The sequence below is a fragment of the Stutzerimonas kunmingensis genome (assembly GCF_014764705.1).
Classification (GTDB): domain Bacteria; phylum Pseudomonadota; class Gammaproteobacteria; order Pseudomonadales; family Pseudomonadaceae; genus Stutzerimonas.
This window is the reverse complement of record NZ_JACXXG010000022.1, coordinates 1-55,260: the sequence shown is the minus strand read 5'-3', so window position 1 is coordinate 55,260 and position 55,260 is coordinate 1. Positions and strand designations below refer to the sequence as shown.

Sequence of the window (55,260 nt, the reverse complement as noted above, 5' to 3'; positions counted from 1 at the left end):
CGCCATGAGCAAGGTGCCGGGGCTGACCTTCGGCAGCTACCTGCGCTACATGCTCTACCTGTTCATCGCCTTCAACATCGGCTTCGCCGGTGTCTATCTGGTCGGCCTGTCGGTGGGCTGACCGCGGTTCGCGTGCGAGCGCGGGTCACCAGCTCAGGTTGAAGTGCGAACCCAGCACGAAGCGACCGTCGAGCAGGTCCCAGCGCTCGACGCAGACCTTCTTCTGTTCGCCGGGATGCAGCTTCAGCCGGTTGAAGGAGTTCGGTGAGGTGCCACGCAGGCGGGTCGAGAGCGTGGTGCCGGCCTGCACCATCCAGATCTCCCGCGCGAGACCGCTGTACTGCTTGGACAGCGGCAGCACGTAGGGCAGGTGGATGTGCCCGCCCATGACCAGATCCAGCCCGTGCTCGGCCCAGCGCTGCAGCGCGGGTTCGGCGCCGTGCTGCAGGTTGCTCAGATCGCTTGGCACCATCGCGCCGAATGGCTGGTGGGCGACCACGATGCGAATCTTGTGCGGGTTGCCATCGGCCAGCCGCTGCGCCACCCGCTCCACTTGTCGCCCCGTCACCACGCCGTCCTTGTGCCGGCGCGGATGGGTGGTATTGAGCCCGATCACCAGCATGTCGTCGTTCTCGAATACCGGCTCCAGCTCATCGCCGAAGTGTCGCCGGTAGTTGCCGTATGGCGTGAACAGGCGTGCAAAGAGGTTGTACAGCGGGATGTCGTGATTGCCCGGAATCACCAGCGTCTCACCGACGCCATCGGCCTGCACGCGGCGCACGAAAGCGGCGGCACTGGCGAACTGCCCGCGACGGGCGCGCTGGGTGATGTCACCGGAGAACACCAGCAGGTCGGCCCGGTGTTCGCGTACATGGTCCTCCAGGGCCTGGACCACGGAAGGTTGTTCGGTACCGAAATGGGTGTCGGAAATCTGCACGATGCTGGTCATGGGCGTCGGATATGGGTCCTGGCTGATTGCTGGCATTGTTGCATTCGAAGCCTTTTGGCGTCCGCCGTTCCGAGCGCCGAGATGCAAGCGGAAATTGCAGGGCGCTGTGACAACCCCGCGGTTGCGCCAAGCCCGGCCTTGGACTAACCTCCGCGTCGCCTCAGGTGCCCCCTCTTCAGCGAGGGGGTGAAACAGGGAAGCCGGTCCATTCTCACGAAGATTCCGGCGCTGCCCCCGCAACGGTAGGCGAGTCGAGAAACCCTAATAGCCACTGTGCTCAACGCATGGGAAGGCGCGGTTTCGGGACGCCGCAAGGCGTACGCTCGCAAGCCCGGAGACCGGCCTGTCGCATTTCACTGACAGTGCGGCGGGCGCTGGGCGGGTGCATATCCCTCGCGGTATTCACTTCCTTTTGCGGTTCCTCCGTCTGTCTTCGTCGACTTTCAGTCGTGCGGGTGGGCACGACGGAGACCTGTACCTTGACTTGCAAGCCCCGTTTCAAGCCAGCGGCCTATGTGCTGCTCGGCAGTTTTCCCCTTTCCATTGGCCAGCTGGCCGCAGCCCCGCTGGATCTCCAGCAACAGGTGGTGACCGCCACCCGCACCGCGCAGACGGCTCAGCAGAGCCTGGCCGCGGTGACCGTGATCGACCGCGAGCGGATCGAACGCAGCCAGGCGAGTTCGCTGCCCGAGCTGCTCAAGCAGGTGCCTGGCGTTTCGCTGGCCAACAACGGCGGGCCCGGCAAGTCCACCTCGCTGTTCATGCGCGGCACCGAATCCGATCACGTGCTGGTGATGATCGACGGCATCAAGATCGGATCGGTCTCGGGCGGCGGCGCGGCCCTGCAGGATCTGCCGCTGGAGCTGATCGAGCGCATCGAGGTGGTCCGCGGTCCGCGCTCCAGCCTGTACGGCTCGGAAGCCATCGGCGGGGTGATCCAGATCTTCACCCGCAAGGGCCAAGGGCAGGGCGTCAAGCCGTTCTTCTCGGCCGGTTACGGCACCCATGACACCTACACGGGCAGCGCCGGCGTTTCCGGTGGTGCCGGTCGTGGCTGGTACAGCCTGGGCGTCAGTGGCTCGGACACCGACGGCATCAACGTCAAGTCGGCGGACACCAGCGGCTACGAACGTGATGCTGATGGCTATCGCAACCTGTCCGCGACGCTGAGCGCCGGATACCGCTTCGACAACGGCCTGGAGCTGGACGCCAACTTGCTGCAGGCCAAATCCCATAACGACTACGACAGCGTAAACCGGGCCCGCACGTCCGGTTTCGGCGCCAATGCCGATGGTGAGTCGAGGGTCTTCGGCACCCGTGCGCGCTTCAGTCCGCTGGAACCCTGGCTGGTGACGCTGCAGGCCGGGCGCAGCGAAGACAAATCCGATGCCTATCAGGACGGGCAGTTCTATTCACGCTTCGACAGCCGTCGCGACACGCTCAGCTGGCAGAACGATATCGAGCTGGCCGCGGGGCATACGCTGATCCTGGGTGCCGACCACCAGCGCGACGAGGTCAACGGCACCACGGTGTATGCCGAGGATTCCCGGGACAACGACGGCTATTTCGCGCAGTACCTGGGCGAGGTCGGTCGCCATGACTGGCAGCTGTCGCTGCGACGTGATGATAACGAGCAGTTCGGCCAGCACGACACCGGCAACATCGGCTACGGCTATGCGCTGACCGACTGGTTGCGCGGCACCATCAGCTATGGCACGGCATTCAAGGCGCCGACCTTCAACGAGCTGTATTTCCCCGACTACGGCAATCCCGAGCTGGATGCGGAAACCTCCGAGAGCCTCGAAGTCGGCCTTGCCGGGCAGCATGGCTGGGGCCACTGGGCGGTGAATGCCTATCGCACCGTGGTCGATGACCTCATTGCCTATGACGCCAGCATTTCCGCGCCGGCCAACGTGCAGGAAGCGCGTATCCGCGGGGTCGAGCTGGTGCTCGGCAGCCAATTGTTCGGTTGGGACTGGAACGCCAACTACAGCCTGCTGGAGCCGGAGAACCGCTCCGCCGGGGCCAACCGCGGCAACGAGCTGGCGCGCCGGGCCAAGCAGCTGTTCAACCTTGACCTCGACCGCCGGCTCGGTGCCTTCAGCATCGGCGCCAGCCTGCACGCCGAGGGGCAGCGTTACGACGACCTGGCCAACACCCGCGAGCTGTCCGGCTACGCCACCCTCGACCTGCGTGGCGAATACCGCATCACCCCGGAGTGGCGCCTGCAGGCGCGCGTCGCCAACCTGCTGGACGCCGACTACGAAACCGCTGAGGGCTACAACCAGCCCGGCCAGGCCGCTTACCTGACCGTGCGCTACCAGGCGCTGTAAGACCGCGGCGCGGGCATGTCGCCCGCGCCCACCAGAGGAGATTGCAATGATCAAGCTTGCCCCGAGATACCAGCTGCTGGTCGGCCTCGCGCTTGCCGCGCTGCTGGCCATGACCCGCGGACAGCACTTCGCCAGCGTGAACCTGCCCAGCGCGTCCTGGGCGGTGTTCTTCCTCGCCGGCGTGCTGGTGCGGCCGAAGTGGGTGTTTCCGGCACTGTTTCTCGAGGCTTCGCTGCTGGATTTCGCCGCCATCCAGTGGGCCGGTGTCAGCGACTGGTGCATGTCGCCGGCGTACTGGATGCTCGTGCCGGCATACGGTTCGCTGTGGCTGGGCGGTCGACTCTACGCCCGTCTGCATCGTGACCATTTCAGCAGCCTGGCGACCCTGGCGCTGTGCGTGATGGCGAGCGCCTTCGTTTGCTACCTGTTCTCCGGCGGCGGCTTCCTCTATTTCTCCGGACGCTACCCGGAGCCGACGCTGGCGCTGCTGGCCGAGCGCATCGCCACCTATTACCCGCGCTACCTGTCGACCCTGGCGCTGTATGTCGGCGTCGCCGCGCTGCTGTTCGTCGGCGTGCGCGCCTGGGCCGGGCAGCGTGACGAGGCCCGCGCATGAGTGAGTCCAGCGAACGCGACGATCGCCACAAGGCACGCATGCAGCGCAAGAAGGCGCTGATCGACGAGAAGATTGCCGAGGCGCAGGACGAGTGCGGCCTGCTGCTGGTGCACACCGGCAACGGCAAGGGCAAGAGCAGTTCGGCTTTCGGCATGGTGGCGCGTGCGCTCGGCCATGGCATCAAGGTCGGCGTGGTGCAGTTCATCAAGGGCGCGGCCAGCACCGGCGAGGAGGCGTTCTTCCGGCGCTTCCCGGACGAGGTGCGCTACCACGTGATGGGTGAGGGCTTCACCTGGGAAACCCAGGATCGCCAGCGTGACATCGCCAAGGCCCGCGAAGCCTGGGCGGTCGCAGCCGAGCTGCTGGCCGATCCCGAGATCGGCCTGGTGGTGCTCGACGAACTGAACATCGCGCTGAAGTACGGCTACCTGGAGCTGGCGCCGGTGCTCGCCGACATCGAGTCCCGGCCGCTGCTGCAGCACGTGGTGGTCACCGGCCGCGGCGCCCCGCCGGGTCTGGTCGAGGCGGCGGACACCGTCACCGAGATGGCGTTGGTCAAGCATGCGTTCAAGGCCGGCGTTAAGGCGCAGAAAGGCGTCGAATTTTGATGCCAGCGCTCAAGACATTCACGGACCGTTGCATAGGGTGGATGACGTCTGTTTCATCCACCATCGGCGTGGTCGGTGGATGGGTGAAGCGTCATCCAACCTACGATGCTGATGAGAGACCGCGATGACCAGTAGAAACTGCCCGGCGCTGTTGATCGCCGCACCTGCTTCCGGCCAGGGCAAGACCACCGTCACTGCCGCTCTGGCGCGGCTGCATGCGCGGCAGGGTAAGCGCGTGCGGGTGTTCAAATGCGGGCCGGACTTCCTCGACCCGATGATCCTCGCCCGTGCCAGCGGCAAGCCGGTCTATCAGCTCGATCTGTGGATGGTCGGCGAAGAGGAGTCGCGGCGCCTGCTCTGGGAAGCGGCGGGCGAGGCCGACCTGATCCTGATCGAAGGGGTGATGGGCCTGTTCGATGGTTCGCCCTCGGCGGCTGATCTGGCGCGGCGCTTCGGCGTGCCGGTGCTGGCGGTCATCGATGGCTCGGCCATGGCGCAGACCTTCGGCGCCATGGCGCACGGGCTGAGCAGCTTCCAGCCGGACCTGCCGTTCGATGGCGTGCTGGCCAATCGGGTCGGCAGCGCCCGGCATGGCGAGATTCTGCGCGACAGCCTGCCGGAGTCGATCCGCTGGTACGGCGCCTTGCCGCGCAGTGTCGAGGTGGAACTGCCAAGCCGGCACCTGGGGCTGGTGCAGGCCGAGGAGCTGGCTGATCTGGACGCCCGTCTGGATGCCGCGGCAGATGCCCTGGCACTCAGTGCGGACACCGAGTTGCCTGCCCCGGTCACTTTCGCCGCGCCGGCCAGTGCGCCGCTCGAACCGCTGCTGGCGGGTGTGCGCATCGGCGTTGCACGCGATGCGGCCTTTGCCTTTCTCTACCAGGCCAATCTCGACTTGCTGCAGGCGTTGGGCGCCGAGTTGCTGTTTTTCTCGCCGCTGCGCTTCGCCCGCTTGCCGGCCGTGGACAGCCTGTACCTGCCCGGAGGCTATCCCGAGCTGCACCTGCGCGGCCTGTCGCGCAACCGTGCCATGGCCGACGCTATCCGCGCACATCATGAGGCGGGCAAGCCGATCCTCGCCGAGTGCGGCGGCATGCTCTACCTGCTCGACGGGCTGACCGACCGTGGCGACGAGCGCGCGCAGATGCTCGGCCTGCTGCCCGGCGAGGCGCGCATGCACAAGCGCCTGACTGCGCTGGCGCTGCAGGAAGTGGAGCTGCCGGAAGGGCGGCTGCGCGGGCACACCTTCCACCATTCCGCGCTGGAGTCGCCACTCGAGCCGCTGGCTCGCGGCGAATGCCCGAACTACAAGCGCACCGCCGAAGCGGTCTATCGCCGGGGGCGGCTGACGGCGTCCTATATCCACCTGTACCTGCCGTCCGATCCGGCAGCCGCTGCGGCGCTGTTCCGGCCATGAGCGCGCATGCCTTCAGCCCGCAGGAGCGCGCAGCGGTCTATCGCGCCATCGGCGAGCGTCGCGACATGCGCCATTTCGCCGGCGGCGAGGTGGCACCGGAGCTGCTGTCGAGGCTGCTCAACGCCGCGCATCAGGCACCCAGCGTCGGCCTGATGCAGCCGTGGCGCTTTATCCGCATCACCCGCCCCGAGTTGCGCACGGCCATCGCCGATCTGGTCGGCGAGGAGCGCCAGCGCACGGCCGAGGCGCTCGGCGAGCGTTCCGCCGACTTCATGCGGCTCAAGGTCGAAGGCATCGAGGATTGCGCCGAGCTGCTGGTTGCCGCGCTGATGGATGGCCGCGAGCAGCACATCTTCGGCCGCCGCACGCTGCCGGAGATGGACCTCGCCTCGCTGGCCTGCGCGATCCAGAACCTCTGGCTCGCGGCGCGGGCGGAAGGTCTGGGGATGGGCTGGGTGTCACTGTTCGATCCCGATGCGCTGGCCACCTTGCTCGGCATGCCGGATGGCGCCAAACCGGTGGCGATCCTCTGCCTCGGGCCAGTGTATGAGTTCTACCCGGCTCCGATGCTGGCACTGGAAGGCTGGACCACGCCTCGGCCGCTGCACGAACTGGTTTTTGAGAATGCCTGGGAGGTGACATGAGCAAGGGGCCGCAGCGTATCGTCTGCCTGTCCACCGAAACCTGTGAAACGCTCTATTTGCTGGGCGAGCAGGCGCGCATCGTCGGCATTTCCGGCTTCACCGTGCGCCCGCCGCAGGCGCGCAAGGAGAAGCCCAAGGTCAGCGGCTTCACCAGCGTCAAGCATGAGCAGATTCTTGCCCTCGAGCCGGACCTGGTGCTCGGCTACAGCGACCTCCAGGGCGACATGCTCGGCGAGCTGGCACGCGAAGGACTGGAGGTGCACCTGTTCAACCAGCGCGATATCGCCGGCATTCTGCGCATGGTCGAGACGCTCGGTGCGCTGGTGCACGCTGGCGAGCGCGCGCAGGCGCTGATCGGTGAGCTGCAGGCGGGGCTGGGCGTCATCCGCGCCAGCGCCGCTGCCTTGCCGCGCCGGCCGCGGGTGTACTTCGAGGAATGGAACGAGCCGCTGATTTCCGGCATCGCCTGGGTCAGCGAGCTGATCGAACTGGCCGGTGGCGAGGACTGCTTCGCCGAGCTGGCGGCGTTCAAACGTGCCAAGCAACGCATCATCGAGGACCCGCAGGAAGTGGTGCGCCGCGCGCCGGAGCTGATCGTCGGCTCCTGGTGCGGCCGCCGTTTTCGCCCGGAACAGGTGGCTGCACGGCCTGGCTGGCAGGCGATTCCGGCGGTGCGCACGGGCCAGCTGCACGAGATCAAGTCGCCGGACATTCTCAACCCCGGCCCGGCGGTGCTGACCGACGGCGTACGCCAGCTGCATGCGCTGATCAGTGCCTGCGCGCAGAGGGCCGAGTGAGTCTGTTCCTCACCGTTAGCGCGGCGCTGCTGCTGGATGCGTTGCTCGGCGAGCCGAAGCGGGCGCATCCACTGGTAGCCTTCGGTCGCCTGGCCGATCGCCTGGAGCAGCATTTCAACGGGTCTGCGGCGCGCGGCTGGCGCAGCCACGGGGTGACCGCCTGGTGCCTGGCGGTGCTACCGCTGACCTTGCTGGCCTGGCTGCTCAGCCTGTTACCGACCGTCGGCTGGCTGGTGGAGATCGTTCTGCTCTATCTGGCCCTGGGCCTGCGCAGTCTGGGCGAGCATGCACTGCCGGTGGCGCAGGCGCTGTGGCGGCATGACCTGCCGGAGGCACGCCGCCGTGTCGGCTGGATCGTCAGCCGCGACACCACGCAGCTGGACGAGGAGGGCGTGGCCCGTGCGGCCACCGAGTCGGTGCTGGAGAACGGCAGCGATGCGGTGTTCGCCGCGCTGTTCTGGTTCATCGTCGCGGGCGTGCCGGGTGTGGTGCTGTATCGCCTGAGCAATACGCTGGACGCCATGTGGGGCTATCGCAATGCGCGCTTCGAGCGCTTCGGCTGGGCCGCGGCGCGCATCGACGACGTGCTCAACTACCTGCCGGCACGGCTGGTCGCGCTGACCTATGCATTGCTCGGGCGAACCCGCCGCGCGCTGCGTTGCTGGCGCACCCAGGGGCCACTGTGGGACAGCCCCAACGCCGGTCCGGTCATGGCCTCCGGAGCTGGAGCGTTGGGTGTGGTGTTGGGTGGCGCCGCCATTTATCACGGTGAAGTGCATGCGCGGCCCGAGCTGGGTCGTGGCAAGGCGCCGCAGGCGCGGCATATCGAACATGCGCTGGACCTGGTCTGGGGTGGCGTCGGCGTCTGGCTGCTGACACTGCTGTTTGGTGGCTGGCTCTATGCTTGAGCACGGTGGACGTTTGCGCGCAGCCGCACAGCGCTACGGCATTCCGCTTTCGGATTGGCTCGACCTGTCCACTGGCATCGCCCCTTATCACCCGCCGTTGCCGAGCATTTCCAGCTGCGCCTGGACACGTCTGCCAGAGCCTGAAGATGGCCTGGAAGTAGCGGCCCGGCAGTACTACGGTGCGCGCGCGGTGTTGCCAGTGGCCGGTTCGCAGAGTGCCATCCAGGCCCTGCCGCGCCTGCGCGGGTCGGCGCGGATCGGCATCGTATCGCCCTGTTATGCCGAGCACGCCGAGGCCTGGCGCCGCCTCGGCCATCGGGTCGTCGAACTCTGCGAGGCCAGCGTGCCGCGTGCGCTGGATCAGCTCGACGTGCTGGTGGTGGTCAACCCGAACAATCCCACCGGCCAGATGATCGCGCCGCAGCGTCTGCTGGAATGGCGCAGCGAGCTGGCGGCCTACGGCGGCTGGCTGGTGGTGGACGAGGCGTTCATGGACTGCACGCCCGAGCACAGCCTGGCCGCCTACAGCCACCTGCCGGGGCTGGTCGTGCTGCGCTCGTTCGGCAAGTTCTTCGGCCTGGCCGGCGCGAGACTGGGTTTCGTACTTGCCCACACTGGCCTGCTGCGTTCGCTCGCCAGGCTGCTCGGCCCCTGGACAGTGAATGGCCCGACGCGGCAGCTGGGCGCAGTGCTGCTGGCTGATCAGTCTGCTCAGCAGCGCCAGCGCGAATGCCTGCACTGCGACGGCCAGCGTCTGACCGACCTGCTACGCCGCCATGGCTTTGCGCCGTTGGGCGGCTGCGCACTGTTCCAGTGGTGGGTCAGCGCCGACGCCGCGCTCTTGCATGACTTTCTTGCCCGTCACGGCATTCTCACCCGTCTTTTCGCGCAGCCTTCCAGCGTTCGCTTCGGCCTACCGACGGATGTTGGCTGGGCGCGCCTGGATCAGGCGCTGCAATCCTTCAGGGAGCAACATCCATGACCACGCTGATGGTGCAGGGCACCACCTCGGACGCCGGCAAGAGCACGCTGGTGACGGCGCTGTGCCGCTGGTTGGCACGCCAGGGGGTTGCCGTCGTGCCGTTCAAGCCGCAGAACATGGCGCTCAACAGCGCGGTGACTGCAGATGGCGGCGAAATCGGCAGGGCTCAGGCGGTGCAGGCGCAGGCGGCGAACCTCGCGCCGCACACCGACATGAACCCGGTGCTCTTGAAGCCAAACAGCGACATCGGTGCCCAGGTGATCATCCACGGCCGCGCGGTGACCAGCATGGATGCCACTGCCTACCACGACTACAAACGCGTGGCGATGCAGGCGGTGCTCGACTCGCACCAGCGGCTGTCCGCGGCTTATCGCGTGGTGATGGTCGAGGGCGCCGGTTCGCCCGCGGAGATCAATCTGCGCGCCGGCGATATCGCCAACATGGGCTTCGCCGAGGCGGTGGACTGCCCGGTGATCCTGATTGCCGATATCGACAAGGGGGGGGTGTTCGCCCATCTGGTCGGCACCTTGGCGTTGCTCTCGGAAAGCGAGCAGGCGCGGGTTCAGGGCTTCGTCATCAACCGTTTTCGTGGCGACATTGCGCTGTTGCAGCCCGGTCTCGACTGGCTGGAGCAACGCACCGGCAAGCCGGTACTGGGCGTGCTGCCATACCTGATGGATTTCCATCTGGAAGCGGAGGATGCCATCGACGTGCGCCAGTCCGGCAAGGCAGGCGACGCGCTGAAGGTGGTGGTGCCGGTGCTGCCGCGCATCAGCAACCACACCGACTTCGACCCGCTGCGCCTGCACCCGCAGGTCGACCTGCAGTTCGTCGGTCCCGGGCAGCCGGTGCCGCCTGCCGATCTGATCATCCTGCCCGGCTCGAAAAGCGTGCGCGCCGACCTCACCTGGCTGCGCGCCAACGGCTGGGAAGCAGCAATCCAGAAGCACCTGCGCTACGGCGGCAAATTGCTGGGCATCTGTGGCGGCCTGCAGATGCTCGGCGCGCGCATTGCTGATCCGCTCGGGCTGGAAGGTCCGGCGGGGGAGAGCGAGGCGCTCGGGCTGCTGGATATCGACACGGTTCTTGAGGCAGACAAGCAGCTGCGTAACGTCGCCGGCCGGTTGCTGCCGGGCGGCGTGCCGGTCAGCGGCTACGAGATTCATGCCGGCGTCAGCAGCGGCCCGGCCCTGGAGCAGCCAGCGGTGCAGCTCGATGATGGCCGCTGCGATGGCGCCATCAGCGCCGACGAGCAGGTGCTCGGCACCTATCTGCACGGCCTGTTTGAAGGGCCCGAGGCCTGTGCCGCGCTGCTGCGCTGGGCGGGCCTCGAGGCGGTGCAAACCGTCGATTACCACGGTTTGCGCGAGCGCGACATCGAGCGCCTCGCCGACCTGGTCGAGACACAACTGGATACCGCGCGGCTGCGCGCGCTCTGCGGGCTGGAAGACTGAGCATGCTGGAACTGATTCTTGGCGGCGCCCGCTCGGGCAAGAGCCGCTTCGCCGAGCGTCTGGCTGCCGATAGCGGCCTGGCGGTTACCTATATCGCCACCAGCCAGCCGCTGGACGGCGAGATGACCGAGCGCATCGCCCATCACCGTGAGCGGCGCCCGGCGCACTGGACACTGGTCGAAGAACCCCTGCAACTGGCACGGGTGCTGCGCGCGCAGGCTGCCGCAGAGCGCTGCCTGCTGGTCGACTGCCTGACCCTCTGGCTCACCAACCTGCTGATGCTGGACGACGCGGCGCGCCTCGCCGAGGAACGTGATGCCCTGCTCGAATGCCTGGACGGGTTGCCGGGGCGGAACCTGCTGGTCAGCAACGAGACCGGCCTCGGCGTGGTGCCGCTGGGCGAGCTGACCCGTCGCTATGTGGACGAGGCCGGCTGGTTGCACCAGGCCGTGGCGGAACGGGCGCAGCGGGTGACCTTTATGGTCGCCGGGCTGCCCATGACATTGAAGGACGCACATTGAAGGAAGCGCATTGATGCACGATTGGTGGAACGAGCCATGCCACATGCTGGATGAATCCGTGCGCGCCCAGGCATTGGCACGCCAGGACCAGTTGACCAAGCCACGTGGTGCGCTCGGCCAGCTCGAAGCCCTGGCGGTGTCACTGGCAGCCATGCAGGGCAGCGAGCGGCCGCAGGTCGAGCGCCTGCATGTCAGCGTGTTCGCCGGCGATCACGGCGTGGTGGAAGAGGGTGTTTCGGCTTATCCGCAATCGGTGACCGGGCAGATGCTGCGCAATTTCGTCGGCGGCGGGGCTGCACTGAGCGTGTTGTCGAAGCGCCTGGGCGCGCCGCTGGAGGTGATCGACCTGGGCACGGTGGAACCGCTACAACTGGATGGCGTGAGCCATTTGCGACTCGGCCTCGGCACGGCCAACCTGGCTCGCGAAGCGGCGATGAGTGACGAGCAAATGCGTCTGGCCCTGGCAGCCGGACGCGACAGCGCGCAGCGTGCCGCGCAAGGCTCTGCCCAGCTGTTCATCGGTGGCGAAATGGGCATCGGCAACACCACCAGCGCCAGCGCCTTGGCTGCTGTGCTGCTGCTGCGCTCGCCGTTGACGCTGGTCGGGCCGGGCACCGGGCTCGATCTGGCCGGTGTTCGACACAAGGTTCAGGTGATCCAGGACGCGGTTCGGCTGCACGCCGAGCATTGTGTCACGCCGCTTGAAGCCCTGCGCCGACTGGGTGGTTTCGAGATCGCGGCGCTGGCGGGTGCCTATCTGCGCTGCGCGCAGCTGGGCATTGCGGTACTGGTGGACGGCTTTATCTGCAGCGCTGCCGCGCTCTGTGCGGTGCGGCTGAACCCGGCCTGTCGAACTTGGTTGATCTTCGCCCATCGTTCTGCCGAGCCCGGCCATCTGGCGGTGCTGGAAGCACTTGGCGCCGTGCCGTTGCTCGATCTCGGCTTGCGCCTGGGTGAAGGCAGCGGGGCGGCGCTGGCGGTGCCGTTGTTGCAGCAGGCCTGCGCGCTGCACAACGACATGGCGACGTTCGCCGAAGCCGAAATTTCGGACCGAACTGCATGATCACGAGCATCGATCTGCTGCGCCATGGCGAGACCGAGCGGGGCGGTGGCTTTCGCGGCAGCCTCGACGATGCGCTGACTGAGCGTGGCTGGCAGCAGATGCGCGATGCGGTTGCTGGCGCCGGTCCCTGGGACGTGCTGGTCAGCTCGCCGCTGCAACGCTGTGCCGCCTTCGCGCGGGAGCTGGCCGCACAGCACGGCCTGCCGCTGCAGCTGGAGCCGGACCTGCGCGAGCTGCATTTTGGCGACTGGGAAGGCCGTAGCGCCGCCGAGCTGATGCAGCACAGCGCCGAGGCGCTCGGCCTGTTCTGGGCCGATCCCTATGGTTTTACGCCGCCTGGCGGTGAGCCGCTGGCGCAGTTCGAGGCGCGCGTGCTGGCTGCCATCGACTGCCTTGGGCAGCGCTTTGCCGGCCAGCGGCTGTTGGTCATCTGTCATGCCGGCGTGATGCGCCTGCTGCTGGCGCGTGCGCGGGGCTTGCCAAGGGAGCGGCTGCTGGATGTGGTGGTGGCCCACGGTGAGTTGCTGCCGATCAACGCTTCTCCGGCGGGCGAACCGGCCGCCGTCGAGGTATAGGACTTGCCGATGCTGCCGCTATTGATCGCTCTGCAATTTCTCACCAGCCTGCCGATCCGCTTGCCGGCAATGCCGGAGCCCGGGCAGCAGGGGCGTTCATTGCTGTATTACCCGGTGGTCGGTCTGTTGCTCGGCGCGTTGCTCTGTCTCGCCGCGTTTGTGCTGGATGGAGCGCCACCGCTGTTACAGGCGGCCTTGCTCCTCACCCTCTGGGTTGCGCTGACCGGCGCCTTGCACCTCGATGGCCTGGCCGACAGCGCCGACGCCTGGCTGGGTGGCTTCGGCGACCGCGAGCGAACGCTGCAAATCATGAAGGACCCGCGTAGCGGCCCGGTCGCAGTGGTGGTTCTGGTGCTTCTGCTGTTGCTCAAGTTCAGCGCGCTGTTGGCGTTGCTCCAGGCGCAACAGTACTCCGCACTGTTGCTGGCGCCGGTGCTCGGTCGCGCAACGCTGCCAGCGCTGTTTCTCTTGACGCCGTATGTGCGGCCCAACGGCCTTGGTCATGCGCTGGCAGCGAATCTGCCGCATGGCGAGGCGAGGGGCGTACTGGCGCTGGTCGCGGTCGGTTGTTTGCTGTTCGGCAGCAGCGGGCTGATCGCTCTGTCGTTGGCTGCGGTGACGTTTATGCTGGCGCGTCGCGCCATGCTGCGCCGGCTTGGCGGCACCACCGGCGATACCGCCGGCGCGCTGCTGGAGCTGGTGGAGTGCACGGTATTGGTAGGGCTGGCGCTGCAGCTCTAGCGGTCTGCCACCGGTCGACGGTCGAGCACGGGCGCATGTTGCGCCATCAGTTCGATGACCCAATCGATGAACACGCGCAGTTTGGCACTGACATGCCGATTCGGTGGGAACGCCAGGTACAGCGGCATTTCATCGAGCCGCCAGTCTTGCAGCAGTGGCAACAGCTCGCCGTTGGCCAGGTGCGTTCTGACCATGTACTCCGGCAGCCAGATGATGCCCAGCCCGGCCAGCCCCGCAGCCAGGCAGGCGTTGCCATCGTCCACGGCAAGCGCATAGCGGCCGTGTACCTGAACCTGCTCGCCCTGCCGCTGCATGACGTACGCCGTCGGTTTGCCGGTCCGCGCCCAGAGAAAGCCGACAACGCGGTGGTGGCTGTTTTCCAGCTCGCTCGGGTGTGTCGGCACGCCGGCGCGTTCGAGGTAGCCAGGGGCCGCGTAGACGCCAAGGCGTAGGTCGCCAACATGGCGGGCGATAAGTGACTGGTCGGTGATCTCGCCACCGCGTACCACGCAGTCCACATTCTCCCCGATCAGATCCACCCGCCGATCACTGACGCCCATGTCCAGCTGGATGTCCGGATACTTCGCATAAAAGGCCGGCAATGCCGGAATCAGGATCATCCGCGCCAGTGGGCTGGGGACGTCGACGCGCAAGCGTCCTCGGGGCACTGCTGCGGCGGCGGACAGGCTGGTTTCGGCGTCGTCCAGATCGGCCAGCAGCCGCAGGGCGCGCTCGTAATAGGCCGCACCGTCGGCGGTAACGTTGACCTTGCGCGTGGTGCGGTTGAGCAGCCTGACGCGAAGCCGCGCCTCGAGTTGCTGGACCTGCTGGGTGACGCTGGTCTTGCTGATGCGAAGGGTTTCGGCGGCCTTGGTGAAGCTGCCGGTTTCCACTACGCGAACGAAGGCCTGCATCGCATCGAAACGGTCCATCTGAACTCCCGCGGATTGTTTGGATTACGCAAATAGTGTTGAGCGACCTGGCGCGTTTATCCAGTGCTTTGCGACTTCTACAGTGAGGCCTTCATTCAACGGGTCGCTCCGACCCTTATTGGAGGTTGCACATGACACCGCGTGACGTTGTTTTTCCGCCTGGCCGCCAGGCGCTCTACGAGCGCAATCGTTATTCCCCGGCCATCCGTGCCAATGGCTTGCTGTTCGTCTCCGGCCAGGTCGGCAGCCGCGAGGACGGCTCACCCGAACCGGAGCTGGAGGCGCAGGTTCGGCGCGCCTTCGATAACCTGAACGCGATCCTGCAGGCGGCGGGTTGTACGTTCGACGATGTCATCGACGTCACCGTGTTCATGGTCGATCCGCAAGCGATTTTCGAGCGGGTCTGGAGCGTCGTGCCCGAATACTGGGGCGCTGCACCGCATCCGACGCTGACGGCCGTTGGGGTCACCTGGCTTTACGGCTTCCAGTTCGAGATTAAGGTGATCGCCAAGCTGCCGGAGCCGACCGAGGCTTGACTCGCCTCAGCCCAGCAGCGCCACCGTCTTGATCTGCGCCCAAAGCGCCTGACCGGGCGTAATGGCCAGCTGATCGGCCGAGCGCCGGGTGATGCGTGCCAGCAGCGGCGTGCCGCCGGCATCGAGGCGGACCAGCACATGCGCCGGCGTATCGGCCGCGACCATGGCCTCGACCCGAGCGGGGAGCAGGTTGGTGATACTGCTGCCTTCGGCGCGTTGCAACGCCAGGCTCACGTCGCGGGCGTGCACACGAAAACGCAGGCGCTGGCCCAGGGCTTCCGAGCGCTGTGAGACCAGCACTTCGCCGCCGGGGAAGGTCAGCCGAGTGAGGTGGTAGTGGGCGTCGTGGCCGGCGATTTCGCCTTCCACCACGACGCCGGCGTCATCGCTGAAGGCGGTCGGCAAGTCCAGCCGCGCCAGGGTTTCGCGCAGTTCGCCCTGAGCGATGGCTCGGCCCTGTTCCAGCAGCACCACGTGATCGGCCAGCCGCGCCACTTCGTCCGGCGAGTGGCTGACGTAGAGCACTGGGATATCCAGCTCATCGTGCAACCGCTCTAGGTAGGGCAGGATTTCGTTCTTGCGCTTGAGGTCGAGCGCTGCCAGCGGTTCGTCCATCAGCAGCAGGCGCGGGCTGCTCAGCAGTGCGCGGGCGATGCCGACGCGCTGGCGCTCGCCGCCGGACAGCCGGTCGGGCATGCGTTCGAGCAGATGGTCGATACCCAGCAGCGCTACCGCCTGATCCAGCGCCACACGGCGCTCCGCCGCCGCCACGCGACGCATGCCGAACTCCAGATTGCGCCGCACCGACAGGTGGGCGAACAGGTTGGCCTCCTGAAACACATAACCGATTGAGCGGCGATGCGGTGGTACGAACAGGTTCTGCGCGCTGTTCTGCCAGTGTTCGCCATTGACGGTCAGCTGGCCCTGACCTGAGCGCTCCAGGCCCGCCACGCAGCGCAACAGGGTGGTCTTGCCCGAGCCGGAATGGCCGAACAGCGCGGTCACTCCACGGCCGGGCAATTGCAGATCGACATCCAGGCTGAAGTCGGCATAGTCGAGGCGAAAACGTGCCTGGATTCCGCTGTTGGTTGCAGCGTCGCTCATCCGCGCCACCCTTGCTTTAACCGGCTGCCATAAAGCACCAACAGCACCAGAAATGAGAACAGCAGCATGCCGCCAGCCAGCCAGTGCGCCTGGGCATATTCCATGGCTTCGACATGGTCGTAGATCTGGACCGAAACCACCCGGGTTTGCCCTGGAATGTTCCCCCCGATCATCAGCACCACGCCGAACTCGCCGACGGTATGCGCGAAACCGAGGATGCTTGCGGTAATGAAGCCGGGACGGGCGAGCGGCAGAACCACACTGAAGAAGGTGTCCCAGGGGCCGGCGCGTAGCGTGGCGGCGGCTTCCAGCGGGCGCTCGCCAATGGCTTCGAAGGCGTTCTGCAAGGGCTGCACCACGAACGGCAGCGAGTAGAACACCGAGCCGACCAGCAATCCGGCAAAGGTGAACGGCAGGGTGCCGAGCCCAATACTCTGGGTGAACTGGCCGATGAAACCGTTGGGGCCCATGGCCACCAGCAGGTAGAAGCCGAGCACCGTCGGCGGCAGCACCAGCGGCAGCGCGACCACGGCCCCAATCGGGCCCTTCATGCGCGAGGTGGTGCGCGCCAGCCACCAGGCGATGGGTGTGCCGATCAGCAGCAGGACCAGCGTGGTCACGCTGGCCAGTTTGAAGGTCAGCCAGATTGCTGCCAGGGCCACGCTGTCCAGCGGCATGCTGCTACTCCAGCCCGTAGCCATAGGACTGGATCAGCGCGCGGATCTGCGGCTGCGCCAGGTAATCCAGCAGCGCTTTGGCTGCAGGGTTGTCTTGCCCTTTGGTCAGCAGCACGGCTTCCTGGCGGATGGCCGGGTGGATGTCGGTGGGCACAACCCAGCCCGAGCCGGTAGCGATCCGGCCATCCTTCGCCACTTGGGACAGCGCGATGAAGCCCAGCTGCGCATTGCCGCTGGCGACGAACTGGTGGGTCTGCGCGATATTTTCGCCCTGCACCAGGCGGCCGCTCAGGGTGTCGTTGAGCCCGAGATGTTCCAGTGTGGCCAGGGCGGCAGCACCATAGGGCGCAGTTTTCGGGTTGGCCATGGCGAGGTGGCGGAAATCGCCCTTGCGCAGCAGGTCAGGGCCGTCCTGCACCAAGCCCGCAGTCGGCGACCACAACACCAGGCGGCCAACGGCATAGGTGAAGCGGCTACCGGGTATAGCCGCGCCTTCCTGCTCGAGCCGCCCTGGCGTGGTGTCATCCGCTGACAGCAGGACCTCGAACGGTGCGCCATTGCGAATCTGCGCATAGAACTTGCCGGTAGCGCCGAAGGCAAGTCTGGCCTGGTGGCCGGTGTCACGCTCGAAGCGGCCGGCGATTTCCCGCATCGGTGCCGTGAAGTTGGAAGCGACCGCCACCTGCACCTGTGCTGCGAGGGCATTGCCGAACGGCAGCAGGAGGAGAGTCAGTGCGTAGCGGAGTGCTCGAGATGGATGCATGCGGCCTCGTTCGGTGCAGAGCGGCTGGGGCGCATCATATTGCAGTTTGGCCGAGCTGTGATTGACCGGACGCGCTTCGGCCTGCGCGGGCATTGTCGCGGGCACGGCGGCGGAGTAGCGTTGTGAGCCCGCGACCGGAGAACTGGCCATGAATATCACTCGTCCCCTGGCGGCACTGTCGCTGGTCTTTGCCAGCGCCTCGGTGATTGCCGCCGAATGCCCGGCACTGCTGCAGCACGAGTTGCCCAAGCTACGCTCCAAGGAAACCGTCGATCTGTGCAGCCAGTTCCAGGGCAAGGCCTTGGTGGTGGTCAACACCGCGAGCCATTGCGGCTTTACCGGGCAGTTCAAGGGACTCGAAGCGCTCTATCAACGCTACAAGGACGACGGCCTGGAGGTGCTCGGCGTGCCCTCGGATGACTTCTTCCAGGAGGCCGATGACGAGGCCGAGACGGCCGAGGTCTGCTACGTGAATTACGGTGTGACCTTCACCATGACCCAGACGCAGCCGGTACGGGGTGGAGATGCGACACCGTTGTTTCGCCAGCTGGCCGAGCAGGCCGGAACAGCGCCGCGCTGGAACTTTTACAAGTACGTGGTCGATAGGGAAGGGCGCGTTGTCGGGCATTTCTCCAGCAAGGTCGCGCCGGATGACCCGCGCCTGATCGCAGCGGTGGAGAAGGCGTTGGAACGGTAGAAACAAAAAAGCCCCGGCGGACCGGGGCTTTTTCGTTCTTTCGCTACATCAGAAGCGGTAGCTCAGAGCAGCGCCAAAGCCGTGGGCGCGGTTCTTGAACGTCGCGTCATAGTTGGCCTCGAGCGCACCGCCCTGGTAGGTGCGGCTGCGATTGATGTCCACTTCTTCCTCTCGCAGATAGGAATAAGCGAGGTCGACGGTGACGTCGTCAGTCGGATTCCAGGCCAGGCCGAAGCTGATAGCCGTGCGGTCGCCGGTCGGGATGCGCGGAGAGCGATGTACGTTGTTGGTCGGGCTCTGGTCGAAAGCCAGGCCAGTACGCAGGGTCCACTCACGATTCAGCTTGTAGGCTGCGCCGATGGCATAGGACCAGGTGTCATGCCAGTCCTGCTCTTCGACGATGGGCGCAAGGTTGCCTTGCAGCGGGCCTGGAATTCCATCGTTTTCGATGATGATCGCTTCGAAGCGGCTCCAGCGGGTCCACATCGCACCACCGTACAGGGTCCACTGATCGTTGAGCTCGTGGGTCAGCGAGATATCTACCGATTCTGGTGTGTCCAGATCAAGGGATGCGTCGTATTTGCCGGCCGCTCCGGTCAGATCGAAGCTGCCGCCGGAGAGCTTGGTGTCACCCTCCAGCTTGTAGGCGACCTTGGAATGGTAGGTGACACCAGCACGGGTTTGCGGGGTGAACTCGTAAAGGACACCGGCGTTGAAGCCCAGCGCCGTGTCGTTACCGGTAACTTTCACACGCCCGTCGTTGGAGCCCAGCGGGCCGACAGGGTTTGGCGAAGTGCTTTGCAGTTCACCTTCGATACGGTTGATAGTCGGCCCGAAACCTACCGACAGCTTGTCGTTGAAACGGTAGCTGATGGTTGGTTGCACAGTGATCACGCTGACTTCGCTGTAGTCGCCGAAATAGCGTCCCTGGTAGCCGCTTTCATAATCGGTGACCAGGCCGAACGGGACATACACGCCCACACCAACAGCCCACTTATCGTCGATCGGCTTGACGTAGTAGCCCATCGGGACGGCCGTGAACGGGACCATGTCGCCGTCGTTGCTACCGTCGTAGGGCAGATTGGCGCCGCCCAAGGCAGGGCCGGAGAACGATCCCGAATTGTTCTTGATATCCGTCTTCGCATGAATCGCCGCCATACCGAAGCTGACTTCCTCACGCTTCAGGCGGGACATGCCGGCAGGGTTGCCGAACAGGGTGGTGGCGTCGTCGGCGGAAGAGGAGCGACCTGCAAACGAGGTGCCCATGCCGCTGATGCTTTGTTCGTTGAGGGCAAAACCGGCGGCCATGGCCTGGGTGGACAAGGCGCCTACGGCTACCGCGAGCGCGGTCTTCAACCATGTTGTTTTCATTGTTCTACTACTCCGGGATGAAAGCGGGTCGGAACCTAGCAACTTTCTCCGACAGGTAGCAAGACAATGAATTGCAATTTTTCGTAAAGATGACGACTAACGGTCGTGAAAACAAATGTAACTTCGGTGAAAACCCCGTGGACGTATTCTGACTGGCGAGCCACGCTGCGCGCTGGGCGCAGCGGCTTGTCTCGGCATCATGCCCGCGGCCGGCTTGGGTCGGTGATCCACTCGCTCCATGATCCCGGATACAGCTTGGCCAGTGGGTAACCCGCGAGACAGAGCGCGAACAGGTTGTGACAGGCGGTGACACCAGAGCCGCAATAGGCCACTGCAACTTGCGGTGACTTGCCGTCTAGCAGCTGATCGAATCGGCCGCGTAGCTGCTCGGCATCGAGAAAGCGACCATCACTGCCCAGGTTCTCGCTGAAGGGCACGCAAACGGCACCAGGAATATGCCCGCCGATCGGGTCTATGGGCTCGACCTCGCCGAGGAAACGCGGCAGGGCACGTGCGTCGAGCAGTGCCAGCTCGGGGCTATGCAGGCGTTCTTGCAGTCGCGCTGCATCGACGACCATGCTGTCGTCTGCGTTGCCGTCGAAATGGCCCGGCTGCACCGCGGGCGTGGTGCTTTCCATGGGCAACCCCGCTTCTCGCCAAGCGTTTACGCCCCCGTCCAGCAGGTAGACGCCCTCACGCTTGCCCAGCCACAGCAACAGCCACCACGCCCGAGCGGCAAATGCGCCGGGGCCGTCGTCATAGAGCACCACCTCGCTGCCGTCACCGAGGCCCCATTGGCGCAGGCGAGTCAGCAACTGCTCAGGCTCCGGCAGTGGGTGGCGCCCGGTGGTGCCGGGGATCACCGGGCCGGACAGGTCTTTTTCCAGATCGGCGAACTGCGCGCCCGGAATATGCTCCTCCCTGTAACTACGCCCGCCATAGGCCGGATCTTCCAGGGCGAAACGGCAATCCAGAATCAGCAGGTTGGGGGTGTGCAGGCGCTGGGCAAGCTCAGCGGCGGTAATGAGTTGGGCCAGTGGCATCGGTGCGGTTCCAGGCGGATTGATCGGTCAACACTACCAGCGCGCGTGGCGGTCATGAATGCCCCGGCCGCTCGGATGCTCGATATATACTGCGCGCCTCGTTCGGCCGTGCGCCGGTCGTCAGCCGAAAAGGAGGGCCGTGTGGCCATCGAAACTCAATGGGTTCTGGATGATGAACATCTGACTCACCTGTGCGCCGAATGGCGCCAGCTGCTCTATGTGGCAGTGGATACCGAATTCATGAGGGTCGATACCTTCTACCCCATCGCTGGGCTGATACAGGTCGGTGACGGGCGGCGTGCCTATCTGATCGACCCGCTGAGCGTACGTGACTGGTCCGCGTTTGCCGCGTTGCTGCAAGACCCGGCGGTGGTGAAAGTGCTGCACGCCTGCAGCGAAGACCTCGAAGTACTGCTGCGTTTGACCGGTAGCCTGCCGCAGCCGCTGTTCGACACCCAGCTGGCGGCCGGTTACCTGAATATCGGTTTCTCCATGGGCTACTCGCGGCTGGTCCAGGCGGTACTCGGCATCGAGTTGCCCAAGGGCGAAACGCGCTCGGACTGGTTGCAGCGGCCTCTGAGTGACATGCAGGTGCGATATGCCGCCGAGGATGCCCAGCATCTGGCCGAGTTGTACGAAGCGCTGCTGCCGAAGCTGTCCGAGGACAAGCGTGCCTGGGTACTGGAGGATGGTGCCGAGCTGGTAGCCAACCTGCAGCGCGAATCCGATCCCGATGAAGCCTACCGTGATGTGAAGCAGGCCTGGCGGCTCAAGCCGCAGCAGCTCGCCGTGCTCAAGGTGCTGACGGCCTGGCGCGAGCGTCAGGCCCGTGCGCGCAACCAACCGCGCAATCGCGTGCTGCGCGAAGCCAGTCTCTGGCCGCTGGCGCGCACCCAGCCGCGCGATCTGGTGACGCTGGCCCGGATCGAGGACATGCATCCGCGTACCGTGCGCCAGGATGGTGAATTGCTGCTGGAGATGATCCGTGAGGCCGCGACGACGCCCGAACAGGATTGGCCGGCACCGCTACCGGAACCATTGCCCCTGGAGGTGTCGTCCGTGCTGAAAAAGCTGCGCGCGGTCGGCCAGCGCGAAGCGCAGGCGCTGGATATCGCACCGGAGCTGATGTTGCGCAAGAAAACGCTCGAGGCGCTGCTCAAGAGCGGCTACCCCGATGGACCCTATGAACTGCCCGAATCGCTGCGCGGCTGGCGCCGTGAGCGGATGGGGCAAGCCCTGCTCGATGCTCTGGAAAAACGACCATGAAAGTCATCTGTTCCATCTACAAAAGCCCACGCAAGGACGGAATGTACCTTTACGTCGAAAAGCGCGATGCGCTCAAGCGTGTCCCCGAAGGTCTGATCGCGGCGTTCGGGCCGCCGCAGCTGGCCTTCGAAATGGTGCTGACGCCCGAGCGCCAACTGGCACGCGAAGACATCACTAAGGTGCTCGCCAATCTCCAGGCACAGGGCTACCACCTGCAGATGCCGCCCGCCGAGGACGATTACATCGAGCATCTTCCCGAAGAGCTGCTGCGCATGAACGATCCGATGTAAACACCTGCTCGATCCTGACGCTGGACAAGATGCGTCGGCCGGATCGGAACTACGCTCTTCTGACCGTACATGCATAAGGAGACGACGATGAAAACGCGTTCTTTGGTGATCGGTTCGGTAATGGCGGCTCTGGCGATGTCGGCCGGCGCGCAGACGCCCTCCAGCGATAACGAAGCCTGGCAGCAGCATTGGCAGAAGATGCAGGAGTACCGGCAGGCCTGGCAGTCTGCGAAGACCCCGCAGGAGCGACAGAAACTTCGCGAAGAGCATTGGCATAGCATGCAGTCCGGTATGGGTGGCATGGCCGGCTGCCCGATGGGCGGGCCCGGCGGCGGAATGGGCAAGCAGGGTGGCAAGCCGATGCAGGGCGCCATGAGTGGCGGCATGATGGGCGCGCCGTCCAAGGAGATGCTCGACATGCGTATCCAGCACATGGAGCAGATGCTCGAGCAGATGCGTAGTCACCGGCAGATGCTCGACAAGCAGTAGCGATCGATGTAGCCCCCGGCTCCTACCGGCGGCATCCGCCTGGCGGCTCTTGGCCGGATATCCGACAGTGGCTAGACTTGCCGGTTTTTACCGGTAGTGACAGTCATGGCGGCCAAGGTCGAACCCTTCTGGATGCGCAAAACCCTTGCCGAACTCGATGCGGCGGAATGGGAGTCGCTGTGCGACGGATGCGGCCTCTGCTGCCTGCAGAAGCTCGAGGACGAGGAAGACGGCGCCGTTTACTACACACGTATCGCCTGCAAGCTGCTCGACTTGAAGACCTGCCGCTGCAGCGATTATCCCAACCGGCGCGCCAGTGTGCCGGACTGCATACAGCTGAACGCTTCCGATGCTGCTCAGTTCAAATGGCTACCGCCCACCTGCGCCTACCGCCTGGTGGCCGAGGGCAAGGACCTGCCGCTCTGGCATCATCTGGTCTGTGGCGACCCTGAAGCGGTGCACGTCGAGCGGATTTCCCAGTCGGGCCGGATGCTCGCCGAAGGCAGCGTTGCCGAGGAGCACTGGGAAGATCACCTGATTTTCCGTGCCGGTTGAATCTAAGCCTCGTTTGCATCGTCTCAAGATCAGCACACCTCGCGCGTTTCCGATGGAGTTCTCCTTGATGCTTGTTCGACTGCTGTCGCTGTTCGCTCTTGTTCTTTTCGTCAGCGCTGAGGCCCACGCGGCCAAGCGGGTCGACCTGGACTATCACGTGCGTTTTCTGCCCGACGAGGATCAGGCCGAGGTGCAACTGATCCTGGAGAAAGGCGAAGCGGTTCGTAGCCTGGAGTTCAATCTGGGCGATGACGGCTACTACAGCGATTTCGTAGCGGATGGAGAGTGGTTGCAGGCGTCGCCGGAGCGTGGTGCCTGGCGACCCGCCGAAGGCAAGGCGCGTCTCAGCTACCGCGTGCGTATCAGCCATCCGCGCGACAACGGACGCTACGACGCACGGATGACCAGTGATTGGGCGCTGTTCCGTGGCGATGATCTGGTGCCGCCGGCCCGGCTCGATCAGGTCGACGGTGTGAAACTGGTTTCTCGCATCACCTTCGAGCTGCCCGAGGGTTGGAAGAGCATCGAAACCGGCTGGCCGCGTGTCGGCAAGAATCGCTTCCGCGTGGATAACCGTGAGCGGCTGTTCGACCGGCCGACCGGCTGGATGCTCGCCGGCAAGCTCGGTACCCGTCGCGCCAAGCTCGGCGAAACGGACGTCACCATCGCGGCGCCGGTTGGAGAGGGCGTCCGGCGGATGGATATTCTGACGATGCTGACCTTCGTCTGGCCGCAGGTACAGAACGTCTTTCCCCGCGACCCGGCGAAGCTGCTCATCGTTGGTGCCGGCGACCCCATGTGGCGTGGTGGGTTGTCCGGTCCGAACTCGCTGTACATGCACGCCGATCGGCCGATTGTCAGCGAGAACGGTACAAGCTCGCTGGTGCATGAGCTTGTTCACGTCTTTAGCCGCATCAAGGACAGCGACCGCAGCGACTGGATCACTGAGGGGCTGGCCGAGTACTACGCCATCGAACTGGTGCGTCGCGCCGGCGGCATGAGCGAAGACCGCTACCAGGCGGTACGTGAGCATCTGACCAAGTGGAGCCGCAAGGTCGATAGCTTGCGCACCGAGCGCTCGACAGGGCCGATCACCGCCCGTGCCGTGCTGCTGTTGCAAGAGCTGGACAAGGAGATCCGTCAGCGCAGCAAGGGCCGCCATTCGCTCGACGACGTCAGTCGTGGCTTGATGCGCATGGATACAGTCAGCACCGACGTCTTCATCGAAATGACCGAGACGCTGCTGGGTGGTGGCTCGAAGGTGCTCGATACGCGCCTGCTGCGCTGACGGCGGCCGCGATAGCGTCGTTGGCCTTGTCCTGAGCCCGAGGGGATCTCATGTCCGTGATCGATCTACGCAGCGACACCGTTACCCAGCCCAGCGCAGCAATGCGCGAAGCGATGCTTGCCGCCGAAACCGGTGACGATGTCTATGGCGAAGATCCAACGGTCATTCTGCTCGAACGGCGCCTCGCAGCCGACCTGGGCTTCTCTGCGGGGATGCTCGTGCCGTCCGGCACCATGAGCAATCTGCTGGCGCTGATGGCGCACTGCGAGCGTGGCGATGAATACATCGTCGGGCAGCAGGCCCATACCTACAAATACGAGGGCGGCGGAGCGGCCGTGCTCGGCTCGATCCAGCCCCAGCCGATCGAAATGGAAGCCGACGGAACGCTGGATCTGGCGCGTGTCGAGGCCGCGATCAAACCGGACAATTTCCACTTCGCCCGCAGTCGCCTGCTCGCGCTGGAAAACACCATGCATGGCAAGGTTCTGCCGCTGGACTACTTGGCCGCGGCTCGCGACTTCAGCCATCGTCACGGGCTGGCGCTGCACCTCGATGGCGCGCGGCTGTACAACGCTGCGGTGAAGCTCGGCTGCGATGCGTGCGAGATCACCCGGCATTTCGATACGGTGTCGGTCTGCCTGTCCAAGGGCCTCGGCGCGCCAGTCGGCTCGGTGCTGTGCGGCAGCGAGGCGTTCATCGCCAAGGCCCGGCGCCTACGTAAGATGGTCGGCGGCGGCATGCGCCAGGCCGGCATTCTCGCCGCCGCTGGCTTGTACGCGCTGGAGCACAACATCGGGCGATTGGCCGATGACCATCGTCGTGCACTACAGCTCGGCGATGAGTTGGCAGCCCTCGGCTTGGCTGTGGAGCCGGTGCAGACCAACATGGTCTATGTCGAGATGGGGGAAAAGGCAGCGGCGCTGACGGCCTTCTGCGCGGAGCGTGGCATTCGCCTGACGTCTGCGACTCGGCTGCGGCTGGTTACCCATATGGACCTGCACGACGAGCATCTTCCGGTAGTGGTGAATGCATTCGCCGAATTTGCCGAAAACATGGGCCGTTGCTGACGTCGAATTGCTTGATTCAATCGCCTTTATCCCCTATACCCGGCGCGCAGGCCCGATATAATGCGGCCCTTTGCCGGCTATCCGTTGGGTAGTTGCGAACCGGTTTTCGGTAGTCTCGCCTCGCCGTGTCGTTTTGCAGCCGTTCGGCCGCAGTCCTCTGGAAGAAATCTATGAAAAGCGCAGAAATCCGTGAAGCCTTCCTCCGCTTCTTCGAAGAGAAGGGCCACACACGCGTGGCCTCAAGTTCGCTGATTCCGGCGAACGACCCGACCCTGTTGTTCACCAACGCCGGCATGAATCAGTTCAAGGACTGCTTCCTCGGCCTGGAAAAGCGCGCCTACACCCGCGCCACCACCAGCCAGAAGTGCGTGCGGGCGGGCGGCAAGCACAATGACCTGGAGAACGTCGGCTACACCGCGCGTCACCACACCTTCTTCGAGATGCTCGGCAACTTCAGCTTCGGCGACTATTTCAAGCGCGACGCCATCACTTACGCCTGGGAGTTCCTCACGTCCGAGAAGTGGCTGAACCTGCCCAAGGAGAAGCTCTGGGTCACCGTCTATGCCAGCGACGATGAGGCCTACGACATCTGGACCAAGGAAGTCGGCGTGCCGGCCGAGCGCATGGTGCGAATCGGTGACAACAAGGGCGCCCCTTACGCGTCGGACAACTTCTGGGCGATGGGCGACACCGGCCCATGCGGTCCCTGCACCGAGATTTTCTTCGACCACGGTGAGCACATTTGGGGCGGCCCGCCCGGCTCGCCGGAGGAAGATGGCGATCGCTACATCGAGATATGGAACAACGTCTTCATGCAGTTCAACCGCACGGCCGATGGCGTCATGCATCCGCTGCCGGCGCCGAGTGTCGACACCGGGATGGGCCTCGAGCGCATCAGTGCGGTCCTGCAGCACGTCAACTCGAACTATGAAATCGATCTGTTCCAGAGTCTGCTCAACGCAGCGGCGGATGCCATCGGCTGCGCCAACGAAGGTCAGGCTTCACTGAAGGTCGTCGCCGACCATATCCGCTCCTGCGGCTTCCTCATCGCCGACGGCGTTACCCCGTCCAACGAAGGCCGCGGTTACGTTCTGCGCCGCATCGTTCGCCGTGCCTGCCGTCACGGCAACAAGCTGGGCGCCAAAGGCAGCTTCTTCCACCGTATCGTCGCCGCACTCGTTGCGGAAATGGGCGATGCGTTCCCTGAACTCAAGCAGCAGCAGGCGCATATCGAGCGTGTGCTGAAGAACGAGGAAGAACAGTTCGCCAAGACCCTGGAACAGGGCCTGAAAATCCTCGAGCAGGATCTGGCTGGCCTGACTGGCAGCATCATACCCGGCGATGTGGTGTTCAAGCTGTACGACACCTACGGCTTCCCGGTCGACCTGACCGGCGACATCGCCCGCGAGCGCAATCTGACCCTCGACGAAGACGGTTTCGAACGTGAAATGCAGGCGCAGCGTGAGCGTGCGCGTTCGGCCAGTGCCTTCGGCATGGACTACAACAGCTTGGTAAAAGTGGAAGGCGACACGCGCTTCCTCGGTTACCAGGGCACATCCGGTGCCGGTAAGGTGCTTGCGCTGTTCAAGGAAGGCATGGTGGTCGACAGCCTGAGCGCTGGCGAGGAAGGCGTCGTGGTGCTCGATCAGACGCCGTTCTATGCGGAGTCCGGCGGCCAGATTGGTGACTGTGGCTATCTGGCGGCAGAGGGCTTGCGTTTCGATGTCCGCGATACCAGCAAGGCCGGCAGCGCATTCCTGCATCACGGCATCGTCGACAGCGGCACGCTGCACGTAGGTGCGGATGTCGAGGCGACTGTCGATGCGTCCGTGCGCCAGGCCACTGCGCTCAACCATTCGGCAACACACCTGCTGCATGCCGCGCTGCGAGAGATTCTTGGCGAGCACGTCAGCCAGAAGGGCTCGCTGGTGGACAGCCAGCGCCTGCGCTTCGACTTCAGCCACTTCGAGGCGATCAAGCCAGAGCAGCTGCGCGCGCTGGAGGATCGGGTCAACGCCGAGATTCGCCGCAACTCCGCGGTGGAGATCGAGGAAACCGATATCGATACCGCCAAGGCCAAGGGAGCGATGGCGTTGTTCGGTGAAAAGTACGGTGACTCCGTGCGGGTGCTGACCATGGGCGGTGGCTTCTCGGTCGAGTTGTGCGGCGGTACTCACGTAAACCGCACTGGCGATATCGGGCTGTTCAAGATCACCTGCGAAGGCGGCGTGGCGGCTGGTGTTCGGCGGATCGAGGCGGTCACTGGCGCACCTGCATTGGCTTATCTCAATGCAGCCGAGGAACAGCTGAAAGAGGCGGCGAACCTGGTCAAGGGCAGCCGTGACAATCTGCTTGACAAGCTCGGTGGCATCCTCGAGCGCAACCGTCAGCTGGAGAAGGAGCTCGAGCAGCTCAAGGCTAAGGCGGCCAGCGCTGCGGGCAATGACCTGGCGGGCTCTGCAGTCGAGGTGAAGGGCGTACGCGTGCTGGCTGCGCGCCAGGACGGGCTGGACGGCAAGGCGTTGCTGGCGCTGGTCGACCAGCTGAAGAACAAGCTGGGCAGCGCCGTCATCCTCCTGGGTGGTGTTCAGGACGATAAAGTGGTGCTGGTCGCGGGCGTAACCCAGGACCTGACTGGTCGTTTGAAGGCCGGCGACCTGATGAAGCAGGCCGCGGCAGCGGTTGGCGGCAAGGGGGGCGGTCGTCCGGATATGGCGCAAGGCGGCGGCAGCGAGCCCGCCAAGCTGGATGATGCGCTGGCACTGGCGGTGCCATTTACCGAGCAGGGGCTTTGATTCAGTTACCGTGCTGCGTCCCGCCGGCGCCCGTCGAGCGGGTCTGGTTGAGCCGGTGCTTGGCAGGTTTCGGGGTTGTTTGATTAATGATCGCCCTTCAGGGGCTCTAGGCGGCTAACAATGGCTTTGATCGTACAGAAGTTTGGAGGCACCTCGGTCGGCACTGTCGAGCGGATCGAGCAGGTGGCCGAGAAGGTCAAGAAGTTCCGCGACGGTGGAGACGATATCGTCGTGGTCGTCTCGGCAATGAGTGGCGAAACCAACCGCCTGATCGATCTCGCCAAGCAGATCAGTGATCAGCCGGTCGCCCGAGAATTGGATGTGATGGTTTCCACCGGTGAGCAGGTGACCATTGCCCTGTTGGCGATGGCGCTTATCAAGCGCGGCGTACCGGCGGTGTCCTACACTGGCAATCAGGTTCGTATCCTCACCGACAGCGCCCATACCAAGGCACGCATCCTGCAGATCGATGGCCAGCGGATCCAGCGCGACATCAAGGCTGGGCGGGTTGTTGTGGTGGCTGGCTTCCAGGGTGTGGACGAGAAGGGCAATATCACTACCTTGGGTCGTGGCGGCTCGGATACCACAGGCGTGGCGCTGGCCGCTGCGCTGAAGGCCGACGAATGTCAGATCTATACCGATGTGGATGGCGTCTATACCACCGATCCTCGGGTCGTGGCCAAGGCTCAGCGACTGGACAAGATCACCTTCGAGGAGATGCTGGAAATGGCCAGCCTCGGCTCCAAGGTGCTACAGATTCGGGCGGTTGAGTTCGCCGGTAAGTACAGCGTCCCGCTGCGCGTACTGCACAGTTTTCAGGAGGGTCCGGGTACCCTCATTACCCTTGATGAAGAGGAATCCATGGAACAGCCCATCATTTCCGGCATCGCCTTCAACCGCGACGAGGCCAAGCTGACCATCCGTGGGGTCCCGGATACGCCCGGTGTGGCGTTCAAGATCCTCGGTCCGATCAGCGCCGCGAACGTTGAAGTGGATATGATCGTGCAGAACGTCGCGCACGATAACACCACCGACTTCACGTTCACTGTGCATCGCAACGACTACAACAATGCGTTGCAGGTATTGCAGGGCATTGCATCCGAGATGGGCGCTCGTGAGGTCATCGGCGATACGGATATCGCCAAGGTGTCCATCGTCGGCGTAGGCATGCGTTCGCATGCCGGCGTAGCCAGCCGCATGTTCGAGGCCCTGGCCAAGGAAAATATCAACATCCAGATGATTTCGACGTCGGAAATCAAAGTGTCGGTAGTGATCGAGGAGAAGTACCTCGAGCTTGCCGTGCGTGCTTTGCATACTGCGTTCGAACTTGATGCGCCCGCCGGCAATACTGCGGAATGATTCGCAGAAGGCGCGCTAGTCCGCGCCTTCTGTCGTATTGGGTCATGCGAAAAGGAACTTTAGGCTCCTGCGCGCGGGTCAATACCTGTTGAAAGGCTCTAGCTTCATGTTTTACGGACATTTTCCGTATTTATCTTTGCAGACTGTTTACTGAACTGAATCCGTTTAAGGAGAAAGGAATGCTGATTCTGACTCGCCGGGTTGGAGAAACCCTGATGGTGGGTGACGATGTGACTGTCACCGTGTTGGGTGTGAAAGGAAACCAAGTACGTATCGGCGTCAATGCGCCCAAGGAGGTGGCGGTGCATCGCGAGGAGATTTACCAACGGATCCAGAAAGAGAAGGATCAGGAACCAAGCCACTAATTTTTCTGTAATTTTCGGCTTTGCAAACGGGGCAAAGATGGGTATTATGCGCCCCGTATTGCGGAGAGGTGGCCGAGTGGCCGAAGGCGCTCCCCTGCTAAGGGAGTACACCTCAAAAGGGTGTCGGGGGTTCGAATCCCCCCTTCTCCGCCATTTTGCATTCTAGGGTTCAGGGTTCTCGCGGCAGCCTGCTTTCATACAAGAAAGCGCCACGGCAAAGTGCTTGACCGTCAATGTTTACTCCCTATAATGCGCACGCTCAGCGCACTCATAGCTCAGCTGGATAGAGTACTCGGCTACGAACCGAGCGGTCGGAGGTTCGAATCCTCCTGAGTGCGCCACACTTCGAATGATCGGCAGAAATGCGGATCACTCAAGCCACCAGCGGTGATCTGGTCTAACAAGCACTTACGCACTCATAGCTCAGCTGGATAGAGTACTCGGCTACGAACCGAGCGGTCGGAGGTTCGAATCCTCCTGAGTGCGCCAACTAAGAGAAGGGCCTGCAGCGATGCAGGCCCTTTTTCGTTTTCGAGCGTTAGCGTCTACCAAGAACGCAGCCGAACTCGTCGAAGCTGACGGTGCGTACCTGGCCGCTGCTGCTGCGAAAGCGCAGGCGTTCCCGCCCGTTGCTACTTGTGATGCTCTCCGGTCGCCCGAATGCGCTTTCGACGTCACTGCGAGTCATGCCGGTGCGGATCTGTTTGTTGATGATTGCGCTGCGCCGTTCGCTGCCGGTTACTCTGTTGCCGCAACCGTCATCTCGTTCGGCGACTATCGCCAGGCTTTCGCCTTCACTGCCGGCGGGGCTTTTCCTGGTCTTGAGGGTCGCCATTGGCACGGCTTTCCCTGAACTGGGTGTTGGATTGGTTGCGCGCTGCCGTTGCTGTCTTTGGTTTTCCGGGCAGCCTTGCTGGCTGAAGGTGACATGCCCGGATTGGTCGACGCAGCGAAATACGCTTGCTGAAAATGCGGGGGTGGATAGCAATAGCAGGCTCACACCTATGGACAGTGCTCTCATTCTCGTCCTCCATGACTGAACAACTGTCCATTCAGGCTACTCAATAAAAGCTGCTCGTACATTCGTGTCTCTTCGCAGCGTGAAGGCGTCGACAGAATGTCGGCTTCTCCGTCGCAAGCTCTTCTGCATCTTTGACGCAGCCCTTGTGATGGCCGTGTTTGAGCGCGTCGGGCCGCTGATTGCGATGTTATGATGCCCGCATCTGCCCCTCAGGGTTTGTGGAACAACCTTTCTTTATGGACTTACCCAGTAGTCGTTCACGTTTCCAATTTGCCAATCACGTACTGATTGATTGATTTTCCCTGGCGTGCTCCCGGCCAGGGTGGAGTGCGCCATGACAGAAGTAGAAGCAAAAAAGCCCCAAGAGACCCTGCAGGATCGCCTGGCGCAGGTGGTCGATCTGCTGCAGCGCCGTCGCCTCGGTCAGGACGGCGATTACCGGCATGACGGCGAGCAGGTTGAGATCTACGACGAGAGTCAGATTCTCGCCGAGCTGCAACGCAAGCTCGACGAATTGCATCCTGCTGACGTCGCTCACATTCTCGAAGCGCTACCGCTCGAAGAGCGACTGACCGTCTGGCAACTGGTCAAGGCCGAGCGAGACGGCGATATCCTGCTCGAGGTGTCCGACGCAGTTCGGGAAACGCTGATCGCCGATATGGACGATCATGAACTGCTTGCCGCGGCGAAGGAGATGGACGCCGACGAGCTGGCAGACCTAGCGCCGGAGTTGCCGCGCGACGTCGTTCATGAGTTGATGGAAAGCCTCGATGCGCAACAGCGCGAGCGCGTGCGATCAGCGCTGTCCTACGAAGAGGATCAGGTCGGGGCACTGATGGACTTCGAGATGGTGACCATCCGTGAGGATGTCAGTCTCGAAGTGGTGTTGCGTTATCTGCGCCGCCTCAAGGAGTTGCCGGGCCACACCGACAAGCTGTTCGTGGTCGACTACGACGGCGTGCTCAAGGGCGTGCTCCCGATCAAGCGATTACTGGTTAACGATCCGGATAAACAGGTCGCGGAGGTGATGGCCAGCGACCCCGTCACCTTTCACCCGGATGAAGACGCCTATGACGCGGCGCAGGCCTTCGAACGTTATGACTTAGTATCGACGCCGGTCGTCGACAAGGGTGGCAAGCTGATCGGGCGTCTGACCATCGATGAGATGGTCGACCTTATCCGTGAGGAGAGTGAAAGCGAAGTTCTCAACATGGCCGGTCTGCGCGAGGAGGAAGACATCTTCGCCTCCGTTTGGAAATCCGTCCGTAACCGTTGGGCCTGGCTCGCGGTCAACCTGGTTACTGCATTTATCGCCTCCCGGGTAATCGGCCTGTTCGATGGTTCGATCGAGAGGCTCGTGGCCCTCGCGGCCCTGATGCCAATTGTCGCAGGCATTGGCGGAAATTCGGGTAATCAGACAATCACCATGATCGTGCGCGCAATGGCGTTGGATCAGGTGGGTACCGGTAATACGACCCGACTGTTGCGCAAGGAGGTCGGGGTTGGCCTGGTCAACGGGCTGGTCTGGGGTGGTGTGATCGGTGCGGTGGCCTGGTGGCTGTATGGCAGCTGGTCTCTGGGGGTAGTCATGACGGCGGCTATGACACTGAACCTGCTGCTCGCTGCGCTTATGGGCGTGCTGATTCCTATGACGCTGGCGCGCCTGGGGCGCGATCCGGCAATGGGGGCAAGCGTCATGATCACTGCCATGACAGACAGCGGCGGGTTCTTCATTTTCCTTGGATTGGCGACCATTTTTCTGCTGTAGCGGTACTTTTCGCGCTTTATTGGGGTTTGCCTTATTTCGCTGTTTCGGGCTAAGGTTCGGCCGTTTCGTGTGTCGCGAAACGTGTCCGAACCCACGCAGCGAATAACAAGCAGCTTGAGCTGCTGACAAGGGAACTCCCGATGACCCCCAGCCAACTCCTGCTCGAAGGCGTCGAACTCATGCTGTTCGGCATCGGTTTCGTCTTCGCCTTTCTCGTTCTGTTGATCCTCTGCATTCGCTTGATGTCCTACCTCGCCGGCCGCTTCGTCACTGAGCCGGCGCCTCGAGTAGCGGCCGCTCAGGTTGCGAGCGCTGAAACAGATGCGGATATTCTTGCAGCCATCCAGGCCGCGATTCATCAACACCGCGCGCGACGCGGTTGACTCTGGAAAGGGAGTTCCTTCCATGACCATTGCTAAACAGCCGCTCGGCATAACCGATGTGGTGCTGCGTGATGCGCACCAATCCATTCTAGCCACCCGTGTTCGCTTGGAAGACATGTTGCCGATCGCTGCCAAGCTCGATCAGGTTGGCTTCTGGTCGGTGGAAAGTTGGGGCGGCGCGACCTTCGATGCCTGTATCCGCTACTTGGGAGAAGACCCTTGGGAGCGCATTCGCGAACTCAAGAAGGCCATGCCCAACACGCGTCAGCAGATGCTGCTGCGAGGCCAGAACCTGCTGGGCTATCGGCACTACGCCGATGATGTCGTGGAAAAATTCGTCGAGCGCGCCGCTGTAAATGGCGTCGATGTCTTTCGCGTATTCGACGCTATGAACGATCCGCGCAATCTCGAAACTGCCCTGCGTGCCGTCAAACAACAGGGCAAGCATGCACAAGGCACCATTTCCTATACCACCAGTCCGGTGCATACGCTGGAGATGTGGGTCGATCTGGCAAAGCAGATCGAGGATATGGGCGCCGACTCGGTGGCGATCAAGGATATGGCAGGCATCCTTACGCCGTACATGGCGTTCGAGCTGGTGTCGCGCTTGAAGTCCAGCCTTGCGATTCCGATCCATATGCAATGCCACGCTACAGCCGGCCTGTCGACGGCCGCCATTCTCAAGGCAGTAGAAGCGGGTATCGACAATGTCGATACAGCCATTTCGTCGCTATCGATGACCTACGGACATTCTCCGACGGAATCGGTGGTGGCTATTTTCCAGGGCACGGAGCGCGATACCGGCTTGAACCTGGAGCTGCTCGAGGAAATCGCGGCGTACTTCCGCGAGGTTCGCAAGAAGTACGCGAAATTCGAGGGCACCCTGCGCGGTGTCGACTCGCGAATCCTCGTGGCTCAGGTGCCCGGCGGCATGTTGACCAATATGGAAGGTCAGCTGAAGGAGCAGGGTGCTCTGGACAAGTTCGACGACGTGCTTGCTGAAATCCCTCGCGTTCGTGAAGACCTCGGCTTCATCCCGCTGGTGACGCCCACGTCGCAAATCGTCGGTACCCAGGCGGTGATCAATGTGCTGATGGGAGAGCGCTACAAGTCGATCACCAAAGAGACGGCAGGCGTGCTCAAAGGTGAATATGGTGCGGCCCCTGCGCCTTTCAATTCCGAGCTGCAGGCTCGTGTGCTGGAGGGGGCCGAGGTGATCACCTGTCGTCCCGCAGACCTGCTGCAGCCGGAAATGGATCGACTTACTGCCGAACTGAAAGGGATCGCAAAAGAGAAGGGCATCCAGCTCGCTACGGATTCGATCGATGACGTGCTGACCTATGCGCTATTCCCCCAGATCGGATTGAAGTTTTTGGAGAACCGTGGAAACCCATCCGCGTTCGAGCCGGCGCCAACCGGGGGCGATCTACCAACGCGAGAGGCGGGCAAGCCGGAGGTCTACACCGTTGAAGTCAACGGCAAATCTTTCGTCGTACAAGTGAGCGATGGCGGCGATATCGAGGGCATCAAGCCTCTCGGCGCTGGTGGCGGCGCTACCAGCGCGGTTGCTGGTTCTGCCGCCGTGCCTGCCACTGGTGAAACCCAGGCGGCGCCGCTGGCGGGCAACATATTCAAAGTGCTGGTGCAGCCCGGACAGTTGGTCCAGGAGGGCGATCTGGTGATGATTCTCGAAGCCATGAAAATGGAAACCGAGATCCGTGCGTTCAAGGCCGGCACCGTCGCCTCCGTCAGCGTCAAGGTGGGCGACGCGGTTTCGGTCGGTGACAGTCTGCTGAGCATCGGCTAAGGGGAGTCCCATGGAAAAGTTGCTCAAGCTGTGGCACGGAACCGGCCTGTACCATCTGGAGCCAGGGCAGGCGCTGATGATCTTCGTCTGTCTGGGGCTGATCTATCTGGCGATTCGGAAGGGATTCGAACCTTTGTTGCTGATCCCTATAGGGTTCGGTGGCATCCTGGCAAACATCCCGGTTGCCAACATGGGCGAGGGTGCCGGAATTCTGCATCTGTTTTATGAGGTAGGGTTACCGACCAGCGTCTTTCCGCTGTTGATCTTCATGGGCGTTGGCGCGATGACCGACTTTGGCCCCATGCTTGCCAACCCAAAGACCCTGCTGCTTGGTGCAGCGGCGCAGTTCGGAATCTTTGCGACCCTGCTAGGCGCTCTTGCTCTGACCGCTGCCGGGATTCCGGGTATGGAGTTCACGCTGCGCGAGGCAGCGTCGATCGCTATCATTGGGGGCGCAGACGGTCCAACGTCGATCTTCGTGACATCCAAGCTTGCCCCAGAGTTGCTCGGTCCGATTGCGGTTGCCGCGTATTCCTACATGGCCCTCGTGCCGCTGATTCAGCCGCCGATCATGCGTGCGATGACCACCAAAGAGGAGCGTGCAATCGTCATGACGCAACTGCGTCATGTCGGGCAGGTCGAGAAGATAGTATTCCCGCTGGTGCTCTGTTTGCTGGTCGGCTTGCTACTGCCGGATGCCGCACCGCTGGTGGGTATGTTCGCCTTCGGTAATCTGTTGCGCGAATGTGGTGTGGTGGATCGCCTGGCGGATACTTCACGAAATGCCCTGATCAACATCGTTACCATTGCTCTTGGTCTGACAGTCGGTTCGAAGCTATCGGCCGAGGCCTTCCTGCAGATGAAAACCTTGGGGATTCTCGTGCTGGGTATGGTTGCCTTTTGCGGTGGTACCGCAGCGGGTATTTTCATGGCCAAAGTGATGAACCGTTTCAGTGAGAACAAGATCAATCCGTTGATCGGTTCCGCAGGAGTCTCTGCTGTGCCGATGGCTGCACGTGTATCGAACAAGGTGGGGCTGGAGGCCAATCCTCAGAACTTCCTGCTGATGCATGCCATGGGGCCCAACGTGGCAGGTGTCATCGGCTCTGCGGTTGCGGCCGGGGTGCTGCTCAACTTTGTAGGCTAGTTGTATAGGCGCCTCTGCAACGGGGGCGCCTTGCTGCATCCAAGTTCTAACTTCTTATCGAGCGCGGATCTCGGGTCGACCATAGATTCGGCGCAACCCGTGTGTCCGAAGCACATTCGTGCCTGTCTTGATGGCTAGGACGATGATGAAGGGGGAACTGATGCGGCTGGCTGACTTGTTGACCGCCTGAGAGTGGCAGCCGGAAGCAGGGGTAATCAGAGACAGCGTCAGCTGGAGCCAGTCACCTGTCTCCAGCTGGTGGCTGGTCCGGGGTCAATCTTCTTTGGCGAGCTCGGTGTCCTGAGCGATCAATGCAATGAGCGCGTTCTGCTGGCGGTGAGCGAGCTGGCGAAAGCGCTGCAGAAGCTCTCGCTCGTGAAGAGACAGCTCTGGGCTGTCGAGCCGCATGCTCAGATCTTCATCCAGTGCGCCTTCCTGCAGCAGGCTCTGCTCCAATCTGGCGATGATTTCTGAGTTCATGCTGCGGTGATGATTCCGCGCTACCTCGGCGATGCGTTCACGCATGCCGTCGGGAAGCCGAACAACGAATTTGTCAGCCGTACGGCTGGAATAAACTGCCTGTTTCATAGGGCGCATAATTAACCGGTTAGTCAGGTGGGCGTGCTGGCGTATTGCCGGGGTAGTCACCGGTCTGACAACCACCAGTACTCGCTGTTCCGTCAGCCAGGTTAAAAATTAGGAGACGGCTTCATGACGCCAATTGTACGTCGATATTCTGATTAGTAAACTGCTCGTGCTATCAAAATGCCTTTACTGTGAACCAGTCTGATTATCGTCCGGCTATGGGGTCTTAGCGCAGCACTGGATCGAACTTGATCCTGCGTCCGATCATGAGTGCGATCAGGGATAAGCTTCCGAATATGCCAAGTCCTGCCTTGCACAAGGTATCCAAGGTCGCCAGGCTTTGGGGGGCCAGGAAGGCACCGTAGCCGCACGCTGCGGTAAGAAGCAAGCAAGTCAATGCAAATCTGGACATGAGTAACTCCTTTTGCGGAACCATCCGCGCTCAACTGAATCCCTTAGAACACCCAGCGTTGCGGTTGAGTGAGCACGCTCGCCTCGCCTGAGTTGAGGGTGGTGATCTGTGCGTGTTCCAAATTGCTCGTGCGCTGAATGGAGAACTGGGAAGAGGGCTCGTATCGCTGTTGCTGCGGTTCGGCGGATGGCAGCTGCGAGGCTGTCAGGGCGGCAAATGTAAAGCCTGTAGTAAGAAGAAAAGCCGACTTGATCATGAGCGTTATCCTTCGCGTCACGTTAACTTTGCCTAGCTATTGCAGTAGCTGTGCCAAAGTTTATCTGGGTAAAAATTCTTATAAATCAATAAGTTGGCTTTGTGTTGGGGCGAGTATTGCTTGCGCTTTGCACGGATGACTGATAGCGGTCATGCAATTTGCATTGCTTGAGTGTGAGGGGCGTATTCGGCTGTAGGAGGCTGCATGGCATCAGGTCTACGATGCGCATGACAAATCGTGCTTGGCTCGTTACCATGCCCGCCGCGTTATGTCCCAGTAGCTCAATTGGATAGAGCATCCCCCTCCTAAGGGGAAGGTTGTGAGTTCGAACCTCGCCTGGGACGCCATAAGATTTCGCACAGCGATCACGTTCAAATAGCAAGGCTTGTGACTCGGCTGTGCCGCTTTTCCGCGACAAGCCTTGAGCTGAGCGGTGGTCTGGCAAGGCCCGCTGCGCGGCGCATTAGCCGAACGGTGAGGCGGAGTTGTCGCGGCGTGCGTCGCGTTGAAGCTGGTACACGAGCTTTTCAATCTGACGTTGCGTCAGTCCGCTGAGGCGATGAAAGCGCAGCCCGCAGATCGAAGTTCCAGACTTTTCATCAATGGCCGCGTGACGAAGCTCGACTTCCGTCTGGATCGCGCCAATTGGCAGCTTCGCGATCATCTCGTAGACCTGTCCCGTTTGAAGGATGGCCTGTTGATCGCCCTTTACGCTCAGCTTGCAGCCAGTAGCCGATATATCGAGCAGCCTGCCTTCCAGGGCCTTTCTTACTGTTGAGCCGCCGAGCTGCGCAGCGACGGCGATCTCTTTCAGCTGTGCGCGATAAGCATTGCGGCGCTGATGGTAAGTGAGCGTTGTCGGGGTTGGGATCCAATAGCAGCGAGCGCCATCAATTTCGCCGGTATGAACCTGTTGGTCGCTCGTCCAGGAGATTCGTGCGCCTTCGTAGAATCCTTCGATATGAATCGGCTCGCCTTGCAATAGCAGTCTCTCGCCGTCATTGGGGATCAATTCGTCGAGCGCTATCCAGCCGGTTTCACGGTTCATTTCAACCAGAAAACTCTGGTAGCGCTGGTTGCGCTCATGGAAGCGAAGCGTGAGGGGGGTGTTGTTGTCCAGAAGGGGACGCAGATTGGCGTAAATCTCGAGTGGCGCCGTCAGTACCTTGGGAGGCTGCGGGCCTTCATCGCCGAGGAATAAGCTAGACACGGGCCGATGCTCTCCGGCGCATTGTTGTCACCATCGCGTTGCGTCCTTGTGGCGGTCTATCGTTCAGGCTTGGCTCAGAGGCCGTTGCGGCTTGTTCTTGGCGGAACCGCCACGATTGTCATACAGGCCAAGTGTATCGTCCTTGCCTTGGAGAATGTGCAGCATTCCGCCAAGGGCGCTTTGATTGGCTCGGATGAGACGGCCATTTCTTTCATTGGCGCTACGGCAGCGCTCAAGCTCTGTCTCCAGCGATAGCGCTCGCTCAAGGATAAGCGCACCGTCCTTCGATCTATTTGCGGCCGCTTCAAGTCCGGCGCGATCAGGCGTCAGCTGTAATCCCGCAAGCCACTGGCTACGTTGAGTGCCATGCTGTCCAAGCAGTGCCAGTAACGGCTGCTTCTTCGCTAATATCGCCTCTAGCTCCGCCAGATTGCGTTCACCCAGTGCGGTGAACTCTTGATTGATGAGCTCAAGGAGCTGGCGTGCGATACCGATATCATCGGTTAGCTGCTCAAGCAGGGCTGTATCTTGCATTTCGTGCTCTGGGCTTGCTTGCGTATATGTGTCGGCTCAGGTTCAGCGCTGGGTCTCGAACGCGAGCAGCTTGGATGCGACGCGTTGGCTATCAACCTGGTAGGAGCCATCAGCGATCGCCTGTTTCAGCTTCTCAACGCGCTCCTGGTCCACTGCGGGCTGCTCGTTCAATTTGTCAGCCGCGTGCTGCAGGCGCTGGGCTTCAGGGCTCAGTTGAACGGTGTCGCTAGTGTTGGGGTTGACGCTGTCGGTTTTAGGCGCTTCGCTAGCAGGCCCTTGCTGGGTGCCGGCAGTACGCTCGTTGCCTTGTACGCCGCTGCGCCCGTTAGGGGCGTTCAGTGGACTGTTGGGCCGATTGAAGTCGATGACCATGATGCAAACCTCGAAGGAATCAGGACGCTTGCCATGTGTTCGGCAACAATGGAGGAAACTTTAGCCTTTTTTTCCAGCGAACACACTGGAAAACTGCGGCATGCGGACATGCTACATTGCCACTTCAACCTGGCCTGGGCCAGTCACTCGGGCCTTGATCGTGCGACCGGAACGTTGGTTCTTGACCGGGATCTGTTTGCCTGTAACGCCATCGGCCATCGCCTCGCCGGGCATGCGTACGCTTATCGAGCCCGACCTGGCCGTGATGACCACCTGATCACCTTTGCGTACTACCTTCGCCATTTCCAGCTGATTAGGCGTGATGACCTGATCTGGCTGAACCGGCCGCGTCAGCTTGTTACCCAGCGCCTCGTCGTGTCTTGTCAGGTATCCCTGAGTAAGGATGGACACGTCCCGTTCGGCTAGGCTCACGTCGGCATCGGTCAATACTGTGCCGCGCAGAAGTGATCTGCTGGCGACAAGGACCTGACGATAAAGGCGGACGTGGCTAGGGATGAATACCGACCATGGGCTGCTGCCTTCGCAACTTACCCGTACGCTCACGCGTCCTACAGGGATAGCGGTGCTGCCAAGGCTGGTCGTGAGAGTTTGATCGCATTGATTCAAGCGCAAACGAGGGTCCAGCCTGGCTACTTCGACCTCGTAGCGTGCATCGATAGCGCTGCGGCTCAAATACTCGCTTACTGTCTGCTCAAGAAACTGCTCGGTCACGTCGATAAGCTGCTGAGGATGTGACAAGGTTGACGCGTGGGTGAACTGAGAAAACACGCACAGCATTGATAGCAGCACGTTTCTGTACGGTAGCCGGCCGCGCCGGAAAATGGTCATTTGGACGTTCATATCCCAACCAAAGCAAGGGGCGTGCCGCGTCCTCGGCCCCAATAATCTGCAAGCAGAGAGGAAGACTGGCATGGCCGGTGTATTGGATTCGGTTAACCAGCGTACCCAGTTGGTGGGGCAAAATCGTTTGGAGCTGCTGCTTTTTCGTCTCGAAGGCGAGCAGCTATATGGCATCAACGTGTTCAAGGTGCGCGAAGTGTTGCAGTGCCCGCGCCTGACCGTGATGCCCAAATGTGGCCGGGTGGTACGGGGCGTTGCGAGCATTCGCGGCAGTACCCTGCCTATCCTCGATCTGTCGCTCGCTACGGGCAAGCCGGCGCTGATGGATTTGCAGAATTCTTTCGCGGTCATCACCGAGTACAACAACAGAACGCTGGGTTTCTTGGTGAGCTCGGTTGAAAGGATCGTCAATCTGAATTGGGAAGCGATCCTGCCTCCGCCAAAGGGTGCAGGACGCGATCATTACCTGACGGCCGTAACTCACATCGACAACAAGCTGGTGGAGATCATCGATGTGGAAAAGGTGCTGGCAGAAGTTGCGCCGACCTCCGAAGAGGTGTCAGCTGATGTGGTCGATGACGATACCCGTGCCAGGGCGCTTTCGTGTCGCGTGCTCATCGTCGACGACTCGTCTGTGGCGCGTAAGCAGATTGCTCGTTGCCTGGAAAATATCGGTATCGAGGTCGTCAAGCTGAATGATGGACGGGAGGCCCTCAATTATCTGAAGCGAATGGCTGACGAGGGCAAGAAGCCGGCTGAAGAGTTTCTGATGATGATTTCCGATATTGAAATGCCGGAAATGGATGGCTATACCCTGACTACCGAGGTGCGGCACGATCCGCGCATGCAAGGTATGCATATACTCCTGCATACTTCCCTTTCCGGCGTGTTCAACCAGAACATGGTGAAACGGGCGGGGGCGGATGACTTCCTCGCCAAGTTCCAGCCTGATGATCTCGCTGCCCGAGTGGCTGAGCGGATCAGGCAGGCGGATGCAAACTGAGGCTAGTTCCTCTCTCATGATGGTGAGGCTTTGATTGGTGTCAGTCGATCTGGATTTTGAGCAGTTCCGGGTGTTTCTTGAAAAGACGTGCGGCATTCTGCTGGGCAGTAACAAGCAGTATCTGGTGTCCAGTCGGCTGAACAAGCTGATGGAACAACAGGGCATCAAGACGCTGGGCGATCTGGTCCGGAAGATTCAGGCTCAGCCACGTAGCGGGCTTCGGGAATTGGTCGTCGATGCTATGACGACCAACGAAACGCTCTGGTTTCGTGACACCTACCCTTTCGAAGTGCTCAAGAGTCGTGTACTGCCAGAGATGCTCAAGACTGGTGCGGGGCAGCGTCTGCGGATCTGGTCGGCGGCATGCTCGTCCGGGCAGGAACCGTACTCTCTGTCGATGTCCATCGATGAGTACGAGCGCAGCAATCCCAGTCAGGCGAAAACCGTGGTGCAGATCGTGGCTACCGAACTGTCCGGCGCGATGCTTGCGGCGTGCAAGGCGGCAGAATACGACAGTCTGGCAATTGCTCGCGGTCTGTCCAGTGACCGCCTGCAGCGCTACTTCGATGTCAAGGCACCAGGGCGGTGGGCGGTCAAGCCCGCGATCCGTTCGCGGGTCGAGTTCAGGGTGCAGAATCTGCTCGACAGCTATGCCGCGCTGGGCAAGTTCGACATCGTGTTCTGCCGTAACGTACTGATCTACTTTTCCGCCGATGTGAAGAAGGACATTCTCAAGCGCATTCATGCGACGTTGCGCCCAGGCGGCTATCTGTTTCTTGGCGCCTCCGAAGCGCTCAACGGCCTGCCTGAGCTGTATCAGATGGTCCAGTGCAGTCCGGGAATCATCTACAAGGCGAAATAGCCGGCATGACGCCGGCGGCAGAAAACTGTCATGCAGCATGGCGGGTGCGGCAAAAAAGCGGTAAAGCCTTGCCGCTTTTGACGCCTTCTAACCGAGTGTTCTCTGGTTAGTTTAATAAAATCAATGATTTGCGTTCAGTGGCATGAGCTTTGCTGGTGTTTGCGTAAGCAGACTTGTATCCGGCAGAGGGCCAGATCATGAGCATCAGTTTCGATAAGGCACTGGGTTTACACGAGAAGGCACTCGGTTTTCGCTCGCAGCGCGCCGAAGTGCTGGCGAACAATATCGCCAACGCCGACACGCCTAACTACAAGGCCCGCGATCTGGACTTCAGCAGCGTGCTTGCCGAGCAGTCCGCTCGCAGCCAGGGTGGGTTCGGGGTAACGCGGACCAGTGACAAGCATATTGCCGCCGAGGGGTTGGAGATTGCCGATGCCTCCTTGCGCTTCCGCACTCCCGCGCATCCCTCGCTTGATCAGAACACTGTCGATCTGCAGATCGAGCAATCCAACTACGCGAAGAACGCCGTTGACTTTCAGGCGAGCTTCACCCTGCTCAATAGCAAGTTCAAAGGGCTGATCAGTGCCCTGCGCGGCGAGTAAAGGAGTTTCCCATGTCTCTAAGCAGCGTCTTCAACATTGCCGGTAGTGGCATGAGTGCCCAGAGCACCCGCCTGAACACTATATCCAGCAACATCGCGAACGCCGAAACCGTTTCATCCAGCGTCGATCAGACTTACCGCGCTCGGCATCCCGTGTTTGCGACCGTATTTCAGCAGGCCGGCGGCCAGCCCGACCAGTCGCTTTTCGCGGAGCAGGATCAGGCGGGCGTAGGTGTTCAGGTGTTGGGTGTGGTCGAGGATCAGGGCGAGCTGCAGGCGCGCTACGAACCCAATCATCCGGCCGCCGATGAGGCAGGCTACGTGTATTACCCGAACGTCAATGTGGTGGAAGAGATGGCCGACATGATTTCAGCCAGTCGCGCGTTTCAGACCAACGCCGAACTGATGAATACGGCCAAGACCATGTTGCAGAAAGTGCTGACGCTGGGTCAGTGATCGTTACGAGAGCGCATTCATGAGCACTACAAGCGGCGTTGGCGGTACCAGTTCGATACTCGAGCAGTACCAGTTCGGAGAGGATCGCGAGGTCAAGGGCAACGACCTTGGCAAGAACGAGTTCCTTGAACTGCTGGTTGCCCAGATGAACAACCAGAATCCACTGGAACCCCAGGAAAACGGCGAGTTCATCGGTCAGCTGGCGCAGTTCAGCACCGTCGAGGGTGTCGAGAAACTGAATTCCAGCATGGAAACCATCCTTTCCGGCTATCAGTCTTCGCAGGCGCTCCAGGCCTCGTCCCTGGTCGGGCGCAAGGTGATCGTGCCGGCCGACAAGGCCGTGGTCGATACCAGTGAAACCTTCAAGGCCAGCCTGGTGCTGCCGACCTCAAGCAGCAACGTGTTCGTGAATGTGTACGACAGCACCGGAGCCTCGGTTGGTCGAGTGAACATGGGCGCGCAAGAAGCCGGGAACATTTCCTTCATGTGGGATGGCAAAGATTCCAGCGGCAAGGGCTTGCCGCCCGGGACGTATCGATTCGAGGCGCAGGCTACGTATCAGGGCGAAACCAAGGGGTTGTATACCTTGCTGCCGGCTAACGTCGACAGCGTGACCCTCGGGCAGAACGGCGGGGAGCTGATGCTCAATCTTGCCGGTGTTGGCAGCATCGGACTTTCTCAAGTCCAGGTCATCGGACAATAACCGCCGGCACTTCGGCAAAGGAGCGATTCAATGTCCTTCAATATCGGTCTTAGCGGCATGCGTGCTGCCAGCAAGGATCTGAACGTAACTGGCAACAACATCGCCAACGCTGGAACTGCGGGTTTCAAGCAGTCGCGGGCAGAGTTCGCCGATGTGTACGCTGCTAACATGGGCACCGGTAAAAATCAAGTAGGTAGCGGCGTACTGCTGGCAAACGTATCCCAGCAGTTCAGCCAGGGAAACATCAACTACACGCAGAACGCGCTGGACCTCGCGATCAACGGTAACGGCTTCTTCATTACCAGCAACAATGGCGAGATCAGTTACACCCGTGCCGGCTATTTCGGTACGGATCGCGAAGGCTACGTCGTCAACAACATGGGTAATCGCCTGCAGGGCTATTCGGTGGATGCCGCTGGCAATTTGATCAGGGTACAGAGTGATCTGCGGATTCAGTCTGGACAACAGGAGCCCAAGGCCACTTCGTCGGTCGTTCAGGGCTTCAACCTCAACTCCACCGATACGCGTCCGGCCAACGCCAATACATTCAACCCGGAAGATCCGCTGTCGTACAACGCCTCCACCTCGACCAATATCTACGATGCGCAGGGCAACCCGCACGTCATGACGCAATACTTCGTCAAGGATGCCCCGCCGCCTCCGCCGGCCTCGGCGACTAATAGCTGGGTTATGCATGTCTTGATCGATGGGGTGAATCCGCGTGATCCATCGTCTACCCTGCCGTTCAGCTATAACGTGAACTTCAATTCGGCGGGGCAGTTCGCTGATCCTGGAGCATTCACTGCTCGTGCGTCTACGCCGGCGGCTGATCCGGCGCTGGATGCACCGACTGTCGTGGGGGAAAATGGCACCCTCAGTTTCGCTGCTGCGGATTGGACTCCGGCTGAGCCCGATCCGACTGCACCGGGCACCATGGTGGCCAATGGTGCCTCGAACTCGGCGATCGTTTTCGATATGCGGGGCTCTTCGCAGTACGCCAGTTCCTTCGGAGTCAACAGGCTGAGTCAGGATGGCTATACCACCGGGCAGTTGGCGGGGCTTGAGATTGATGACTCGGGTGTGGTCTTCGCGCGTTACACCAATGGTCAGTCGAAGGTGCAGGGGCAAGTGCTGCTGGCAAACTTCGCCAACGTACAAGGGCTGACGCCGGCTGGGAAAACGGCCTGGACCCAATCCTTTGCATCTGGCGAGCCAGTGATTGGCACTCCCAGGTCAAGCACCATGGGTGCCTTGCAGTCCGGTGCGCTGGAGGACTCCAACGTCGAGCTGTCGGACCAGCTGGTCAATTTGATCGTCGCTCAGCGCAACTATCAGGCGAACGCCAAGACCATCGAAACCGAAAGCGCTATCACGCAGACCATCATCAATCTGCGGTAATAGTCAGCGGCAAAGAAGCTTGCCGCTGACGGCATTATTCCGCCGCTCCTTTCGAAGAAGGCCCGTAAGGGCCTTCTTCGTTTATGTAAAAACAATATAAATCAGTCAGTTAGGTGGTTCTTTCGTCGGTGGCACGCGCCTTGCATTTTTCATCTGCAACAGAATCGCAAGTGTCAAACTCGCGTCTCGGAGATGTCGATGGACAAGATGCTCTACGTGGCCATGACCGGTGCCAGCCAGAATGCGCGGGCCCAGCAGGCCCATGCCAACAATCTAGCGAATATTTCCACCACCGGCTTTCGCCGGGATTTCGAGCAAGCTCGCTCGATGCAGGTCTTTGGCGACAGTCATCCTGCGCGGGTGTATGCGATGTCCGAGCGTCCGGGCACCGACTTCACGCCGGGCACCTTGCAGGAAACCGGCCGTGATCTTGATGTCGCCGTCGAAGGCGAGGGCTGGATTGCGGTGCAGGCGCCAGATGGCAGTGAGGCCTACGTCCGCACCGGCAGCCTGAATATTGACGTGCTTGGCATGTTGCGTACCGCAGACGGTATGCCGGTGCTGGGCAATGGCGGGCCGATCGCGATTCCTCCGGAAGAGAAGGTGGACGTCGGCAATGACGGCACCATCAGTATTCGCGCGCTGGGCGAGGACCCGAACGTTGTGGTCACCGTGGATCGCATCAAGCTGGTCAACCCTGATCCGCAGCAGCTGGAAAAGGGCACTGATGGCCTGATTCGGCTGAAGGATGGCCAGCCTATCGAGCCTGACGCGAACGTACGGGTCGTCTCGGGTTTTCTCGAGGCGAGCAATGTGAATGCGGTATCCGAAATGACTTCCATCCTGGCGCTGTCTCGCCAGTTCGAACTGCACGTAAAGATGATGCGCACCGCCGAAGATGACGCGGCTGCCATGGCGCGCGTACTGCAACTCAGCTAATAGCGTGGCGCCGGCGGCGCACGAGGAGAAAGCTCATGCTTCCAGCACTTTGGGTCAGCAAGACCGGACTGTCCGCCCAGGACATGAACCTGACGACCATTTCCAACAACCTGGCCAACGTTTCTACCACCGGCTTCAAGCGTGACCGTGCCGAGTTTCAGGACCTGCTCTATCAGATTCGCCGTCAGCCTGGCGGTCAGTCCAGCCAGGACAGTGAACTGCCCTCCGGCCTTCAGCTGGGTACCGGTGTGCGGGTGACCGGCACGCAGAAGATCTTCACCGCCGGTAGCCTGCAGACCACCGAGCAGCCGCTGGACATGGCGGTCAACGGTCGCGGTTTCTTCCAGGTGCTGCTGCCCGATGGCACGGTTTCCTACACCCGTGACGGCAGCTTCCATCTGAGCTCCGATGGCCAATTGGTGACCTCCAACGGCTATGCGCTGGAGCCGGCCATCGTGGTACCGCCGGAGACCCAGACCTTCACCGTGGGCGAGGACGGAACTGTCTCGGTGACCACCGTGGGCAATCCGCAGCCGCAGATCATCGGCAACCTGCAGACGGCCGACTTCATCAACCCGGCAGGTCTTCAGGCGATGGGCAGCAACCTGTTCCTGGAAACTGCCGCCAGTGGTGCACCGCAGGTGAGTACGCCGGGCCTCAACGGTTTGGGCACGGTGCTGCAGAACACCCTGGAAAACTCCAACGTCAGCGTCGTTGAGGAACTGGTGAACATGATCACCACCCAACGCGCCTACGAGATGAATTCCAAGGTCATATCCACCGCCGACCAGATGCTGTCATTCGTTACGCAGCAGCTCTGATCGCGCGTTCGCCGTTGTATACGGGCACGCACGCCTTGTGCTGCTCGCAGTAGTTTCGATGGCCTGTCATGGCTTGAGGTGTTTATGAGCCGTTTGCTGATCGTTGTGTCGATGTCGTCCGCCCTGGCGCTGGCCGGATGTGTTGCTCCTGCGCCGAAACCGAATGACCCGTACTATGCACCGGTGCAGCCTCGCACGCCGCTGCCAGCGGCGCAGAACAACGGCGCGATCTATCAGGCAGGCTTCGAGACCAATCTCTACGATGACCGCAAGGCATTTCGCGTCGGGGACATCATTACTATTACGCTCAATGAGCGAACCCAAGCGAGCAAGAATGCCAGCTCGAAGATTTCCAAAGCCAGCGATGTGGAGATGGGGCTTACGTCGCTCTTGGGCAACGCTGTAAGCGTGAATAACCCCGCTGCGGGGCTTCTTCGTAATGGCGGTCCGCTTTCGTTGGATACGCAATTCGGTGGTTCCAGCTCGACTAATGGCTCCGGCCAGGCAGGCCAGAGCAACAGTCTTTCCGGCTCCATCACCGTCACCGTTTCCGACGTGTTGCCCAACGGCATCCTAGCTGTGCGAGGTGAGAAGTGGCTAACGCTCAACACGGGCGATGAGCTTGTACGTATTGCCGGTCTTGTGCGATCGGACGATATCTCCACTGATAACACCGTTTCTTCCACGCGCGTGGCTGATGCACGCATTACTTACTCCGGCACAGGCGCTTTTGCTGATGCGAGCCAGCCGGGATGGCTGAGTCGTTTCTTCGTTAGCCCTCTTTGGCCGTTCTGAAGGACATTATGATGATTAGAAAAGCCATCGTCTTTCTCGGATTGCTCGCCATTGGTGCTTCTGCCTATGCCGAGCGTCTGAAGGATGTCGCGACCATCCATGGTGTTCGTAGCAACCAGTTGATCGGCTACGGCCTGGTTGTCGGCTTGAACGGTAGCGGTGACCAGACCACCCAGACGCCGTTCACCGTGCAGACCTTCAACAACATGCTGGCCCAGTTCGGCATCAAGGTGCCGGCCGGTGGCAACATTCAGCTGAAGAACGTCGCGGCGGTGTCGATTCATGCCGAACTGCCACCGTTCGCCAAGCCGGGACAGACCATCGACATCACCGTCTCGTCTATCGGTAACGCCAAGAGCCTGCGTGGCGGCAGCCTGTTGATGGCGCCGCTGAAGGGTATCGACGGCAACGTCTACGCCATCGCCCAGGGCAACCTGGTGGTAGGAGGCTTCGATGCCGGTGGCGCCGATGGCTCGCGGATCACCGTCAATTCGCCGTCGGCTGGCCGGATCCCTGGTGGCGCGACGGTCGAACGGCCGGTGCCGAGCGGCTTCAATCAGGGCAATACACTGACGCTGAATCTCAACCGTCCGGACTTCACCACGGCCAAGAACATCGTCGATCAGATCAACGACCTGCTAGGTCCGGGTGTAGCGCAGGCGCTCGACGGCGGCTCGATCAGCGTGACCGCGCCGCTGGATCCGAGTCAGCGCGTGGACTACCTGTCGATTCTGGAAAATCTCGAAGTAGAGGTTGGCCAGGCCGTGGCCAAGGTCATCATCAATTCGCGTACCGGGACGATCGTGATCGGCCAGAACGTGCGGGTGCAGCCTGCCGCCGTTACCCACGGCAGCCTGACCGTCACCATCAGCGAAGATCCACAGGTGAGCCAGCCGGAGCCCTTCTCGGATGGTCAGACCGTCGTCGTACCCAACAGCAAGGTAAAAGCCGATCAGGAAGCCAAGCCGATGTTCAAGTTCGGCCCAGGTACCACGCTAGATGAGATCGTCCGGGCGGTGAATCAGGTGGGCGCTGCGCCCAGCGACCTGATGGCCATTCTTGAAGCACTGAAGCAGGCTGGCGCTCTGCAAGCCGACCTGATCGTGATTTAAGGGCAGGGATATGGAAAATCGTCTCGGAAGCGGAGCGCGCGGCCTCGACAGCGGCAGCTACAACGACCTCAATCGCCTCAGCCAGCTCAAGGTTGGCAAGGATCGGGACGGTGAGGAGAACGTGCGCAAGGTTGCGCAGGAGTTCGAGTCGTTGTTCCTCAACGAAATGCTCAAGTCGATGCGTTCGGCAACCGAAGTGCTGGCCAAGGACAACCCGCTGAACAGTCAGGCCAGCAAGCAATACCAGGATATGTATGACCAGCAGCTGTCTGTCAGTCTTTCGAAGGAAGGCGGCGGCATCGGGCTGGCGGACGTACTGGTGCGCCAGTTGAGCAAGCAGACCGAAACCGCGACACGCAACAATCCGTTTGCTCAGGTTGCGCAGACCGAAGGGGCCGCATGGCCGAGCAAGCCGGCCGCTGCCGTCGAGTCCGCACGAGATGATTCCCGGTTGCTGAATCAGCGTCGTCTTGCGTTACCAGGCCGGGCGATCGAGCGGCAAGTGGCAGATGTATCGGCGACTGCGCAGAAACCTGCCGCAGAAGGTGCGCAGCCTCTGGTCGACCTCGATTGGAAACCCGCCACGGCGTTCGTGCCCCCCAAGGACAAGCCGTTGGTCGTCAATGGTGTCGAGAAAAGTGCGCCCAACGCGCCGAGCAAGACGCGGTTCAATTCGTCCGAAGAGTTCATCGCCACCATGCTGCCCATGGCAGAGAAGGCGGCCGAACGCCTGGGCATCGAGCCGCGTTTCCTGGTCGCACAAGCTGCGCTGGAGACCGGCTGGGGTAAATCCATGATCCGTCAGAAGGACGGCAGCAACAGCCACAACCTGTTCGGCATCAAGGCGACCGGGTGGAAAGGGGAGTCGGCTACCGTGATGACCACCGAGTACGTCAACGGTACGGCAACCCGCGAGAGAGCGGGCTTCCGCGCCTACGATTCGTTCGAGCAGAGCTTCGACGACTTCGTCAGCCTGCTGGAAAACAACGACCGTTATCGGACCGCCATTCAGGTGGCGAGCAATACCGGCGATTCGGAACGCTTCGTCAAGGAGCTGCAGAAAGCCGGCTACGCCACCGACCCACAATACGCGCGCAAGATCAGCCAGATCGCCCGCAAGATGCAGACTTACCAGACCGTTGCCGACGCGAATTCGGTGCCCGCCATGCGGACCAGAGGCTAAATCATGGCTGACCTATTGAGCATTGGCCTTTCCGGCCTGTCTGCCAGCAAAACCCAACTTTCCATCACCGGACACAACATCACGAACGTCAACACGCCTGGCTATAGCCGCCAGGATGCGAGCCAGGCGACACGCTCGCCGCAGTTCAGCGGTGCCGGTTACATTGGATCGGGTACCTCGCTGGTAGACGTGCGTCGCTCCTACAGCGAATTCCTCACCAGCCAGCTGCGTAGCAGCACATCGCTGAACAGTGATGTCAAGGCTTACAAAAGCCAGATCGATCAGCTCGATTCATTGCTGGCTGGCACCACCACCGGTATCACGCCTTCGCTGCAAAAGTTTTTCTCGGCCTTGCAGACAGCTGCCGAGGACCCGGCGAATATCCCGGCGCGTCAGCTGGTGCTGGCGGAGGCTGAGGGATTGGCGCGGCGTTTCAATACCGTATACGACCGACTTTCCGAGCAGAACAGTTTCACCAACAAGCAGATGTCCGCTGTCACCGATCAGGTGAATCGTCTGGCAGGCAGCATCGGTAGCCTCAACGAGGCTATTGCCATCGCTGCGGCCAATGGTAAGCAGCCGAACGATCTGCTCGACGCTCGCGATGAGGCTGTTCGGCAGTTGTCGGGCTACATCGGCGTGACGGTTGTTCCTCAGGATGACAGTAGCTTCAACGTATTCATCGGCAGCGGCCAGCCGCTGGTCGTGGGCAGTACGGTAGCCAAGCTGGAGGTCGTGCCAGGGCAGGGCGACCCGAACCGTCATGAAGTGCAGTTCATCAGCGGTGGCTCGCGGCAGGGCATCACCTCGCAGATTACCGGCGGCGAACTCGGCGGCCTGATTCGCTATCGCGAGGAAGTGCTGGATTCGACCATGAATTCCCTGGGGCGCCTTTCGCTGGCCGTCAGTGATCAGGTAAATACTCAGCTGGGGCAGGGGCTGGATCTGAAAGGTAACGTAGGCGTAGATCTGTTCAAGGACATCAATTCGGCGGATCTAGTCGATAAACGCAGCTTCCCGACGGGAATCGATGTAAGTATCACCGACGCTTCCAAGCTGACTGCCAGCGACTATCAAGTGGAGTTCGTCTCGGCAGGTACGTTTCGTATTCGTCCGTCCGGTGGAGCCTGGTTGGCCGGTACCCATCCGGTTGACTCGCCAATCGCCGAGCTGGGCTTCAGCATCTCTGTACCCGCTGACCCGAGCGTTACCAGCTACACGGTGATGCCTACCCGGCGAGCTGCAAGTGGTATTGCCATAGACCTTGATCAGGCCGATCAGCTAGCTTTCGCGGCCCCAATGCGCGCAGAGAGCGAGTTGCAGAATGGTGGTACCGGGGTCATTGGTCAGCCGGACTTGATCGCTGGCCCGTCACCTATCGACAAGACGGTACTTGGCGCGGCAAATCTTTCCTTTGATGTAACTCTGAGTCCCGATGGCAAGAGCTATTCACTCAGTGACCCGCTTCCGGCCAACTGGTCTTATGTGGATGCGGCCGGGAATGCAGTAACCCCAGCGCCATCTTTTGTCTCTGGCAGTACCAACACCGTTAACCTCGCCTACACGTCAGGCGGCGAGACCTACAGGTTCCAGCTCTCCCTCGGGGGGAGACCGCAGACTGGAGATGGCTTCTCTCTGAGCTTCAACAGCAGCGGGGTGTCCGATAATCGGAATGCTTTGAAACTGGTCGACCTGCAGAGCAAACAAACCGTCGGGGTTACCGTTGACGCTACGGGCAAAACCATCTCCGGCGCTAGTTTTACCGATGGCTACGGCGAACTGGTCGAGCGTGTCGGTACGCTGACGGCACAGGCACGGATGGATAGCGAGGCAACGGGCTCGATTCTCAAGCAGGCTACGGACAACCGCGATTCACTCTCGGCTGTGAACCTGGACGAGGAAGCCGCCAACCTGATCAAGTTCGAGCAGTACTACAACGCTTCGGCCCAGATCATTCAAGTTGCCCGCTCCTTGTTCGATACATTGATCAGCTCCTTCAGGTAATAGGTCGCCTTATGCGCATTTCCACCCTGCAAGCATTCAATAACGGCGTCGCCGGACTGCAGCGCAACTACGCCAATGCGACCCGCACTCAGGAGCAGATCAGTACCGGCAATCGCATCCTTACGCCGGCCGACGACCCGGTTGCGTCGGTGCGTTTGCTCCAGCTGGACCAGCAGCAGAACGTCCTGAGCCAGTACAACTCCAACCTGACTGCGGCGAAGAACAGCCTTACCCAAGAGGAGGTGACGCTCAACTCGGTTAATACCGTTCTGCAGCGAGTGCGAGAGCTTGCCGTACAGGCGGGCAATGGTGGCCTGAGTGCGGAAGACCGGAAGTCGATTGCAGCCGAGCTGACTGAACGCGAGGACGAGCTGCTGTCACTGATGAACACCCGCAATGCCCGCGGCGAGTACCTGTTCTCTGGCTTTCAGGGTAAGACTCAGCCGTTCGTTCGTTCAGGGGACGGTAGCTATAGCTATCAGGGAGACGAGGGGCAGCGGAAGTTGCAGATTGCGAGCTCGCTCAGCATTCCGATTAGCGACAGTGGCAAATCCATTTTCGAGGCTGTCACTAACGCTGCACGCTTGGGGGAGCCAAGCTCTAGCCTGGCGCCGCCAGGACCTGGGTCAAACCTGAAGTTCTCGCAAGCTCAGGTAACTGATGAGGTTGCGTTTGCAGACAGGAGTCCGCTGACGATCACTTTCAACGCGTCAGGCCCTGGTTTCGTTGTAACCGACAGCAACAATGTTGAGGTGGGTAAAGGGGTTTTGAATGACGATCCTGATATTGAAACCAAGGTGGTGGCGGGTGGCGTGACGCTTTTTATCAGTGGTACCCCGACGGCAGGTGAAGCAGTAACTATTCCTGAGAGCGGCAATGCTAAACAAGGCATCCTCGAAACCATCGCCGGGTTACGCAAAGCGCTTAATAGTTCTACCTCTACTGGCTCCGATATCCGCGACGCCGTGGCAGTAAGTCTCACCAACCTTGACCACGGCATGATCAGCGTCGACGCCGCTCGCGGCAACATCGGCGCGCGTCTGAACGTGATCGAAACAACGCAGACCGACAACGAGGACGTGGCTCTGGTTAACAAATCGGTCCAGGCCGAGCTGCGTGAGCTGGACTACGCAGAGGCGCTGTCCCGGCTGTCGTTCCAGACCGTCATCCTTGAGGCTACGCAGCAGAGCTATGTAAAGATCAGCGGCCTGAATCTGTTCAACGCCATGCGCTGAGCTTGACGAGGTTCGCAAATATGCAACCTCGTTTTTGACATCAGCTGGCAGGCGACTAGATTGGCTGACGCGGAGCAGGAAGTCCCGCGAACGAATACTTTGGTTTTCATAAGGACGTGATTATGCGTAAAGCTATTCTTGCCGCTGCGGCATTCGCCGTACTCTCCGGCTTTTCTTTCGGTGGCTATGCCGCCACTCAGGCACAACCTGCCCCGACAGCTGTGGCTGTCGCCCCGGCCCCAGTGAACCTCAATGCTGCCGATGCTGAGACGCTTTCCCGTGAGCTGAGAGGCATCGGTGAAACCAAGGCAAAAGCAATCATCGCTTATCGGGAAGAGCATGGCCCGTTCAGCTCGGTAGATGAGCTGCTCGAGGTAAAAGGCATCGGCTCGGCGACCCTCGACAAGATTCGTGGGCAGCTCAGCATTCAGTAAGGTTTTGGGAGGTCGATCGCAATGATCGACCTCTTTTTTGATTCTCACGTGGGATGTTCTTCCGTCAATTCCTAGGCCCCGGAAGTTCGAACGCCCTGTGTCGTCGTCAGTCAAAGTGCTTGTAAAGGCATTGACAATCCGTGGTTATGCACATTCGGAATAGATCGTGGCGTGTCCTACAGGCATGTTTCAATACAATTTCAGCATGATCGTAACCTATTGATTCTTAAGGCCTTAAGCGGCTGGATAAAAAAACACCGATCTGTTGGGCGGCCCCGTAAACAGGGCCTTAGCGGCAACCATCCATAAACTGTTCACAAGGTTATCCACAGCTTCGGTGGATAACATTCACGAGGTCAGGGATGACGCAGGCTGGAGGCAACCCAGATGAAGGCTCCCTTGCGGATTCCACGCTGACTCGGACACCCATTCCACGCACATCCGGACAGTGATTCCACGCTGATCCGGACACTCATTCCACGAGCATCCGGACACCGATTCCACGGCCATCCGGACACTTTCCAGGCAGGCAGCTACGCAGGATTTATTCACTACCATCGACCTCTTTTTCGAAGCAGAGAGGTCGTCGTGGAGCGTTTGTCCATGCGTAAAATCCGTGAGGTGTTGCGCCTCAAGTTCGATTGCGGGCTGTCTGTCCGTAAGATCTCCCGCAGTCTGGGCATAGGCCACAGCAGTGCCGGTGATTACCTCTGTCGCTTTGCCGCCAGCGGTCTAGCCTGGCCCTGCTCGTTGTCCGATTCCGAACTGGAACAGCAACTGTTCCCACTGGCCCCTGCGGTGCCCAGTGAGCAGCGGCCACTGCCTGATTGGTCTTGGGTGCACGCCGAGCTGCGTCGCCCCGGCGTGACCCTGGCGCTGCTCTGGCAGGAGTATCGCCTGAGCCAGCCGCAGGGTTTTCAGTACAGCTGGTTCTGCGAGCACTACCGGGCCTGGCAGGGCAAGCTGGACGTGGTGATGCGCCAGGAACATCGCGTCGGCGAGAAGTTGTTCGTCGACTACGCCGGGCAGACGGTGCCGGTGATCGACCGGCACAGCGGCGAGATCCGCCAGGCGCAGGTGTTCGTCGCGGTGCTCGGCGCCTCCAGCTACACCTTCGCCGAAGCCACCTGGTCGCAGCAGCTGCCGGACTGGC

The 55,260-nt window shown here is 61.6% G+C and carries 59 protein-coding genes, 4 tRNA genes and 1 riboswitch (1 of these 64 only partly in view); of the genes, 48 read left to right on the top strand and 15 right to left on the bottom strand.

What is annotated here, in order from left to right:
- Positions 1-121: the 3' end of a sodium:proton antiporter NhaD gene (gene nhaD / locus IEG05_RS16175; RefSeq protein WP_003297950.1), read on the top strand. It extends 1,133 nt beyond the left edge of the window; only the last 121 of its 1,254 coding nucleotides appear in the window; its start codon lies beyond the left edge, outside the window; the stop codon is at positions 119-121.
- A gap of 24 nt (positions 122-145) precedes the next feature.
- On the opposite strand, the gene IEG05_RS16170 is transcribed toward nhaD, so the two are convergent.
- On the bottom strand, positions 146-949 hold the full coding sequence (locus tag IEG05_RS16170) for a metallophosphoesterase family protein (RefSeq protein WP_003297948.1): 804 nt from the start codon (positions 947-949) through the stop codon (positions 146-148).
- Between the two features lie 145 nt (positions 950-1,094).
- A riboswitch (cobalamin riboswitch) is annotated at positions 1,095-1,310 on the top strand.
- A 118-nt stretch (positions 1,311-1,428) separates the two neighbouring features.
- On the opposite strand from IEG05_RS16170, the gene btuB reads away from it, so the two are divergent.
- The 13 genes from btuB (at position 1,429) to IEG05_RS16105 (ending at position 13,608) form a co-directional block, all read left to right on the top strand.
- Positions 1,429-3,282, top strand: coding sequence for a TonB-dependent vitamin B12 receptor (gene btuB / locus IEG05_RS16165; protein WP_191122370.1), 1,854 nt, complete (start codon positions 1,429-1,431; stop codon positions 3,280-3,282).
- 46 nt (positions 3,283-3,328) lie between these two features.
- The gene (locus IEG05_RS16160) at positions 3,329-3,898 is read left to right on the top strand and encodes a hypothetical protein (protein WP_191122369.1); all 570 of its coding nucleotides are present in this window, start codon (positions 3,329-3,331) and stop codon (positions 3,896-3,898) included.
- Complete coding sequence (cobO, locus tag IEG05_RS16155) at positions 3,895-4,506, top strand: cob(I)yrinic acid a,c-diamide adenosyltransferase (protein ID WP_191122368.1); 612 nt, start codon at positions 3,895-3,897, stop codon at positions 4,504-4,506. Before IEG05_RS16160 ends, cobO begins: the two co-directional genes overlap by 4 nt.
- Before the next feature lie 124 nt (positions 4,507-4,630).
- On the top strand, positions 4,631-5,923 hold the full coding sequence (locus tag IEG05_RS16150) for a cobyrinic acid a,c-diamide synthase CobB (RefSeq protein WP_191122367.1): 1,293 nt from the start codon (positions 4,631-4,633) through the stop codon (positions 5,921-5,923).
- On the top strand, positions 5,920-6,567 hold the full coding sequence (gene bluB, locus IEG05_RS16145; protein ID WP_191122366.1) for a 5,6-dimethylbenzimidazole synthase: 648 nt from the start codon (positions 5,920-5,922) through the stop codon (positions 6,565-6,567). Before IEG05_RS16150 ends, bluB begins: the two co-directional genes overlap by 4 nt.
- Positions 6,564-7,364: a cobalamin-binding protein gene (locus IEG05_RS16140; protein ID WP_191122365.1), complete on the top strand. Its 801-nt coding sequence runs from the start codon at positions 6,564-6,566 to the stop codon at positions 7,362-7,364. Before bluB ends, IEG05_RS16140 begins: the two co-directional genes overlap by 4 nt.
- A complete protein-coding gene (gene cbiB, locus IEG05_RS16135) occupies positions 7,361-8,272 on the top strand; it encodes an adenosylcobinamide-phosphate synthase CbiB (protein ID WP_191122364.1) in 912 nt (303 codons plus the stop codon). The genes IEG05_RS16140 and cbiB overlap by 4 nt, the downstream gene beginning before the upstream one ends.
- Complete coding sequence (cobD, locus tag IEG05_RS16130) at positions 8,265-9,254, top strand: threonine-phosphate decarboxylase CobD (RefSeq protein ID WP_191122363.1); 990 nt, start codon at positions 8,265-8,267, stop codon at positions 9,252-9,254. Before cbiB ends, cobD begins: the two co-directional genes overlap by 8 nt.
- Entirely contained in the window at positions 9,251-10,708 is a 1,458-nt protein-coding gene (locus tag IEG05_RS16125) for a cobyric acid synthase (protein WP_191122362.1), read from the top strand. The genes cobD and IEG05_RS16125 overlap by 4 nt, the downstream gene beginning before the upstream one ends.
- 2 nt (positions 10,709-10,710) lie before the next feature.
- Positions 10,711-11,229 (top strand): bifunctional adenosylcobinamide kinase/adenosylcobinamide-phosphate guanylyltransferase, encoded by a 519-nt coding sequence (gene cobU / locus IEG05_RS16120; RefSeq protein WP_102833320.1) that lies wholly within the window; start codon positions 10,711-10,713, stop codon positions 11,227-11,229.
- 13 nt (positions 11,230-11,242) lie between these two features.
- Complete coding sequence (gene cobT / locus IEG05_RS16115; RefSeq protein ID WP_191122361.1) at positions 11,243-12,292, top strand: nicotinate-nucleotide--dimethylbenzimidazole phosphoribosyltransferase; 1,050 nt, start codon at positions 11,243-11,245, stop codon at positions 12,290-12,292.
- A complete protein-coding gene (cobC, locus tag IEG05_RS16110; protein WP_041013449.1) occupies positions 12,289-12,867 on the top strand; it encodes an alpha-ribazole phosphatase family protein in 579 nt (192 codons plus the stop codon). Before cobT ends, cobC begins: the two co-directional genes overlap by 4 nt.
- A 9-nt stretch (positions 12,868-12,876) precedes the next feature.
- Entirely contained in the window at positions 12,877-13,608 is a 732-nt protein-coding gene (locus IEG05_RS16105) for an adenosylcobinamide-GDP ribazoletransferase (RefSeq protein WP_041013450.1), read from the top strand.
- Here the strand turns inward: IEG05_RS16105 and IEG05_RS16100 are convergent.
- Positions 13,605-14,540, bottom strand: coding sequence for a LysR family transcriptional regulator (locus tag IEG05_RS16100; protein WP_041013451.1), 936 nt, complete (start codon positions 14,538-14,540; stop codon positions 13,605-13,607). The two genes, IEG05_RS16105 and IEG05_RS16100, sit on opposite strands and share 4 nt — an antisense overlap.
- 131 nt (positions 14,541-14,671) lie before the next feature.
- Here IEG05_RS16100 and IEG05_RS16095 point away from each other — a divergent pair, with 131 nt between their 5' ends.
- The gene (locus IEG05_RS16095; protein ID WP_014819729.1) at positions 14,672-15,076 is read left to right on the top strand and encodes a RidA family protein; all 405 of its coding nucleotides are present in this window, start codon (positions 14,672-14,674) and stop codon (positions 15,074-15,076) included.
- A 6-nt stretch (positions 15,077-15,082) separates the two neighbouring features.
- Here the strand turns inward: IEG05_RS16095 and modC are convergent, their stop codons facing one another.
- Genes modC through modA form a run of 3 tightly spaced genes read right to left on the bottom strand, consistent with a single transcriptional unit; the run spans position 15,083 to position 17,620 of the window.
- A complete protein-coding gene (modC, locus tag IEG05_RS16090; protein WP_046619899.1) occupies positions 15,083-16,180 on the bottom strand; it encodes a molybdenum ABC transporter ATP-binding protein in 1,098 nt (365 codons plus the stop codon).
- Positions 16,177-16,881, bottom strand: coding sequence for a molybdate ABC transporter permease subunit (gene modB, locus IEG05_RS16085; RefSeq protein WP_191122360.1), 705 nt, complete (start codon positions 16,879-16,881; stop codon positions 16,177-16,179). Before modB ends, modC begins: the two co-directional genes overlap by 4 nt.
- On the bottom strand, positions 16,862-17,620 hold the full coding sequence (modA, locus tag IEG05_RS16080; protein ID WP_046620012.1) for a molybdate ABC transporter substrate-binding protein: 759 nt from the start codon (positions 17,618-17,620) through the stop codon (positions 16,862-16,864). The genes modB and modA overlap by 20 nt, the downstream gene beginning before the upstream one ends.
- A gap of 148 nt (positions 17,621-17,768) precedes the next feature.
- On the opposite strand from modA, the gene IEG05_RS16075 reads away from it, so the two are divergent.
- On the top strand, positions 17,769-18,317 hold the full coding sequence (locus IEG05_RS16075; protein ID WP_023444363.1) for a glutathione peroxidase: 549 nt from the start codon (positions 17,769-17,771) through the stop codon (positions 18,315-18,317).
- A 48-nt stretch (positions 18,318-18,365) separates the two neighbouring features.
- On the opposite strand, the gene IEG05_RS16070 is transcribed toward IEG05_RS16075, so the two are convergent.
- The gene (locus IEG05_RS16070; RefSeq protein WP_046619893.1) at positions 18,366-19,688 is read right to left on the bottom strand and encodes an OmpP1/FadL family transporter; all 1,323 of its coding nucleotides are present in this window, start codon (positions 19,686-19,688) and stop codon (positions 18,366-18,368) included.
- 197 nt (positions 19,689-19,885) lie between these two features.
- Entirely contained in the window at positions 19,886-20,731 is an 846-nt protein-coding gene (locus IEG05_RS16065; RefSeq protein WP_046619891.1) for a sulfurtransferase, read from the bottom strand.
- Between the two features lie 141 nt (positions 20,732-20,872).
- Between IEG05_RS16065 and rnd the strand changes: the two genes are divergently transcribed.
- From rnd to IEG05_RS16005, 12 genes are all read left to right on the top strand, one after another.
- Positions 20,873-21,997, top strand: a complete 1,125-nt coding sequence (gene rnd, locus IEG05_RS16060; protein ID WP_046619890.1) for a ribonuclease D — start codon at positions 20,873-20,875, stop codon at positions 21,995-21,997.
- Entirely contained in the window at positions 21,994-22,287 is a 294-nt protein-coding gene (locus IEG05_RS16055) for a YcgL domain-containing protein (RefSeq protein ID WP_014819737.1), read from the top strand. The genes rnd and IEG05_RS16055 overlap by 4 nt, the downstream gene beginning before the upstream one ends.
- An 87-nt stretch (positions 22,288-22,374) precedes the next feature.
- Positions 22,375-22,776, top strand: coding sequence for a hypothetical protein (locus tag IEG05_RS16050; RefSeq protein ID WP_046619888.1), 402 nt, complete (start codon positions 22,375-22,377; stop codon positions 22,774-22,776).
- 105 nt (positions 22,777-22,881) lie between these two features.
- Complete coding sequence (locus IEG05_RS16045; protein WP_046619886.1) at positions 22,882-23,331, top strand: YcgN family cysteine cluster protein; 450 nt, start codon at positions 22,882-22,884, stop codon at positions 23,329-23,331.
- Positions 23,332-23,398: 67 nt separating this feature from the next.
- Entirely contained in the window at positions 23,399-24,619 is a 1,221-nt protein-coding gene (locus IEG05_RS16040; protein ID WP_046619884.1) for a M61 metallopeptidase family protein, read from the top strand.
- 50 nt (positions 24,620-24,669) lie between these two features.
- On the top strand, positions 24,670-25,686 hold the full coding sequence (gene ltaE / locus IEG05_RS16035) for a low-specificity L-threonine aldolase (protein ID WP_046619882.1): 1,017 nt from the start codon (positions 24,670-24,672) through the stop codon (positions 25,684-25,686).
- A 170-nt stretch (positions 25,687-25,856) separates the two neighbouring features.
- Positions 25,857-28,481, top strand: a complete 2,625-nt coding sequence (gene alaS / locus IEG05_RS16030) for an alanine--tRNA ligase (protein WP_191122359.1) — start codon at positions 25,857-25,859, stop codon at positions 28,479-28,481.
- 120 nt (positions 28,482-28,601) lie between these two features.
- On the top strand, positions 28,602-29,840 hold the full coding sequence (locus IEG05_RS16025) for an aspartate kinase (protein ID WP_003301319.1): 1,239 nt from the start codon (positions 28,602-28,604) through the stop codon (positions 29,838-29,840).
- Positions 29,841-30,019: 179 nt separating this feature from the next.
- Positions 30,020-30,205 (top strand): carbon storage regulator CsrA, encoded by a 186-nt coding sequence (gene csrA / locus IEG05_RS16020; protein WP_003283978.1) that lies wholly within the window; start codon positions 30,020-30,022, stop codon positions 30,203-30,205.
- A gap of 62 nt (positions 30,206-30,267) precedes the next feature.
- Positions 30,268-30,358 (top strand) — tRNA-Ser (locus IEG05_RS16015).
- Positions 30,359-30,469: 111 nt separating this feature from the next.
- Positions 30,470-30,546: transfer RNA gene (locus tag IEG05_RS16010), tRNA-Arg, on the top strand.
- 71 nt (positions 30,547-30,617) lie between these two features.
- A tRNA-Arg gene (locus IEG05_RS16005) sits at positions 30,618-30,694 on the top strand.
- Between the two features lie 49 nt (positions 30,695-30,743).
- Here IEG05_RS16005 and IEG05_RS16000 read toward each other — a convergent pair.
- Complete coding sequence (locus tag IEG05_RS16000; RefSeq protein ID WP_041754275.1) at positions 30,744-31,226, bottom strand: DUF4124 domain-containing protein; 483 nt, start codon at positions 31,224-31,226, stop codon at positions 30,744-30,746.
- 334 nt (positions 31,227-31,560) lie between these two features.
- Here IEG05_RS16000 and mgtE point away from each other — a divergent pair, with 334 nt between their 5' ends.
- From mgtE to IEG05_RS15980, 4 genes are all read left to right on the top strand, one after another.
- A complete protein-coding gene (mgtE, locus tag IEG05_RS15995; protein ID WP_125898277.1) occupies positions 31,561-32,994 on the top strand; it encodes a magnesium transporter in 1,434 nt (477 codons plus the stop codon).
- A gap of 140 nt (positions 32,995-33,134) precedes the next feature.
- Complete coding sequence (locus tag IEG05_RS15990; RefSeq protein WP_041013465.1) at positions 33,135-33,377, top strand: OadG family protein; 243 nt, start codon at positions 33,135-33,137, stop codon at positions 33,375-33,377.
- Between the two features lie 22 nt (positions 33,378-33,399).
- Positions 33,400-35,184: a sodium-extruding oxaloacetate decarboxylase subunit alpha gene (oadA, locus tag IEG05_RS15985; protein WP_046619873.1), complete on the top strand. Its 1,785-nt coding sequence runs from the start codon at positions 33,400-33,402 to the stop codon at positions 35,182-35,184.
- A gap of 10 nt (positions 35,185-35,194) precedes the next feature.
- Positions 35,195-36,331 carry a sodium ion-translocating decarboxylase subunit beta gene (locus IEG05_RS15980; protein WP_014819748.1) on the top strand — a complete coding sequence of 379 codons (1,137 nt, stop codon included), beginning with the start codon at positions 35,195-35,197 and terminating at the stop codon, positions 36,329-36,331.
- A gap of 273 nt (positions 36,332-36,604) precedes the next feature.
- Here IEG05_RS15980 and IEG05_RS15975 read toward each other — a convergent pair whose 3' ends face one another.
- The 3 genes from IEG05_RS15975 to IEG05_RS15965 all read right to left on the bottom strand — a co-directional run bounded on the left by IEG05_RS15975 (position 36,605) and on the right by IEG05_RS15965 (position 37,584).
- Positions 36,605-36,928, bottom strand: coding sequence for an Arc family DNA-binding protein (locus IEG05_RS15975; RefSeq protein WP_003301308.1), 324 nt, complete (start codon positions 36,926-36,928; stop codon positions 36,605-36,607).
- 214 nt (positions 36,929-37,142) lie between these two features.
- Positions 37,143-37,328 carry a PA3371 family protein gene (locus IEG05_RS15970; protein WP_014819749.1) on the bottom strand — a complete coding sequence of 62 codons (186 nt, stop codon included), beginning with the start codon at positions 37,326-37,328 and terminating at the stop codon, positions 37,143-37,145.
- A gap of 43 nt (positions 37,329-37,371) precedes the next feature.
- Positions 37,372-37,584, bottom strand: a complete 213-nt coding sequence (locus tag IEG05_RS15965; protein ID WP_042923622.1) for a hypothetical protein — start codon at positions 37,582-37,584, stop codon at positions 37,372-37,374.
- A gap of 270 nt (positions 37,585-37,854) precedes the next feature.
- Between IEG05_RS15965 and IEG05_RS15960 the strand changes: the two genes are divergently transcribed.
- Positions 37,855-37,931: transfer RNA gene (locus IEG05_RS15960), tRNA-Arg, on the top strand.
- Between the two features lie 116 nt (positions 37,932-38,047).
- On the opposite strand, the gene IEG05_RS15955 is transcribed toward IEG05_RS15960, so the two are convergent.
- The 4 genes from IEG05_RS15955 to flgA form a co-directional block, all read right to left on the bottom strand.
- Positions 38,048-38,794: a flagellar brake protein gene (locus IEG05_RS15955; RefSeq protein ID WP_191122358.1), complete on the bottom strand. Its 747-nt coding sequence runs from the start codon at positions 38,792-38,794 to the stop codon at positions 38,048-38,050.
- 63 nt (positions 38,795-38,857) lie between these two features.
- Positions 38,858-39,328: a flagella synthesis protein FlgN gene (locus IEG05_RS15950; protein ID WP_046619868.1), complete on the bottom strand. Its 471-nt coding sequence runs from the start codon at positions 39,326-39,328 to the stop codon at positions 38,858-38,860.
- A 42-nt stretch (positions 39,329-39,370) separates the two neighbouring features.
- A complete protein-coding gene (gene flgM, locus IEG05_RS15945; RefSeq protein WP_046619867.1) occupies positions 39,371-39,700 on the bottom strand; it encodes a flagellar biosynthesis anti-sigma factor FlgM in 330 nt (109 codons plus the stop codon).
- Between the two features lie 111 nt (positions 39,701-39,811).
- Positions 39,812-40,549, bottom strand: coding sequence for a flagellar basal body P-ring formation chaperone FlgA (gene flgA / locus IEG05_RS15940; RefSeq protein WP_191122371.1), 738 nt, complete (start codon positions 40,547-40,549; stop codon positions 39,812-39,814).
- 82 nt (positions 40,550-40,631) lie between these two features.
- Between flgA and IEG05_RS15935 the strand changes: the two genes are divergently transcribed.
- From IEG05_RS15935 to IEG05_RS15865, 15 genes are all read left to right on the top strand, one after another.
- Positions 40,632-41,564, top strand: coding sequence for a chemotaxis protein CheV (locus IEG05_RS15935; RefSeq protein ID WP_191122357.1), 933 nt, complete (start codon positions 40,632-40,634; stop codon positions 41,562-41,564).
- 34 nt (positions 41,565-41,598) lie between these two features.
- Complete coding sequence (gene cheR, locus IEG05_RS15930; protein WP_191122356.1) at positions 41,599-42,426, top strand: protein-glutamate O-methyltransferase CheR; 828 nt, start codon at positions 41,599-41,601, stop codon at positions 42,424-42,426.
- A 197-nt stretch (positions 42,427-42,623) separates the two neighbouring features.
- Complete coding sequence (gene flgB, locus IEG05_RS15925; protein WP_014819770.1) at positions 42,624-43,028, top strand: flagellar basal body rod protein FlgB; 405 nt, start codon at positions 42,624-42,626, stop codon at positions 43,026-43,028.
- 11 nt (positions 43,029-43,039) lie between these two features.
- Positions 43,040-43,483 carry a flagellar basal body rod protein FlgC gene (gene flgC, locus IEG05_RS15920; protein WP_014819771.1) on the top strand — a complete coding sequence of 148 codons (444 nt, stop codon included), beginning with the start codon at positions 43,040-43,042 and terminating at the stop codon, positions 43,481-43,483.
- Between the two features lie 19 nt (positions 43,484-43,502).
- Entirely contained in the window at positions 43,503-44,186 is a 684-nt protein-coding gene (gene flgD, locus IEG05_RS15915; RefSeq protein WP_046619862.1) for a flagellar hook assembly protein FlgD, read from the top strand.
- 30 nt (positions 44,187-44,216) lie between these two features.
- On the top strand, positions 44,217-45,584 hold the full coding sequence (gene flgE, locus IEG05_RS15910) for a flagellar hook protein FlgE (protein ID WP_046619859.1): 1,368 nt from the start codon (positions 44,217-44,219) through the stop codon (positions 45,582-45,584).
- Between the two features lie 198 nt (positions 45,585-45,782).
- Positions 45,783-46,523: a flagellar basal-body rod protein FlgF gene (gene flgF, locus IEG05_RS15905; RefSeq protein WP_014819774.1), complete on the top strand. Its 741-nt coding sequence runs from the start codon at positions 45,783-45,785 to the stop codon at positions 46,521-46,523.
- 35 nt (positions 46,524-46,558) lie between these two features.
- Positions 46,559-47,344, top strand: coding sequence for a flagellar basal-body rod protein FlgG (gene flgG / locus IEG05_RS15900; RefSeq protein ID WP_014819775.1), 786 nt, complete (start codon positions 46,559-46,561; stop codon positions 47,342-47,344).
- 84 nt (positions 47,345-47,428) lie between these two features.
- Complete coding sequence (flgH, locus tag IEG05_RS15895; protein ID WP_191122355.1) at positions 47,429-48,139, top strand: flagellar basal body L-ring protein FlgH; 711 nt, start codon at positions 47,429-47,431, stop codon at positions 48,137-48,139.
- A gap of 11 nt (positions 48,140-48,150) precedes the next feature.
- On the top strand, positions 48,151-49,251 hold the full coding sequence (locus tag IEG05_RS15890) for a flagellar basal body P-ring protein FlgI (RefSeq protein ID WP_161796175.1): 1,101 nt from the start codon (positions 48,151-48,153) through the stop codon (positions 49,249-49,251).
- A 10-nt stretch (positions 49,252-49,261) separates the two neighbouring features.
- Positions 49,262-50,434 carry a flagellar assembly peptidoglycan hydrolase FlgJ gene (flgJ, locus tag IEG05_RS15885; RefSeq protein WP_041013473.1) on the top strand — a complete coding sequence of 391 codons (1,173 nt, stop codon included), beginning with the start codon at positions 49,262-49,264 and terminating at the stop codon, positions 50,432-50,434.
- Positions 50,435-50,437: 3 nt separating this feature from the next.
- Positions 50,438-52,438, top strand: coding sequence for a flagellar hook-associated protein FlgK (flgK, locus tag IEG05_RS15880; RefSeq protein WP_046619853.1), 2,001 nt, complete (start codon positions 50,438-50,440; stop codon positions 52,436-52,438).
- A gap of 11 nt (positions 52,439-52,449) precedes the next feature.
- The gene (gene flgL, locus IEG05_RS15875; RefSeq protein WP_003301283.1) at positions 52,450-53,673 is read left to right on the top strand and encodes a flagellar hook-associated protein FlgL; all 1,224 of its coding nucleotides are present in this window, start codon (positions 52,450-52,452) and stop codon (positions 53,671-53,673) included.
- Between the two features lie 122 nt (positions 53,674-53,795).
- On the top strand, positions 53,796-54,107 hold the full coding sequence (locus IEG05_RS15870; protein ID WP_003301282.1) for a ComEA family DNA-binding protein: 312 nt from the start codon (positions 53,796-53,798) through the stop codon (positions 54,105-54,107).
- 603 nt (positions 54,108-54,710) lie between these two features.
- The coding region (locus IEG05_RS15865; protein WP_191122354.1) for a transposase at positions 54,711-55,260 on the top strand (550 nt) is incomplete at its 3' end.

Coding starts and splice junctions, on each gene's coding strand:
- cobT (WP_191122361.1), top strand. CDS start 11,243: ATGCACGATTGGTGGAACGAGCCATGCCACATGCTGGATGAATCCGTG.
- flgJ (WP_041013473.1), top strand. CDS start 49,262: ATGGAAAATCGTCTCGGAAGCGGAGCGCGCGGCCTCGACAGCGGCAGC.
- IEG05_RS16160 (WP_191122369.1), top strand. CDS start 3,329: ATGATCAAGCTTGCCCCGAGATACCAGCTGCTGGTCGGCCTCGCGCTT.
- IEG05_RS15890 (WP_161796175.1), top strand. CDS start 48,151: ATGATTAGAAAAGCCATCGTCTTTCTCGGATTGCTCGCCATTGGTGCT.
- IEG05_RS16170 (WP_003297948.1), bottom strand. CDS start 949: ATGACCAGCATCGTGCAGATTTCCGACACCCATTTCGGTACCGAACAA.
- IEG05_RS16075 (WP_023444363.1), top strand. CDS start 17,769: ATGAATATCACTCGTCCCCTGGCGGCACTGTCGCTGGTCTTTGCCAGC.
- IEG05_RS16000 (WP_041754275.1), bottom strand. CDS start 31,226: ATGAGAGCACTGTCCATAGGTGTGAGCCTGCTATTGCTATCCACCCCC.
- flgL (WP_003301283.1), top strand. CDS start 52,450: ATGCGCATTTCCACCCTGCAAGCATTCAATAACGGCGTCGCCGGACTG.
- IEG05_RS15975 (WP_003301308.1), bottom strand. CDS start 36,928: ATGCGCCCTATGAAACAGGCAGTTTATTCCAGCCGTACGGCTGACAAA.
- IEG05_RS16065 (WP_046619891.1), bottom strand. CDS start 20,731: ATGCCACTGGCCCAACTCATTACCGCCGCTGAGCTTGCCCAGCGCCTG.
- IEG05_RS16070 (WP_046619893.1), bottom strand. CDS start 19,688: ATGAAAACAACATGGTTGAAGACCGCGCTCGCGGTAGCCGTAGGCGCC.
- IEG05_RS16140 (WP_191122365.1), top strand. CDS start 6,564: ATGAGCAAGGGGCCGCAGCGTATCGTCTGCCTGTCCACCGAAACCTGT.
- IEG05_RS16095 (WP_014819729.1), top strand. CDS start 14,672: ATGACACCGCGTGACGTTGTTTTTCCGCCTGGCCGCCAGGCGCTCTAC.
- flgK (WP_046619853.1), top strand. CDS start 50,438: ATGGCTGACCTATTGAGCATTGGCCTTTCCGGCCTGTCTGCCAGCAAA.
- flgH (WP_191122355.1), top strand. CDS start 47,429: ATGAGCCGTTTGCTGATCGTTGTGTCGATGTCGTCCGCCCTGGCGCTG.
- modB (WP_191122360.1), bottom strand. CDS start 16,881: ATGGCTACGGGCTGGAGTAGCAGCATGCCGCTGGACAGCGTGGCCCTG.
- flgF (WP_014819774.1), top strand. CDS start 45,783: ATGGACAAGATGCTCTACGTGGCCATGACCGGTGCCAGCCAGAATGCG.
- cobU (WP_102833320.1), top strand. CDS start 10,711: ATGCTGGAACTGATTCTTGGCGGCGCCCGCTCGGGCAAGAGCCGCTTC.
- IEG05_RS16150 (WP_191122367.1), top strand. CDS start 4,631: ATGACCAGTAGAAACTGCCCGGCGCTGTTGATCGCCGCACCTGCTTCC.
- bluB (WP_191122366.1), top strand. CDS start 5,920: ATGAGCGCGCATGCCTTCAGCCCGCAGGAGCGCGCAGCGGTCTATCGC.
- mgtE (WP_125898277.1), top strand. CDS start 31,561: ATGACAGAAGTAGAAGCAAAAAAGCCCCAAGAGACCCTGCAGGATCGC.
- IEG05_RS16050 (WP_046619888.1), top strand. CDS start 22,375: ATGAAAACGCGTTCTTTGGTGATCGGTTCGGTAATGGCGGCTCTGGCG.
- flgB (WP_014819770.1), top strand. CDS start 42,624: ATGAGCATCAGTTTCGATAAGGCACTGGGTTTACACGAGAAGGCACTC.
- flgA (WP_191122371.1), bottom strand. CDS start 40,549: ATGACCATTTTCCGGCGCGGCCGGCTACCGTACAGAAACGTGCTGCTA.
- IEG05_RS16040 (WP_046619884.1), top strand. CDS start 23,399: ATGCTTGTTCGACTGCTGTCGCTGTTCGCTCTTGTTCTTTTCGTCAGC.
- IEG05_RS16100 (WP_041013451.1), bottom strand. CDS start 14,540: ATGGACCGTTTCGATGCGATGCAGGCCTTCGTTCGCGTAGTGGAAACC.
- IEG05_RS15870 (WP_003301282.1), top strand. CDS start 53,796: ATGCGTAAAGCTATTCTTGCCGCTGCGGCATTCGCCGTACTCTCCGGC.
- IEG05_RS15970 (WP_014819749.1), bottom strand. CDS start 37,328: ATGTCCAGATTTGCATTGACTTGCTTGCTTCTTACCGCAGCGTGCGGC.
- IEG05_RS16105 (WP_041013450.1), top strand. CDS start 12,877: ATGCTGCCGCTATTGATCGCTCTGCAATTTCTCACCAGCCTGCCGATC.
- flgD (WP_046619862.1), top strand. CDS start 43,503: ATGAGCACTACAAGCGGCGTTGGCGGTACCAGTTCGATACTCGAGCAG.
- cobD (WP_191122363.1), top strand. CDS start 8,265: ATGCTTGAGCACGGTGGACGTTTGCGCGCAGCCGCACAGCGCTACGGC.
- modA (WP_046620012.1), bottom strand. CDS start 17,620: ATGCATCCATCTCGAGCACTCCGCTACGCACTGACTCTCCTCCTGCTG.
- flgG (WP_014819775.1), top strand. CDS start 46,559: ATGCTTCCAGCACTTTGGGTCAGCAAGACCGGACTGTCCGCCCAGGAC.
- alaS (WP_191122359.1), top strand. CDS start 25,857: ATGAAAAGCGCAGAAATCCGTGAAGCCTTCCTCCGCTTCTTCGAAGAG.
- IEG05_RS16125 (WP_191122362.1), top strand. CDS start 9,251: ATGACCACGCTGATGGTGCAGGGCACCACCTCGGACGCCGGCAAGAGC.
- flgM (WP_046619867.1), bottom strand. CDS start 39,700: ATGGTCATCGACTTCAATCGGCCCAACAGTCCACTGAACGCCCCTAAC.
- IEG05_RS15965 (WP_042923622.1), bottom strand. CDS start 37,584: ATGATCAAGTCGGCTTTTCTTCTTACTACAGGCTTTACATTTGCCGCC.
- IEG05_RS15950 (WP_046619868.1), bottom strand. CDS start 39,328: ATGCAAGATACAGCCCTGCTTGAGCAGCTAACCGATGATATCGGTATC.
- oadA (WP_046619873.1), top strand. CDS start 33,400: ATGACCATTGCTAAACAGCCGCTCGGCATAACCGATGTGGTGCTGCGT.
- IEG05_RS15990 (WP_041013465.1), top strand. CDS start 33,135: ATGACCCCCAGCCAACTCCTGCTCGAAGGCGTCGAACTCATGCTGTTC.
- IEG05_RS15935 (WP_191122357.1), top strand. CDS start 40,632: ATGGCCGGTGTATTGGATTCGGTTAACCAGCGTACCCAGTTGGTGGGG.
- cobO (WP_191122368.1), top strand. CDS start 3,895: ATGAGTGAGTCCAGCGAACGCGACGATCGCCACAAGGCACGCATGCAG.
- flgE (WP_046619859.1), top strand. CDS start 44,217: ATGTCCTTCAATATCGGTCTTAGCGGCATGCGTGCTGCCAGCAAGGAT.
- modC (WP_046619899.1), bottom strand. CDS start 16,180: ATGAGCGACGCTGCAACCAACAGCGGAATCCAGGCACGTTTTCGCCTC.
- IEG05_RS15980 (WP_014819748.1), top strand. CDS start 35,195: ATGGAAAAGTTGCTCAAGCTGTGGCACGGAACCGGCCTGTACCATCTG.
- csrA (WP_003283978.1), top strand. CDS start 30,020: ATGCTGATTCTGACTCGCCGGGTTGGAGAAACCCTGATGGTGGGTGAC.
- cobC (WP_041013449.1), top strand. CDS start 12,289: ATGATCACGAGCATCGATCTGCTGCGCCATGGCGAGACCGAGCGGGGC.
- IEG05_RS16045 (WP_046619886.1), top strand. CDS start 22,882: ATGGCGGCCAAGGTCGAACCCTTCTGGATGCGCAAAACCCTTGCCGAA.
- ltaE (WP_046619882.1), top strand. CDS start 24,670: ATGTCCGTGATCGATCTACGCAGCGACACCGTTACCCAGCCCAGCGCA.
- flgC (WP_014819771.1), top strand. CDS start 43,040: ATGTCTCTAAGCAGCGTCTTCAACATTGCCGGTAGTGGCATGAGTGCC.
- IEG05_RS16055 (WP_014819737.1), top strand. CDS start 21,994: ATGAAAGTCATCTGTTCCATCTACAAAAGCCCACGCAAGGACGGAATG.
- IEG05_RS16025 (WP_003301319.1), top strand. CDS start 28,602: ATGGCTTTGATCGTACAGAAGTTTGGAGGCACCTCGGTCGGCACTGTC.